The organism is Paracoccus sanguinis (assembly GCF_900106665.1).
Classification (GTDB): domain Bacteria; phylum Pseudomonadota; class Alphaproteobacteria; order Rhodobacterales; family Rhodobacteraceae; genus Paracoccus; species Paracoccus panacisoli.
In genome coordinates, this window is sequence record NZ_FNNA01000003.1 from 285,486 (window position 1) to 340,840 (window position 55,355).

General features: G+C 68.8%; 53 protein-coding genes, 1 tRNA gene, 1 other RNA gene and 2 pseudogenes (2 of these 57 cut by a window edge). 23 read left to right on the plus strand and 34 right to left on the minus strand.

Features of this window, described 5'->3' with window-relative positions; genetic code table 11:
• Positions 1-92, plus strand: the 3' portion of a protein-coding gene (acnA, locus tag BLW17_RS12515; protein WP_036732946.1) for an aconitate hydratase AcnA. The gene continues 2,695 nt to the left of window position 1, outside the view; 92 of the gene's 2,787 nt are visible here — the last part of the coding sequence; the start codon falls outside the window, past its left edge; its stop codon occupies positions 90-92.
• A 144-nt stretch (positions 93-236) separates the two neighbouring features.
• Entirely contained in the window at positions 237-1,028 is a 792-nt protein-coding gene (locus tag BLW17_RS12520) for a calcium-binding protein (protein ID WP_036732949.1), read from the plus strand.
• 50 nt (positions 1,029-1,078) lie between these two features.
• Here BLW17_RS12520 and BLW17_RS18160 read toward each other — a convergent pair whose 3' ends face one another.
• The 13 genes from BLW17_RS18160 to BLW17_RS12580 all read right to left on the minus strand — a co-directional run bounded on the left by BLW17_RS18160 (position 1,079) and on the right by BLW17_RS12580 (position 11,291).
• The gene (locus BLW17_RS18160) at positions 1,079-1,243 is read right to left on the minus strand and encodes a hypothetical protein (RefSeq protein WP_168781975.1); all 165 of its coding nucleotides are present in this window, start codon (positions 1,241-1,243) and stop codon (positions 1,079-1,081) included.
• Positions 1,240-2,388 (minus strand): YeeE/YedE thiosulfate transporter family protein, encoded by a 1,149-nt coding sequence (locus BLW17_RS12525; protein WP_231572766.1) that lies wholly within the window; start codon positions 2,386-2,388, stop codon positions 1,240-1,242. The genes BLW17_RS18160 and BLW17_RS12525 overlap by 4 nt, the downstream gene beginning before the upstream one ends.
• Positions 2,389-2,392: 4 nt before the next feature.
• Positions 2,393-3,385 (minus strand): sulfurtransferase, encoded by a 993-nt coding sequence (locus BLW17_RS12530; RefSeq protein WP_036732952.1) that lies wholly within the window; start codon positions 3,383-3,385, stop codon positions 2,393-2,395.
• A 198-nt stretch (positions 3,386-3,583) separates the two neighbouring features.
• Positions 3,584-4,129 (minus strand): DsbE family thiol:disulfide interchange protein, encoded by a 546-nt coding sequence (locus BLW17_RS12535; protein ID WP_036700695.1) that lies wholly within the window; start codon positions 4,127-4,129, stop codon positions 3,584-3,586.
• Positions 4,122-4,295 carry a heme exporter protein CcmD gene (gene ccmD / locus BLW17_RS12540; protein WP_331429044.1) on the minus strand — a complete coding sequence of 58 codons (174 nt, stop codon included), beginning with the start codon at positions 4,293-4,295 and terminating at the stop codon, positions 4,122-4,124. The genes BLW17_RS12535 and ccmD overlap by 8 nt, the downstream gene beginning before the upstream one ends.
• Positions 4,292-5,017 carry a heme ABC transporter permease gene (locus tag BLW17_RS12545; RefSeq protein WP_036707259.1) on the minus strand — a complete coding sequence of 242 codons (726 nt, stop codon included), beginning with the start codon at positions 5,015-5,017 and terminating at the stop codon, positions 4,292-4,294. Before BLW17_RS12545 ends, ccmD begins: the two co-directional genes overlap by 4 nt.
• Positions 5,018-5,061: 44 nt before the next feature.
• Positions 5,062-5,718, minus strand: coding sequence for a heme exporter protein CcmB (ccmB, locus tag BLW17_RS12550; RefSeq protein WP_036707261.1), 657 nt, complete (start codon positions 5,716-5,718; stop codon positions 5,062-5,064).
• Positions 5,719-5,809: 91 nt separating this feature from the next.
• Positions 5,810-6,451: a heme ABC exporter ATP-binding protein CcmA gene (gene ccmA / locus BLW17_RS12555; RefSeq protein WP_231565630.1), complete on the minus strand. Its 642-nt coding sequence runs from the start codon at positions 6,449-6,451 to the stop codon at positions 5,810-5,812.
• Positions 6,448-6,801, minus strand: a complete 354-nt coding sequence (locus tag BLW17_RS12560) for an Mth938-like domain-containing protein (protein ID WP_036732956.1) — start codon at positions 6,799-6,801, stop codon at positions 6,448-6,450. Before BLW17_RS12560 ends, ccmA begins: the two co-directional genes overlap by 4 nt.
• Positions 6,801-7,796 carry a protein translocase subunit SecF gene (gene secF / locus BLW17_RS12565; RefSeq protein ID WP_036732958.1) on the minus strand — a complete coding sequence of 332 codons (996 nt, stop codon included), beginning with the start codon at positions 7,794-7,796 and terminating at the stop codon, positions 6,801-6,803. The genes BLW17_RS12560 and secF overlap by 1 nt, the downstream gene beginning before the upstream one ends.
• Positions 7,797-7,808: 12 nt before the next feature.
• Positions 7,809-9,473: a protein translocase subunit SecD gene (gene secD / locus BLW17_RS12570; RefSeq protein WP_036700705.1), complete on the minus strand. Its 1,665-nt coding sequence runs from the start codon at positions 9,471-9,473 to the stop codon at positions 7,809-7,811.
• A 12-nt stretch (positions 9,474-9,485) separates the two neighbouring features.
• On the minus strand, positions 9,486-9,818 hold the full coding sequence (gene yajC, locus BLW17_RS12575; protein ID WP_036700706.1) for a preprotein translocase subunit YajC: 333 nt from the start codon (positions 9,816-9,818) through the stop codon (positions 9,486-9,488).
• A 303-nt stretch (positions 9,819-10,121) separates the two neighbouring features.
• Positions 10,122-11,291, minus strand: coding sequence for a M20 aminoacylase family protein (locus BLW17_RS12580; RefSeq protein ID WP_036732962.1), 1,170 nt, complete (start codon positions 11,289-11,291; stop codon positions 10,122-10,124).
• A gap of 65 nt (positions 11,292-11,356) precedes the next feature.
• Here BLW17_RS12580 and mazG point away from each other — a divergent pair, with 65 nt between their 5' ends.
• A complete protein-coding gene (mazG, locus tag BLW17_RS12585; RefSeq protein ID WP_074826724.1) occupies positions 11,357-12,190 on the plus strand; it encodes a nucleoside triphosphate pyrophosphohydrolase in 834 nt (277 codons plus the stop codon).
• Here the strand turns inward: mazG and BLW17_RS12590 are convergent.
• Both BLW17_RS12590 and dusA read right to left on the minus strand, forming a co-directional pair.
• Entirely contained in the window at positions 12,187-12,993 is an 807-nt protein-coding gene (locus BLW17_RS12590; protein ID WP_036732965.1) for a sulfite exporter TauE/SafE family protein, read from the minus strand. The two genes, mazG and BLW17_RS12590, sit on opposite strands and share 4 nt — an antisense overlap.
• 123 nt (positions 12,994-13,116) lie before the next feature.
• Positions 13,117-14,142: a tRNA dihydrouridine(20/20a) synthase DusA gene (gene dusA / locus BLW17_RS12595; RefSeq protein WP_074826727.1), complete on the minus strand. Its 1,026-nt coding sequence runs from the start codon at positions 14,140-14,142 to the stop codon at positions 13,117-13,119.
• A gap of 127 nt (positions 14,143-14,269) precedes the next feature.
• On the opposite strand from dusA, the gene BLW17_RS12600 reads away from it, so the two are divergent.
• Together BLW17_RS12600 and tpiA are read left to right on the plus strand one after the other, a co-directional pair.
• Complete coding sequence (locus BLW17_RS12600; protein WP_036700722.1) at positions 14,270-14,644, plus strand: HesB/IscA family protein; 375 nt, start codon at positions 14,270-14,272, stop codon at positions 14,642-14,644.
• 88 nt (positions 14,645-14,732) lie between these two features.
• Positions 14,733-15,470, plus strand: coding sequence for a triose-phosphate isomerase (tpiA, locus tag BLW17_RS12605; RefSeq protein ID WP_036732969.1), 738 nt, complete (start codon positions 14,733-14,735; stop codon positions 15,468-15,470).
• Positions 15,471-15,490: 20 nt separating this feature from the next.
• Here the strand turns inward: tpiA and BLW17_RS12610 are convergent, their stop codons facing one another.
• Positions 15,491-16,657: an ABC transporter substrate-binding protein gene (locus BLW17_RS12610; RefSeq protein WP_036732972.1), complete on the minus strand. Its 1,167-nt coding sequence runs from the start codon at positions 16,655-16,657 to the stop codon at positions 15,491-15,493.
• Positions 16,658-16,900: 243 nt separating this feature from the next.
• Between BLW17_RS12610 and BLW17_RS12615 the strand changes: the two genes are divergently transcribed.
• The 3 genes from BLW17_RS12615 (at position 16,901) to BLW17_RS12625 (ending at position 20,511) form a co-directional block, all read left to right on the plus strand.
• The gene (locus tag BLW17_RS12615; protein ID WP_036732975.1) at positions 16,901-17,854 is read left to right on the plus strand and encodes a TAXI family TRAP transporter solute-binding subunit; all 954 of its coding nucleotides are present in this window, start codon (positions 16,901-16,903) and stop codon (positions 17,852-17,854) included.
• Between the two features lie 201 nt (positions 17,855-18,055).
• Positions 18,056-20,143, plus strand: a complete 2,088-nt coding sequence (locus tag BLW17_RS12620) for a TRAP transporter permease (protein WP_074826729.1) — start codon at positions 18,056-18,058, stop codon at positions 20,141-20,143.
• Positions 20,140-20,511: a DUF1850 domain-containing protein gene (locus tag BLW17_RS12625; protein ID WP_036732978.1), complete on the plus strand. Its 372-nt coding sequence runs from the start codon at positions 20,140-20,142 to the stop codon at positions 20,509-20,511. The genes BLW17_RS12620 and BLW17_RS12625 overlap by 4 nt, the downstream gene beginning before the upstream one ends.
• Positions 20,512-20,665: 154 nt before the next feature.
• Here BLW17_RS12625 and BLW17_RS12630 read toward each other — a convergent pair whose 3' ends face one another.
• The 3 genes from BLW17_RS12630 to BLW17_RS12640 form a co-directional block, all read right to left on the minus strand.
• A complete protein-coding gene (locus BLW17_RS12630; RefSeq protein ID WP_036710115.1) occupies positions 20,666-21,757 on the minus strand; it encodes an ABC transporter ATP-binding protein in 1,092 nt (363 codons plus the stop codon).
• Between the two features lie 86 nt (positions 21,758-21,843).
• Complete coding sequence (locus BLW17_RS12635) at positions 21,844-22,677, minus strand: ABC transporter permease (protein ID WP_036732981.1); 834 nt, start codon at positions 22,675-22,677, stop codon at positions 21,844-21,846.
• Positions 22,674-23,543, minus strand: coding sequence for an ABC transporter permease (locus BLW17_RS12640; protein ID WP_036700761.1), 870 nt, complete (start codon positions 23,541-23,543; stop codon positions 22,674-22,676). Before BLW17_RS12640 ends, BLW17_RS12635 begins: the two co-directional genes overlap by 4 nt.
• Positions 23,544-23,867: 324 nt before the next feature.
• Between BLW17_RS12640 and BLW17_RS12645 the strand changes: the two genes are divergently transcribed.
• Complete coding sequence (locus BLW17_RS12645) at positions 23,868-25,091, plus strand: TRAP transporter substrate-binding protein (protein WP_074826731.1); 1,224 nt, start codon at positions 23,868-23,870, stop codon at positions 25,089-25,091.
• 182 nt (positions 25,092-25,273) lie between these two features.
• Here BLW17_RS12645 and BLW17_RS12650 read toward each other — a convergent pair whose 3' ends face one another.
• The gene (locus BLW17_RS12650; RefSeq protein ID WP_036735940.1) at positions 25,274-27,235 is read right to left on the minus strand and encodes a TRAP transporter large permease; all 1,962 of its coding nucleotides are present in this window, start codon (positions 27,233-27,235) and stop codon (positions 25,274-25,276) included.
• Positions 27,232-27,903 carry a TRAP transporter small permease subunit gene (locus tag BLW17_RS12655; RefSeq protein WP_081969234.1) on the minus strand — a complete coding sequence of 224 codons (672 nt, stop codon included), beginning with the start codon at positions 27,901-27,903 and terminating at the stop codon, positions 27,232-27,234. Before BLW17_RS12655 ends, BLW17_RS12650 begins: the two co-directional genes overlap by 4 nt.
• 280 nt (positions 27,904-28,183) lie before the next feature.
• On the opposite strand from BLW17_RS12655, the gene BLW17_RS12660 reads away from it, so the two are divergent.
• Positions 28,184-30,043: an ABC transporter ATP-binding protein gene (locus BLW17_RS12660; protein WP_036735937.1), complete on the plus strand. Its 1,860-nt coding sequence runs from the start codon at positions 28,184-28,186 to the stop codon at positions 30,041-30,043.
• Positions 30,044-30,050: 7 nt separating this feature from the next.
• Here the strand turns inward: BLW17_RS12660 and BLW17_RS12665 are convergent, their stop codons facing one another.
• The 6 genes from BLW17_RS12665 to BLW17_RS12690 form a co-directional block, all read right to left on the minus strand.
• On the minus strand, positions 30,051-31,271 hold the full coding sequence (locus tag BLW17_RS12665) for a glycosyltransferase (protein ID WP_036735934.1): 1,221 nt from the start codon (positions 31,269-31,271) through the stop codon (positions 30,051-30,053).
• Between the two features lie 21 nt (positions 31,272-31,292).
• Positions 31,293-33,050: an ABC transporter ATP-binding protein gene (locus tag BLW17_RS12670; RefSeq protein WP_083388373.1), complete on the minus strand. Its 1,758-nt coding sequence runs from the start codon at positions 33,048-33,050 to the stop codon at positions 31,293-31,295.
• Complete coding sequence (locus BLW17_RS12675; RefSeq protein WP_036704216.1) at positions 33,047-34,147, minus strand: ABC transporter permease; 1,101 nt, start codon at positions 34,145-34,147, stop codon at positions 33,047-33,049. Before BLW17_RS12675 ends, BLW17_RS12670 begins: the two co-directional genes overlap by 4 nt.
• Entirely contained in the window at positions 34,144-35,223 is a 1,080-nt protein-coding gene (locus BLW17_RS12680) for a microcin C ABC transporter permease YejB (RefSeq protein ID WP_036712163.1), read from the minus strand. The genes BLW17_RS12675 and BLW17_RS12680 overlap by 4 nt, the downstream gene beginning before the upstream one ends.
• Before the next feature lie 46 nt (positions 35,224-35,269).
• The gene (locus BLW17_RS12685) at positions 35,270-37,147 is read right to left on the minus strand and encodes an extracellular solute-binding protein (protein WP_139306008.1); all 1,878 of its coding nucleotides are present in this window, start codon (positions 37,145-37,147) and stop codon (positions 35,270-35,272) included.
• A gap of 265 nt (positions 37,148-37,412) precedes the next feature.
• Positions 37,413-37,949 (minus strand): c-type cytochrome, encoded by a 537-nt coding sequence (locus BLW17_RS12690; RefSeq protein ID WP_036736512.1) that lies wholly within the window; start codon positions 37,947-37,949, stop codon positions 37,413-37,415.
• Positions 37,950-38,200: 251 nt separating this feature from the next.
• On the opposite strand from BLW17_RS12690, the gene BLW17_RS12695 reads away from it, so the two are divergent.
• A complete protein-coding gene (locus BLW17_RS12695; protein ID WP_083388374.1) occupies positions 38,201-39,148 on the plus strand; it encodes a prephenate dehydratase in 948 nt (315 codons plus the stop codon).
• Between the two features lie 34 nt (positions 39,149-39,182).
• On the opposite strand, the gene BLW17_RS12700 is transcribed toward BLW17_RS12695, so the two are convergent.
• Together BLW17_RS12700 and ffs are read right to left on the minus strand one after the other, a co-directional pair.
• Positions 39,183-39,641, minus strand: a complete 459-nt coding sequence (locus tag BLW17_RS12700) for an SRPBCC family protein (RefSeq protein ID WP_036704219.1) — start codon at positions 39,639-39,641, stop codon at positions 39,183-39,185.
• 156 nt (positions 39,642-39,797) lie between these two features.
• An RNA gene (gene ffs, locus BLW17_RS12705) (signal recognition particle sRNA small type) lies at positions 39,798-39,894 on the minus strand.
• Positions 39,895-40,078: 184 nt separating this feature from the next.
• Between ffs and thrS the strand changes: the two genes are divergently transcribed.
• The 3 genes from thrS (at position 40,079) to BLW17_RS12720 (ending at position 43,215) form a co-directional block, all read left to right on the plus strand.
• Positions 40,079-42,028, plus strand: coding sequence for a threonine--tRNA ligase (thrS, locus tag BLW17_RS12710; RefSeq protein WP_036732800.1), 1,950 nt, complete (start codon positions 40,079-40,081; stop codon positions 42,026-42,028).
• Positions 42,029-42,473: 445 nt separating this feature from the next.
• On the plus strand, positions 42,474-42,680 hold the full coding sequence (locus BLW17_RS12715) for a cold-shock protein (RefSeq protein WP_036704221.1): 207 nt from the start codon (positions 42,474-42,476) through the stop codon (positions 42,678-42,680).
• 445 nt (positions 42,681-43,125) lie between these two features.
• A tRNA-Ser gene (locus tag BLW17_RS12720) sits at positions 43,126-43,215 on the plus strand.
• Positions 43,216-43,586: 371 nt separating this feature from the next.
• Here the strand turns inward: BLW17_RS12720 and BLW17_RS17840 are convergent.
• Positions 43,587-44,873 (minus strand): hypothetical protein, encoded by a 1,287-nt coding sequence (locus BLW17_RS17840; RefSeq protein WP_211656939.1) that lies wholly within the window; start codon positions 44,871-44,873, stop codon positions 43,587-43,589.
• A 210-nt stretch (positions 44,874-45,083) separates the two neighbouring features.
• On the opposite strand from BLW17_RS17840, the gene BLW17_RS17845 reads away from it, so the two are divergent.
• Both BLW17_RS17845 and BLW17_RS12730 read left to right on the plus strand, forming a co-directional pair.
• The gene (locus BLW17_RS17845) at positions 45,084-45,878 is read left to right on the plus strand and encodes a hypothetical protein (protein WP_211656940.1); all 795 of its coding nucleotides are present in this window, start codon (positions 45,084-45,086) and stop codon (positions 45,876-45,878) included.
• Positions 45,879-46,730: 852 nt separating this feature from the next.
• Positions 46,731-47,972: a DUF5930 domain-containing protein gene (locus BLW17_RS12730; protein WP_170835609.1), complete on the plus strand. Its 1,242-nt coding sequence runs from the start codon at positions 46,731-46,733 to the stop codon at positions 47,970-47,972.
• Positions 47,973-48,200: 228 nt separating this feature from the next.
• Here the strand turns inward: BLW17_RS12730 and BLW17_RS18660 are convergent.
• The 3 genes and pseudogenes from BLW17_RS18660 to BLW17_RS12740 form a co-directional block, all read right to left on the minus strand.
• Positions 48,201-48,420: pseudogene (locus BLW17_RS18660) on the minus strand (cation diffusion facilitator family transporter); the annotation flags it as partial.
• A gap of 11 nt (positions 48,421-48,431) precedes the next feature.
• The gene (locus BLW17_RS12735; protein ID WP_052042060.1) at positions 48,432-49,052 is read right to left on the minus strand and encodes a cation efflux transmembrane domain-containing protein; all 621 of its coding nucleotides are present in this window, start codon (positions 49,050-49,052) and stop codon (positions 48,432-48,434) included.
• Positions 49,053-49,513: 461 nt separating this feature from the next.
• Positions 49,514-49,951 (minus strand): MerR family transcriptional regulator, encoded by a 438-nt coding sequence (locus tag BLW17_RS12740; RefSeq protein WP_036700253.1) that lies wholly within the window; start codon positions 49,949-49,951, stop codon positions 49,514-49,516.
• A gap of 88 nt (positions 49,952-50,039) precedes the next feature.
• Between BLW17_RS12740 and BLW17_RS12745 the strand changes: the two genes are divergently transcribed.
• From BLW17_RS12745 to BLW17_RS12765, 5 genes are read left to right on the plus strand one after another with little or no spacing between them, the layout of a single operon-like run.
• Entirely contained in the window at positions 50,040-52,268 is a 2,229-nt protein-coding gene (locus BLW17_RS12745; RefSeq protein WP_052042061.1) for a heavy metal translocating P-type ATPase, read from the plus strand.
• A 3-nt stretch (positions 52,269-52,271) separates the two neighbouring features.
• Positions 52,272-52,895 carry a methyltransferase family protein gene (locus tag BLW17_RS12750; RefSeq protein WP_036708051.1) on the plus strand — a complete coding sequence of 208 codons (624 nt, stop codon included), beginning with the start codon at positions 52,272-52,274 and terminating at the stop codon, positions 52,893-52,895.
• Positions 52,892-53,377, plus strand: a complete 486-nt coding sequence (gene lspA / locus BLW17_RS12755; protein WP_036700251.1) for a signal peptidase II — start codon at positions 52,892-52,894, stop codon at positions 53,375-53,377. The genes BLW17_RS12750 and lspA overlap by 4 nt, the downstream gene beginning before the upstream one ends.
• On the plus strand, positions 53,364-53,801 hold the full coding sequence (locus tag BLW17_RS12760) for a disulfide bond formation protein B (RefSeq protein ID WP_081962575.1): 438 nt from the start codon (positions 53,364-53,366) through the stop codon (positions 53,799-53,801). The genes lspA and BLW17_RS12760 overlap by 14 nt, the downstream gene beginning before the upstream one ends.
• Complete coding sequence (locus BLW17_RS12765) at positions 53,798-54,457, plus strand: DsbA family protein (RefSeq protein ID WP_036732805.1); 660 nt, start codon at positions 53,798-53,800, stop codon at positions 54,455-54,457. Before BLW17_RS12760 ends, BLW17_RS12765 begins: the two co-directional genes overlap by 4 nt.
• Positions 54,458-54,466: 9 nt before the next feature.
• Here the strand turns inward: BLW17_RS12765 and BLW17_RS17855 are convergent.
• Positions 54,467-54,610, minus strand: a pseudogene (locus BLW17_RS17855) (iron dependent repressor, metal binding and dimerization domain protein); the annotation flags it as partial.
• 14 nt (positions 54,611-54,624) lie between these two features.
• On the opposite strand from BLW17_RS17855, the gene BLW17_RS17860 reads away from it, so the two are divergent.
• Together BLW17_RS17860 and BLW17_RS12780 are read left to right on the plus strand one after the other, a co-directional pair.
• Positions 54,625-55,137, plus strand: a complete 513-nt coding sequence (locus tag BLW17_RS17860) for a ZIP family metal transporter (RefSeq protein WP_231572758.1) — start codon at positions 54,625-54,627, stop codon at positions 55,135-55,137.
• Between the two features lie 216 nt (positions 55,138-55,353).
• Positions 55,354-55,355, plus strand: partial view of an SCO family protein gene (locus BLW17_RS12780; RefSeq protein ID WP_231555239.1) — a 2-nt sliver only. It continues 604 nt past the right edge of the window; just 2 of its 606 coding nucleotides fall inside the window; only part of the start codon is in view: it crosses the right edge, with 2 bases visible at positions 55,354-55,355; its stop codon lies off the right edge, out of view.

Below are 55,355 nucleotides of genomic sequence, written 5' to 3' on the forward strand. Positions count from 1 at the left end.
TCAAGGCCCGCGTCGATACCGAGGTCGAGATCGAGTATCTCAAGAACGGCGGCGTGCTGCACTACGTGCTGCGGAACCTCGCCAAGAGCTGAGCCCGCGCCGGGCTGAGGATCGAAGGGGCCCCCAGGCGGGGCCCCTTTTCACATTCGGTTGGGCAAATGTTGAATTGCGCGGCCCGCGCGCCCCGTGCCAGCGTGACGGTTCTTCCAGTGTTCATGCAGCAAGGGATCTGACCGATGGCGACCATCAACGGCACCAATGAGAACAACACCCTCTATGGCACCGCCTGGGCGGACCTGATCCGCGGGTTCGACGGGGACGACCGGATCTACGGCCGGGCCGGCAACGACACGATTTATGGCGGCGACGACCACGACAGCATCTGGGGCGAGAACGGCGACGACATCATCGTGGCCGGCAAGGGCGAGGATCGGGTGTGGGGCGGGGCCGGCAATGACCGGATCACCGACGAAAGCGGCAACGACATGCTGGACGGCGGCGACGGCAACAACCTCATCAACGCCGGGGAGGGCAACGACACGATCCGCTCGGGAACCGGGTCCGACACCATCAACGCCGGCGAAGGCAACGACATCGTCAGCTCGGGCGCGGGCGGGGACCGGATCTTCGGGCTCGAGGGCGACGACCGCATCGGCGCGGGCGCCGGCCACGACATCCTGATCGGCGGCGAGGGCAACGACACGCTGATCGGCGGGCTCGGCAACGACGACCTGGCCGCAGGCGAGGGCAGCGACTACCTGAACGGTGGGGCGGGCAACGACATGCTGCGCGGCGGCGAGGGTGATGACCGCTTCGTCTTCACCGCCGGTCTCGACACGGTGCGCAACTTCGACAGCGACGACGACGTGATCGACCTGCGCAGCTTCGCGGGCCTCGACAGCTATGCGGACGTGCGTGCGCATCTCGTGCAGGCCGGCAACCATGTCGAGTTCCGGCACGGCGCCGACGTGCTGCGGATCGAGTGGACCCGGCTCGGCGAACTCGGGTCCGACGATTTCAACTGGTAACTCGGCTCATCCAAGGGGGCGCGCATCTGCGGGCAGGTGCGCGCCGTCCGTCAGCGCGGCAGCGCGCCGCAGAACCCGCCGCTCGCCACCGCGCCCGAGCCGAGCGCCAGCATCGCCGGCGCGCGGTAGGGGTTGGGCGGCGCAGCCGCGAGGTCCGCGCCGATCAGCGCGGCAAGCCCGGCAAGGCACAGGGCCGCCATCACGCGACGGGTCATTTGCGCCCCTCCATCCCAAGGATCGGCCGAAGCCGGACACCGACCGCCGACCCGGCGAACCCCATCACCAGCCACGCCCAGCCGTGCAGGCTGCCGGTCGAGATACCCGAGAACAGCGCCCCCACGTTGCAGCCGAAGGCGAGCCGCGAGGAATAGCCGAGCAGCAGCCCCGAGATCACGGTGGCGACCCACGCCCGCGCCGGCAGGTCCGGCAGACGCTGCGCCAGCCCGCCGCGCCAGAAGGCCACGAGCATCGCCCCGAGGATGGTGCCGAAGGCAGTGAGCGAGGTGATGTCGGTCAGGACGCTCTGCGTCACCCGCGCGGCGTTCCCCGGCGCCGACCAGAAGGCCGAGGCGCTGAGGTCGACGCCGAGGCTCGCGGCCGCCTTGGCGCCCCAGAGGCCCAAGCCGTAGACCACGCCCCACGGCTGGCCCGAGACGATGAGGTTCGCGAGTGCCAGCGCGGCCAGCAGCCCCGCCGCGGCGATCCAGCGGCCGGGGATGCGCCGATGCCCGGGCGCGGCCACGGCCAGCACCACCGCCGCGACCACCGCCAGCAGCGCCAGCGTGATCCCGAGACCGCTCGCCCCGCCCAGCACCACCACCGGCAGCGACCCGAGGTTCGTCCACCAGACGAGCGAGAACGACCCGAGGAAGCTGCCGAGGGCGAAGAACGGCAGCGCCACGACCGCGACGGGGTTGCCGCTGCCGGCGTTGACGAGGGTGCCCGAGCCGCAGCCCAGCACCACCTGCATCGCCGCGCCGAAGACGAAGGCGCCGCCGAGCATCGCCCAGCCGATCGGCGCGGCGGCGCCGGAGAGCTCGCCCGGGTTCGCGGCGATCAGCGGCATGGCGACCAGCGCTGTCAGCGCGATGGCGAGGATCTGCGCGAGCACGCCCCCCGCCTCGCGGCGCAGGATCAGCGCCCGCCACGGGCCGGCAAAGCCGAAGCGCAGCCCCTCGAGCGTGATGCCGAACCCGAGGCCGATGGCCAGCAGCAACGCGAAGCGCGCGCCCACGAACAGCGCCACGGCGGCCAGCGCCGCGAGCGCCAGCGCCACCGCCGCGCTGCGGCTGGCGAGGCCGGGGACGAGGGGGGTGGCGGGCGCCTCGCGCGCGCCCATCTGGCTGGTGACGGCGACCATGCGCTTACCCCCTGATCTGCCGCAGCAGGTTCTCGACCAGCCCCGGCCGGTTGGCGATCTCGTGGTCGCCACGGGTATAGCCGACCATCGATTCGGGATACATCTTCACGTCCGGCAGCCCGGCGAGCTCCGACAGCGCGAACCACTCGGTCGCGGCCCAGTGGCCGGTGTTGCAGAAGGTGACGATCTCGCGGTCAGGGCTCAGCCCCAGCGCGCGGGCGACGTCCGCGGCGGTGGCGGCCGGGGCAATGGCGGGCGTGCTGCCCGCGAACCACTCGGTATGCGGCACGTTCTGGGCCCCCGGCACGGTGCCCGGCACCGAGGCCGCGGCATGGGCCTGGCGCCCCTCGTAGAAGCCCGGCGGGCGGGCGTCGAGCAGCACCGCATCGCCCTTGCCCGCGGCGATGGCCGCGACCTCGGCCTCGGTCGCGGTCCAGCGGTCGTCCCAGGTGATCTCGATCAGCGAGGGCGCGGGCGTGACCGGCGTGGTCTCGGTCGGCTGGCCGGCGGCGGCCCAGCCGTTCATCCCGCCGTTCAGGATGGCGATGTCCTGCACCCCGGCGGATTTCAGCGTCCAGTAGACCCGCGCGGCCGCGCCGAAGTCGTCCTGGTCGCTGCCCTGATGGACGACCACCACCGGGCGGCCGAGCTCGACCCCCAGCTGCGAGAGCGTGGCCTGCAGCTGCTCGGGGGCGACGGGGCGGCCGGGGTTGTCGGTCGGCCCGCGGAACAGCTTGTAGGGCGCATCGACCGCGCCGGGGATGTGCCCCTTGGCGTAGTCCGCGCCGCGGATGTCGAGGATCAGGGGCGCACGGTCGGTGGCGGCCAGTTCGGCGGGGGTGACGAGCGGGCCGAGGTGCTGGGCGCGCGGTGCCTCAGTGGCAGGGATGGCGGACGCGGGCGCGGCGGGCGCGGTGGGGGCCGGCGCGGTCTGGGCCAGCGCCGGGACCGCCAGCGCCACGGCAGCGGCAGTCAGGAACGGGGCGATGATGCGCATGGGACACTCACTGGGTCAGCGGGGTTGAGCGTCGAGATACGCAGCCCGGCCCGCCCCGCCAACCCGCGCCGGGTCGGACAAGGGACCCGCAGGCCGACAGATCGTCGCCTCCGGACGGTTTTCCCGGATATGCTTCGCCGATGAGCGGGATGGGGCGAAAAACGTCTCGCCAATCAGGCACCGCCGCGAACGCTGTCCTTATTTCTGCGCCGCGAGCGCCTTGTCCAGCTCGGGCCGGAAGCGGTTGGTATAGTCCTCGCGGATCAGCGGCCCGGCGTGGCGGTAGAGCACCCTGCCCTCGGCGTCGAGGATGAAGGTCTCGGGCGGCGCGGTCACGCCCCAGTCGATCGCCGCGCGGCCCTGCGGATCGGTGGCGAGCCGGGCGAAGGGATTGCCGTGCTCGGCGAGGAACCGCTGCGCGGCGGGCTCGGGGTCCTTGAGGTCGATGCCCATCACCGGGATGCCCTCGGCGGCGAGCGCGGTCAGCGTCGGATGCTCGGCCCGGCAGGGCGGGCACCAGCTGGCCCAGAAATTGACCAGCGTCACCTTGCCGCTGCGCAGGTCGGCATCGGTCAGCGGCGTGGCGCCCGGCAGGGTCGTCGCAGGCACCGCCGGCGCCTCTTGCCCGATCAGGGTCGAGGGAATCGCGGTCGGGTCGTCCCGGCCCATCCCCCAATAGAACATCGCGGCGAGGCCGGCGAACAGCACCGGCGGCAGGGCGACGAGGGGCGAGATCCTAGCCACGGCGCGACTCCTGCTGGCGATTGCGGGGCGGCTCGACCCGCTCGAGATCGCGCCGCGCGCGGGCGCTGGCGGCCAGCGTCTGAACCACGAGCGCCACGATCAGCGCCAGCGAGATCGCCCAGGCCGACAGCACCGGGACGGCGTATTTGCCGAGTTCGACCATCATCCCCGCACCTCGCGCGCCAGCAGCGCCGCGGTCCGGCGGCGGCGGATCTCGGTCCTTGTGCGGACCAGCAGCAGGGCCAGGAACAACAGGAAGAACCCGGCCATGCAGGTATAAAGCGGGTAGCTGTAGACCGAGCTGATCCGGTCCCCCGGCGCGACGCTGATCGTCGCCCCCTGGTGCAGCCCCTGGTTCCAGAAATTGACCGCATAGCGCGAGAGCAGCGCGAAGACCGAGCCGACGAGGCACAGCACGCCCGTCAGGTCTGCCGCGCTGTCGGGGTTCTCGATCGCGGCCCAGAGCGCCATGTAGCCGAGGTAGAAGAGAAACAGGATCAGGAACGAGGTCAGGCGCGGGTCCCACTCCCACCAGGTCCCCCACATCGGCTGGCCCCAGACGGCCCCGGTGACGAGCGCGATCACCGTCATCACCGCGCCCACCGGGGCGGCGGCGCGGGCGGCGAGCGCGCTGACGTGGTGGCGCCGGATCAGCCAGATCAGCGAGGTGACGAGCATCATCACCCAGATGTTGATCGCCATCATCGCCGCAGGCACGTGCAGGAACATGATCTTGACGGTCGCGCCTTGCTTGTAGTCCTCGGGCACCGAAAAGCCCCAGATCAGGCCGCCGACCAGCGTCACGGCGGCGGCGGCAGAGACCCACGGCAGCACCGCGCCCGAAAGGCGCATGAACTTGACCGGGTTGGCGTATTCCCAAAGCGACATGCGGGTTGTCTAGCCGTCCGCGCGGGGGGGTGAAAGCCCCCTCCTCACCGCAGGTTGACCCTGAGGGCGGCGGCAGCGGCAAAGGGGATGGCCGCCAGCACCGCCAGGCTGATGCCGGCAAGCAGCACCAGCGGGGTCATCCCGTCCGCCCCCGCGGCACCACGTCGCACCGCCTCGGCCCCAAAGATCAGCGTGGGGACGTAAAGCGGCAGCACCAGCAGCGACATGAGCAGCCCGCCCCGCCGCAGCCCCACCGTGAGCGCCGCGCCGAACGCGCCCAGCATCGAGAGCGCGGGCGTACCCAACAGCAGCGCCGCCACCAGCCACGGCAGCGCCGCCCCTGACAGGTGCAGCAGGATGCCGAAGAGCGGCGCGGCCGCGACCAGCGGCAGCCCGGTAGTGATCCAGTGGGCGAGCGCCTTGATCCCCACCGCCCCCTCGAGCGGCAACGGCGAGGTGGCGAGCAGGTCGAGGCTCCCATCCTCCCAATCCAGCGCGAACAGGCGGTCGAGCGACAGCAGGCAGGCGAGCAGCGCGCCGACCCAGAGGATGCCGGGGGCGATGCGGGCGAGCGTCCCGCCCTCGGGGCCGACGCCGAAGGGGACGAGGGTGCAGAGGATGAGGAAGAACGCGAGGCCGAGCCCGAAGCCGCCGCCCGCGCGGGTGGCCAGCGCGAGGTCGCGCAGAAGCAGCGCCTTCATGGCCGCGCCTCGCTCAGGTGCCGGATGGGGTACTCGGACCAGACAGAAAGGTCAGGCCGGCCCGCGGGTCGTGCACGGGTGCGGGCGGCGGTCATGCGAAGGCCTCGTCAAAGCTCGCCGGGGCGCGGTCCGCCGGGCGGTCCGGGTCGGCGCGAAAGCGGGCGAGGTCGAGGATGCGCGCCTCGGGCAGGCCGAGGTCGATGTGGGTCGCCATCAGCGCCGCCCCGCCGGCGGCGAGGTGGCCGCGCACCACCCGGGCGAAGAGCGCCACCGAGTCGGCGTCGAGCGAGACGGTCGGCTCGTCCAGCACCCAGACCGCCCGGCCGGTGACCATCAGCCGCGCCAGCCCGGTCCGCCGCTTCTGCCCGGCCGAGAGCATCGCCGCCGGACGCTCGGCCAGCGCGGCGAGGTTCATGGCTTCGAGCGCCGCGCCGATGGGCGGGCCGCCGAAGACCGCGCGCCAGAAGTCGAGGTTCTCGGCCACCGTCAGCGCGCCCTTCAGCCCGTCGGCATGGGCGGCATAGGCGATGGCGTCGGGGTCGGCCTCGATCCGGCCCGCGGCGGGGGGCTGAAGCCCGGCCACGGTGCGCAGCAGCGTGGTCTTGCCGATCCCGTTCGGGCCGCGGAGGATCAGCGCCTCGCCCGGCGCGAGGGTGAAGGCGACGCGTTCGACCGCCCGCCGCCCGCCGCGCGACACGGCAAGGTCATGGGCGGTGACCAGCGGCGCCGTCACACCGGCAGAAGCGCGCAGGCGACGCGCCGCCCCTCGGACAGGGTGACGTTGTAGCTGCGCGCGGCGGTGGGGGTGGCGGTCGGCTCGACCGCGAGGCCAGCGGCGGCGAGCGCCTGCGACAGCGCCGCCGAAGGCCGCTCGGGGTCGGCGCCCATGCCGAGGAACAGCACGTCCACCGTGCCCCCCAGCGCCTCGAGCGCGGCAATGTCGTCCAGCCCGCCCCAGGGCCGCGGTCCGGCGGCGGTCACGATCACCGGCCCGTGGTGCAGCCGCCCGCCGACGCGAAAGAAACCGGGGCCGTAGCCGTCCACGGGGACCGCGCCGGCGAAGTCGGTTTCCTTCATCGCCATCAGGGGCGGTCCTGGAAAGGCGTGCCGGCCAGGTCGCTGACCTCGCCCGCCGGGGTCTTTTCGGGCTTCGACCAGTCCCGCTTGACCCCCAGCCACAGCACGATGTTCTTGGCGACGTAGATCGTCGAGTAGCAGCCGACGAATACGCCCCAGAGCATCGCGAAGACGAAGCCGCGGATCACGTCGCCCCCCAGCGCGAGCAGCGCGGCGAGCGCCAGCGCCGTCGCCACAGCCGTCATGATGGTGCGCGACAGCGTCTCGTTCACCGTCAGGTTCATCACGTCGATCAGCGGCATGGTCTTGAACTTGATCAGGTTCTCGCGCAGCCGGTCGAACACCACGACGGTGTCGTTGATCGAATAGCCGAGGATGGTCAGCAGCGCCGCGATGGTCGAGAGGTCGAACTTGATCTGGAACAGCGAGAAGATGCCGGCCGTCAGCAGGATGTCGTGGACCAGCGCGAACACGCCGCCTACCGCAAACTGCCACTCGAACCGCAGCCAGACGTAGAAGAGGATGCCCAGCGTCGCCGCGCCCACGGCATAGAGCGCGGTCTTGATCAGCTCGCCCGAGACCTTGGGGCCGACCGACTCGACCGCGGCGAAGCGGACCTGCGGATCGACGGTCTTCAGCGCCGCCTCGACCTGGTTCAGCTCTTCGGGGGTGACCGAGCCGGTCTCGCCCGAGGTGCCGATGCGGATCATGGCGACGTGCCGGTCGGCGCCGAAGGAGGGGTCGAAGACCTCAGTGATCGACACGTCCCCGAGGTTCAGCCCGCCGAGCGCCTGCCGGTAGTCCGAGACCTCGAAGGCCGTCGGGCTTTCGGCGCGGATGGTCGTGCCGCCCTTGAAGTCGATGCCGAAGTTGAAGCCGTTCAGGAAGATGATGATCACCGAGGCGATCATCGCCACCGCCGAGATGCCGAAGGTCAGCTTCTGCCAGCGGAAGAAGTCGTAGTGGGTGACGTCGGGAACGAGTTTCAGACGAAAGGCCATCTCACGCCCCCCTTACAGAACGAGTGTCTTGGGCTTGCGCCAGTCGAGCCACAGCACGATCATCAACCGGGTGAGGAAGATCGCGGTGAAGACCGAGGTCACGAGGCCGATGGTCAGCGTCACGGCGAAGCCCTTGACCGGGCCCGAGCCCAGGAAGAACATCACCAGCGCCGCGATGAAGGTCGTCACGTTGGCGTCGATGATCGCGCTCATCGCCTCGTTGAAGCCGTTGTTGATGGCGGTGGCGACGCGCTTGCCGGCGCGCAGCTCCTCGCGGATGCGCTCGTAGATGATGACGTTGGCATCGACCGCGGTGCCCACGGTCAGCACGATGCCGGCGATGCCGGGCAGCGTCAGCGTGGCCCCCATCGCCGACATGATGGCGAGGATCATCACCACGTTCACGATCACCGCGATCGAGGCGAAGACGCCGAAGAGCCCGTAGCTGGCGACGATGTAGGCCACGACGAGGATGGTGCCGACCACCGCCGCGATCTTGCCCGCGTCGATCGAATCCTGCCCCAGTTCCGGGCCGATGGTCCGTTCCTCAAGGAAGGTCATCTCGGCCGGCAGCGCCCCCGCGCGCAGCAGCACGGCAAGGCGGTTCGACTCATCCACCCCCATCGACCCCGAGATCTGTCCCGAGCCGGTGGTGATCGCGTCGCGGATCACCGGCGCCGAGATCACCTGGTTGTCGAGCACGATGGCGAAGGGCTGGCCGACGTTGGCCGAGGTATAGGCGCCGAAGCGGCGCGCGCCCTGCGGGTTGAAGCGGAAGTCGACCGAGGGCTGGCCGTTCTGGTCGAACGAGGGCCGCGCGTCGGTCAGTTCCTCGCCGGTGACCACGGGGGCCTCGGCGATGGTGTAGTAGACGCCCTGCTCGTCGAGCGAGGGGACCACGATGTTGCCGACGCCAGCCGGCGCGTTCGGGTCCGTGCCGCGGCCCACGACCGGGTTGAAGGTCAGCTTGGCAGTGGTGCCGATCAGCTTCTTCAGCTCTTCGGCCGAGCCGATGCCCGGCACCTGGATCAGGATGCGGTCCTTGCCCTGGCGCTGGATGGTCGGCTCACGCGTGCCGACCTCGTCGACCCGGCGGCGCACGATCTCGAGCGACTGCTGGATGGTGCGGTCGTCGGTGGCGGCCTTCTCGGCGTCCGACAGCTTGATCATCATCGTCGGCCCGTTGGCCGTGATATCGAGGCTCGACGACCCGGCGCCGGTCAGCGACACCACGGGCGCGGCGAGCGTCCGGGCGATCTCGACCGCGCGGGCCATCTGGTCGGGGTTGCCGATCTCGACGCGCAGCTCGTCCTCGGGGCCCGGCACGCGGCGCACGGCGCCGAGCGTGTCGCGCTCGGCCGCGAGCGCGTCGCGGAGTTCCGGCCAGAGGGCGGTCATGCGGGACTTGTAGACGTCGGCCGTGTGGACCTCGCCCAGAAGATGCGCCCCGCCGCGCAGGTCGAGCCCGAGATTGACGAGGCTCGACGGCAGCCACGACGGCCAGAGACCGCGCGCGGCGGCCTGCTCGGGCGTCTCGAACCCGGCGCGCTCGGCCGCGACGAGGGCGTCGTTATGGGCCTCGACGCGGGAATAGAACAGGTTGGGCATCGCATAGACGAAGGCCAGCGCCACGACGGCGAGGATCGCAATGCGTTTCCACAGCGGGATCTGCAGCATGATGGGGGCGGCTCAGCTGTTGGCGGCGACGGGCGCGGTGCGGTTCACGACCTGCGCGATGCTCGACCGGACGACGCGGACGCGCACGCCCTGCGCCAGCTCGACGTCCAGCTCATCGTCGCGCACACCCACGACCTTGCCGATCAGCCCGCCCTGGGTGATCACCTGGTCGCCCTTCTTCAGCGCCGCAACCATCGCCCGGTGCTGGGACATCTTCTTCTGCTGCGGGCGCAGGATCAGGAAATACATGATCACGAAGACCAGCAGCAGCGGGACGAACTGCGCGAAGGCGGCGGCGCCGCCGGGCGCGCCGGCAGCCTGGGCATAGGCAGGAGAGACGAACATGGGCGATCCTCAGCTGGGGCCGGTCATGAGGCCGGTCAGGGCATGATCCGCGGGCACGCGGCGGCAGGGCCGCGGCCGGGGCGCAAAGCGCGAATTGGCGCGGGTTCTAGTCGGGCGGGCGGCGCTTGTCCAGAAACGCCGTGGCCCCGCCGCGTCACCGCTTCGTGGGCGCGGCGCAGCCGTAGGGGGCGCCACGTCGGGACTTATTTGTGGCGCGATTACCCCGGGGGACGCACCGGAACGGCGCGAGGGGCAGCGCCACCGGCACCGACGGCTGCAGGTCGCCCGGCGACCCGCGCCGGCTCAGCCCACCGCCGCGGGCTGGGCCCGCTCGACGAGGCGGGCGAAGAAACTCGCCCCGATCGGCGCGATCTCGTCGTTGAAGTCATAGGCGGGGTGGTGCAGCCCTGCCCCCGGCCCCTGGCCGATGAAGACATAGGCCCCAGGACGCGCCTCGAGCATGTAGCTGAAATCCTCGGCCCCCATCTCGCGCGGGCATTCGCCGTCGACCATGTCGAGCCCCGCGACCTCGGCCGCGACCCCGGCGGCGAAGCTCGCGCAGGCCGGGTCGTTGACCGTCGCCGGGTCGCCGGTCTGGTAGTCGAGCACCGCCTCGACCCCGTAGCTCGCGGCCTGTCCGGCGACGATCTCCTCCATCCGGCGCATCACCATCGCCTGCACGGCGGGGTCGAAGGTCCGCACCGTGCCGTTGATCCAGGCGTCGTCGGGGATGACGTTGTGGGCCGAGCCGGTGTGGATCTGGGTGACCGAGACCACGAGGTCGTCGGTGGCCTTGTGGTTGCGGCTGACGATGGATTGCAACGCCTGCACGATGCCCACCGCGGCGATCACCGGGTCGGCGGTCTCGTGCGGCATGGCCCCGTGCCCGCCGCGGCCCTTGATGCGGATGTCGAAAGCGTCGACCGCCGCCATCAGCGCCCCGCCGTTGGTCTGGAACGACCCCAGCGCCACGTTGGGCGAGTTGTGCAGCGCGAACACCTGGCCGATGTCGAAGCGCTCCATGATGCCTTCGTCCACCATGACCTTGGCGCCGCGCCCGCCCTCTTCCGCGGGCTGGAAGATCAGCGCCACGCGGCCCGAGAAGTTGCGCGTCTCGGCCAGATACTTCGCCGCGCCGAGCAGCATCGTGGTGTGGCCGTCGTGCCCGCAGGCGTGCATCTTGCCCGGCACGGTCGAGGCATACGCCGCCCCCGTCGCCTCGACGATCGGCAGCGCGTCCATGTCGGCCCTGAGCCCGATGGTCGGCCCCTCGCCGCGCCCGTTGATGATCGCCACCATGCCGGTCTGCGCGATCCCCTCGTGCAGCTCGTCCACCCCGAACTCGCGCAGGCGGGCGGCGACGAAGGCGGCGGTCTCGCCGAGGTCGAACTGCAGCTCGGGGTGCTGGTGCAGATGCCGCCGCCAGGCGGTCATCTCGTCGGCGTATCCGGCGATGCGGTTCAGGACGGGCATGGTGGACTCTTTCCGGGTGCTTGTGTCTCTTGGCCGCACTCGAACCGAACGGGGCGCGAAAGTCCATGACCGACCGATCCGCAGACACCGCCGACGCCACGGCCGCCACCCTGTCAGCCACCGACGAAACCGCGCGGCTGATCGGGATCATGGCCGCGCTGCGCGACCCGCAGACGGGCTGCCCCTGGGACATCGAGCAGGATTTCGCCTCGATCGCCCCCTATACCATCGAGGAGGCCCACGAGGTCGCCGACGCCATCGCCCGGCAGGCCTGGGACGAGCTGCCGGGCGAGCTGGGCGACCTGCTGCTGCAGGTCGTGTTCCACGCCCAGATGGCCGACGAGGCGGGGATGTTCGGCTTCGCCGACGTGGCCCGCGCCATTTCGGACAAGCTGGTGGCGCGGCACCCGCACGTCTTCGGCACCGAATCGCGCGACAAGTCCGCCGCCCAGCAGGTGAAGGACTGGGAGGCAATCAAGGCCACCGAGCGCGCCGCCAAGGCCGAGAAGGGCGTGCTCGACGGCGTGGCGCTTGGCCTGCCGGCGCTGACGCGGGCGATCAAGCTGCAGAACCGGGCGGCGCGGGTGGGGTTCGACTGGCCCTCGGCCGACGAGGTGCTGGACAAGCTCGCCGAGGAGACCGCCGAGCTGCGCGCCGCCACCGACCCCGCCCACCGGGCCGAGGAGTTCGGCGACCTCATGTTCGTGATGGCCAATCTCGCCCGCCACCTCGACATCGACCCCGAGGCCGCGCTGCGCGACGCGAACGCCAAGTTCACCCGCCGCTTCGCCGCCATCGAAGCGGCGCTGGCCGCCGAGGGCCGCCGCCCCGAGGACTCGACGCTGGCCGAGATGGACGCGCTCTGGGATGCTGCCAAGGCGGCGGAGAGGGCGGGCTAGAGCAGCGCCTTCCGCAGCATGTTCAGGCCCACGGCGAGCAGGAACACGGCAAAGATCCGCCGCAGCCGCCGCGCGTCGGTACCATGCGCGAGGTTCGCGCCGATCGGCGCGGTCAGCAGCGTCATGGCGATGGTCAGCGCGAAGATCGGCAGGTTGACCGAGCCCACCGTGCCGGGCGGCGCCCCCGCAGCGGGCACGAACAGGAACGCCAGCACCGAGGGTAGCGCGATCACCGCCCCGAACCCGGCCGAGGTCGCCACCGCGCGGTGCATCGGCCGCCCGTGCAGCGTCAGCATCGGCACCCCGAGCGAGCCCCCGCCGATCCCCAGCAGCACGCCCACCAGCCCCACGGTGCCGCCGAGGGCGGCGCGACGGGCGCCTTCGGGCGGGGTGTCGGCCAGCCGCCAGTCGGCGCGGCTGATCAGCATGAAGCTCGCCACGCAGAGCACCAGCACCCCGAAGATCGCCTTGAGCTGCTGGGTCGAGAGCCGCGAGACGAGCCACACGCCAACGATCGCGCCCAGCATGATCCACGGCGCCCAGGCCCGCAGGATGTCCCAGTCCACCGCCCCCTTGCGGTTGTGGGCCAGCACCGAGCGGATCGAGGTCACGAAGATCGTCGACAGCGAGGTGGCGAGGCAGACCTGCATGAGGTCGCCCGCCCCATAGCCCGCCGCCGTCAGGATCGCCGCGAAGGCGGGGACGAGGACGATGCCGCCGCCGACGCCCAGAAGCCCGGCGAGGATGCCGGCAAAGGCGCCCGCCGCCAGGAGGGCTGCGACATAAGGCAGAAGTTCGGTCATGACGGTCGTCCGTTGTTGCGTCGCGCCCGCTTAGCGCCGCGGCGCGGGCGGCGCCAGCGGGCGCGGCGGGGCCTGCCGCAGGGTCCGGTGGTGGGATGGCGCGTCGCGCCCCGACGCCGGCGCTCAGGCCGCGTCCAAGCTGACCGCCGCGAGCGCCGCGTCATAGTCGGCGAGTGTGCCCTGCGACGCGCGCTCGGACAGGATGCGCTTCCACTGCCGCGCGCCGGGGCGGCCGTGGAAGAGCCCGAGCATGTGCCGGGTGATCTGGTGCATCCGCCCGCCGGCGGCGAGGTGGCGGGCCAGCACCTCGCGCATCGCCTCGGCCGCGGCGACGGGAGAGGCGAGCGGCGGCGCCTCGCCCCATAGCCGGTCCGCCGCGCCGAGGATGGCCCAGGGCTCGTGATACGCGGCGCGGCCGATCATCGCCCCGTCCATCACCGCCAGCTGCGCCTCGGCCTCGGCCAGCGAGGCGATGCCGCCGTTGATCGACAGGTGCAGGCCGGGAAAGGCCGCCTTCATCGCGTGGACCAGCGGATAGTCGAGCGGCGGGATCTCGCGGTTCTCGCGCGGGCTCAGCCCCTCGAGCCAGGCCTTGCGGGCGTGGACGATGACCCGGCGGACACCGGCCGCCTCGAGCGTGGCGAGGAAGGCGGGCAGGACCTCGGCGGGCTCCTGCTCGTCCACGCCGATGCGGCATTTCACCGTGACCTCGACCGGCGAGGCCGCCTGCATCGCCGCGACGCAGGCGGCGACGAGGTCGGGCGACTTCATCAGCACCGCGCCGAAGCAGCCCGACTGCACCCGGTCGCTGGGGCAGCCGACGTTGAGGTTGATCTCGTCGTAGCCGTAATCCGCGCCGATGCGCGCGGCTTCGGCCAGCTGCGCGGGGTCCGAACCGCCGATCTGCAGCGCCACCGGCCCGTCGCCGTCATGGCCGAGCAGCCGGTCGCGGTCGCCATGCAGGATCGCCGGGGCGGTGATCATCTCGGTATAGAGCAGCGCCCGGCGCGAAAGCAGCCGGTGGAAGCCGCGGCATTGACGGTCGGTCCAGTCGATCATCGGCGCCACGCTCAGGCGGGCGGCCTGCCGCGCGGGGCTGGCGTCGAAGCGCCCCGGCGCAGCGGGGTGAATAGCGAGGGGACGGGTCATGGCGCGGTCCAGACGGGATCAGGCGGCGGTCCCTAGCACGGCGGGGGCCCGCAAGGCCAGCGCGCGCCGCGGGTTGAGCCGGGCAGCCCTCGCCCCTATCTTCTGGGGCAAGCGCGAAAGGCATCCCATGTTCTCGATCCCCGGCAAGCCCCCCGTCACCATCACCCCCGCCGCTGAGGCGCGGATCGCCCGGCTGATGGCTGGCAAGGACGGGGCGGGCCTGCGCATCGGCCTGAAGAAGGGAGGCTGCGCGGGGATGGAATACACGATGGAACTGGCCGACGCCGCCAACCCCGGCGACGAGGTGGTCGAACAGGGCGCGGCGCGGGTCCTGATCGCGCCCACCGCGCAGATGTTCCTCTTCGGCACCCAGATCGACTATCAGGACGGGCTGCTCGACAGCGGGTTCCGCTTCATCAATCCCAATGTCACCGACAGCTGCGGCTGCGGCGAGTCGGTGCGGTTCGAGCCGCTGGAGGGGTCGGCCGCGCGACAGGGCTGACCGCGGGCGGACGCCCGCCCTCCGGCCTCTCTTGCACGGGCGCCCGCCGCCGGGCTAGGCGGGGGCGACCCTGATCGAGGAGGATGAGATGGCCCCCCGCAAGCTTGCCGCCGGCAACTGGAAGATGAACGGCACCCGCGCCGCGCTGGCCGAGATCGCCGCGCTCGCGCCCCAAGCCGGAGGCGTCGATGTCCTGATCTGCCCGCCCGCCACGCTGGTCGCGCCGATGGCCGAAGCCGCGCCCAAGGGGATCGCGGTCGGCGGGCAGGACTGCCATGCCGAGGCCTCGGGCGCCCACACGGGCGACATCGCCGCCGAGCAGCTGCGCGACGCCGGCGCGAGCCACGTCATCGTCGGCCACTCGGAGCGCCGCACCGACCATGCCGAAACCGACGCGCAGGTTGCCGCCAAGGCGACGGCCGCGCATCGCGCCGGCCTCGTCGCGGTCATCTGCGTGGGCGAGACCGAGGCGCAACGCGACGCGGGCGAGACGCTTGCCGTGATCGCCGCGCAGCTCGCTGGCTCGGTCCCCGAGGGGGCGACCGCCGCCAACACGGTCATCGCCTATGAGCCGGTCTGGGCCATCGGCACCGGCCGCACCCCCACCGTCGAGCAGATCGCCGAGGTCCACGCCGCCATGCGCCAGGCCCTCGCCAACCGGCTGGCGGACGGGGCCGAGATGACGCTGCTCTACGGCGGCAGCGTCAAGCCGGGCAACGCGGCCGAGATCTTCGCCATCGCCAACGTGGACGGCGCGCTGGTCGGCGGGGCGAGCCTCAAGGCCGCCGATTTCGGCCCCATCGTCGCGGCGCTCGCGGCGGCCTGAGCCGCCGCGCCGTCCCGGGCTTAGGCCTTGGCCGGGTCGCGCACCGCCGGATAGCTGTGGAACGGCACGTTCCACAGCTGCCCGTCCACCGCCTCGACCCGCATCATGTAGATCGTCTGGACGATGTCGCGGGTGGCGGCGTCGATCTCGATCGGGCCGCGCGGCGACTCGAGGCGCGCACCCTTCATCGCCTCGACCAGCGCCGCGCCGGTGGCGTCGCCGCCGGTGCGCCCCAGCGCCTCGGCCAGCAGCCGGGCGCCGTCGTAAGCCGACACGGCCATGAAGTTCGGGCGGGTGCGGTTCCGCTCCATGAAGGTGGCGACGAAGGCGCGGTTCGCCTCGGTCGGCAGGGCGGCGCTGTAGTGCAGCCCCGTCACCAACCCCAGCGCGGCATCCCCCATCTGCGGCAGCACGATGTCGTCGGTCACCGAGCCGTCCGCGACCAGCCGGATGCCCGACCGGTCGAGGCCGCGCTCGACCCACTGCTTGAGGAACGGCGCGCCGATCCCGGATGGCAGGAACACGAACAGCGCCTGCGGCTTCGCGTCCACCACGCGCTGCAGGAAGGCCGCGAAGTCCGGGTCGCGCAGCGGCACCCGCAGGCTGCCCGCGACGGTGCCGCCGGCCTCGGCGAAGACCTTGGCGAAGCTCGCCTCGGCGTCGTGGCCGGGGCCGTAGTCGGTCACCAGCGTCATCGCCTGCCCGATCCCGTCGCCGGCCATCCACCGGGCGATCACGCTCGTCACCTGCGGGGTGGTGTAGCTGGTGCGCACGATCATCGGCGAGGCCTCGGTCACGGCAGAGGTCGCCGCGACCATGACGATCTGCGCCACGCCCGCGCGGGCCGAGACAGGCGCCGCGGCGAGCGCGAGCGGGGTCAGGCCGAAGCCGCCCAGCACCTCGATCCCGCCCGAGGTCACCATCTCCTGCGCGATGCGGCGGGTGGTGTCGGCGATGCCGCCGTCATCGGCGATCACCGGCTCGATCCGCCGCCCCGCCGCGGCGGCGCCCTGGGTGTCGAGATATTGCTGGAACCCCGCCTGCATCTGCTGGCCGTAGGCCGCAAACGGGCCGGTGAGCGGCAGGATCAGCCCGACCTTGAGCGCGCGGTCCTGCGCCAGGGCGGGGGCGGCAAACCCGCCGGCGAGGGCCGCGGCGGCGCCGGTCAGAAGGGTGCGTCGGTGCATCGAAAAGCCTCGTTCAGCTGGCGGACGGCGGCGACTAGGCCATGACGGCGCGGCGCCGCGCAAGCGGTCTCTCGCGCCCCTTCGGCCCCAGGCGCGGGGGCCGCCACGCGCCCGGTCGGCCGCGGACCGCGCCATGCGGCCGTTCGGACGGGTTGATCCATCCCCCCCGCGTGCCGCATGGTGCGCGCGTCACGACGCGGCGTCACGACCGCGACCGTCCCAACACCCGGAGGAGACTACCCCATGCGCATCACCCGCCTTGCCGCCGCTGCGGCCACCGCGGCCGCCCTCGTCGGCGCCCCGCTCACCGCCTCGGCGGCCGAGTTCATCAACGTCCTGACCGGCGGTACCTCGGGGGTCTATTACCCGATGGGCGTCGCCATGTCCGAGATCTGGGCCAAGGGCATCCCCGACGCGCGGACCCAGGTGCAGGCCACCAAGGCCTCGGTCGAGAACCTCAACCTGCTGCAGCAGGGCAAGGGCGAGGCGGGCTTCGCGCTCGGCGACAGCGTCCAGATGGCGTGGGAGGGCGACGAGGAGGCCGGCTTCAAGGGCAAGCTCGACAAGCTGCGCGCGATCGGCGCGATCTATCCGAACTACATCCAGATCGTCGCCTCGAAGGATTCGGGCATCGCTTCGCTCGCCGATCTCAAGGGCAAGAGCCTGTCGGTCGGCGCGGCCAAGTCGGGGACCGAGCTGAACGCCCGCGCCATCCTCGAGGCCGCCGGGATGAGCTATGCCGATCTGGCCAAGGTCGAGTACCTGCCCTTCGCCGAATCGGTCGAGCTGATGAAGAACCGCCAGCTTGACGCCACGCTGCAGTCCGCGGGGCTGGGCGTCGCGTCGCTCAAGGACCTGGCGACCTCGACCCCGATCACCGTGATCCCGGTGCCCGCCGACCTGGTGGCCAAGCTCGGCGGCGCCTATCACGCCGCGACGATCCCGGCCGACACCTATGACGGGCAGGCGGCCGATGTGCCGACCGCGTCGGTGACGAACATCCTCGTGACCCATGACGGGGTGCCCGAGGAAACCGTCTACCAGATGACCAAGCAGCTGTTCGAGAACCTCGACACCGTCAAGGCGGCGCACGCGGCGGGCAAGGCCATCGACGTGGCGAAGGCGGCCGAGAACCTGCCGATCCCGCTGCACCCGGGCGCCGAGCGCTACTACCGCGAGGCCGGCGTCCTGAAGTAAGGCGCCTGCTCTGACCGGCTCGCGGTCCCGGTGCAGCGCTGCGCCGGGGCCGTTCTCGTCCCGCGACCACCCTGCCGCGCCACGTCGCGCGGAGGGTCGGCGCCCCCTCCCTTCCCCTGACAATCCAGGTGCATGATGCAGCCCCCCTCCCCCGCCCGCGCGCCGCACGCCCCCCCGGCCACGCCGGACCACCCGCACCGGATGCCGCCCGGCGCGCAGGAGCTGGCGATCCACGATCCCCTTGCCGACAGCTTCCCGCCGGGACTTCAGGGCCGGCTGCTCTGGGGCATCGCCGTCGCCTTCTCGGTGTTCCAGATCGCCACCGCGGCGCATTTCATCGACCTGCCGAGCCAGGTCGTGCGGGCGATGCACGTGGGCTTCCTGATGCTGCTGGTTTTCCCGCTGATCGCGCTGGCCCGCGGCAGGGGCCCGGCCGTGCAGGCCGCGGCCTGGGCGCTGGCCCTGACCGGCGGCGCGGTCGCGATCTACCAGTGGGTCGAGTACGAGCCGCTGCTGCTGCGCGCCGGCGACCCCAGCCAGATGGACCTCGTGATCGGGGTGCTGGCGCTGATCACCGTGTTCCTCGCCGCCTGGGCCGAGATGGGGATCGCGCTGCCGATCATCGCCGGGGTGTTCCTGCTCTACTGCTTCTTCGGGCAGTATGCGCCGGGGCTCTTGCAGACCCGCGGCTATGACGCGGCGCAGGTGATCGAGCACATGGCCTATGGGACGGAAGGGATCTACGGCATCCCGACCTATGTCAGCTCTTCCTACATCTTCCTCTTCATCCTGTTCGGGGCGTTCCTCGAAAAGGCCGGGATGATCAAGCTCTTCACCGACGTGTCGCTGGGTCTGGTCGGGCACCTGCTCGGCGGGCCGGCCAAGGTGGCGGTGTTTTCGTCGGCGCTGATGGGCACGATCTCGGGCTCGGGCGTGGCCAACGTCGTGACCACCGGGCAGTTCACCATCCCGCTGATGAAGCGCTTCGGCTATCGCCCGGCCTTCGCCGGCGGGGTCGAGGCGACCGCCTCGATGGGTGGGCAGATCATGCCGCCGGTGATGGGCGCCGTCGCCTTCATCATGGCCGAGACGCTGGGCGTGCACTACGTCGAGATCGTCAAGGCGGCGCTCATCCCCGCGATCCTCTATTTCGGCGCGGCGTTCTGGATGGTCCACCTCGAGGCCGGGCGGCGCGGGCTGGTGGGGATGCCCAAGTCGCAGCTTCCCTCGCCCATGGCGGCGCTGAAGGAGGGCTGGTATCTGATCCTGCCGCTCGCAGTGCTGGTTTGGCTGCTCTTTTCCGGCACCACCCCGCTGTACGCGGGCACCATCGGCCTGGCGCTGACGATCGTGCTGATCCTCGGCGGGTCGGTGGCGCTGGGGCTGCCCTCGGTGGTGCTGCGCGCCATCGTCTGGGTCGGGCTCGGGCTCATCTGCGCGTGGATCTTTTCGCAGGACCTGCGGCTGTCGATGCCGCTGGTCGGCGCGCTCGTCTCGGCGCTGATCCTGCTCAACGCGCTGACCCGCGGCGGGCGGGCGACGGTCGCGATGGTCGTGGACAGCCTTGCCGACGGGGCCAAGACGGCGCTGCCGGTCGGCGTGGCCTGTGCGCTGGTCGGCATCGTGATCGGCACGATGACCCTGACCGGGGCGGCCACCACCTTCGGCGGCTTCATCGTCTCGGTGGGCGAGAGCAACCTGTTCCTGTCGCTGGTCCTGACGATGGTGACCTGCCTCATCCTCGGGATGGGGATTCCGACGATCCCCAACTACATCATCACCTCGACCATCGCCGGGGGCGCGCTCTTGCAGCTGGGCGTGCCGCTGATCGTCAGCCACATGTTCGTGTTCTACTTCGGCATCCTGGCCGACCTGACCCCGCCGGTGGCGCTGGCCTGCTTTGCCGCCGCCCCCATCGCGCGCGAGTCGGGCCTCAAGATCAGCATGGAGGCGATCAAGATCGCCGCCGCGGGCTTCGTGATCCCGTTCATGGCGGTCTACACCCCCGCCCTGATGCTGCAGGACGGCGGGCCGCTTGCCACCGCCATCGGCTACGCGCCGGCGGTGGTCTATATCGTGGTCAAGACGGTGCTGGCGATCGGCCTGTGGGGGATCGCGGTGATCGGGTGGATGGGCCGCAAGCTGAACCTGGCCGAGCGCGCCTTTGCGATGATCTCGGCCTTCATGCTCGTCTATGCCGCGACGTGGAGCGATGCGGTGGGCTTTGCCCTGTCGCTCGCCTGCATCGGCTGGATCTGGATGAGCCAGCGCCGCGCGGTCGCCGCATGAGCGCCTGCCTCATGGCCGGGGCCGTGGCCCTGGCTGTGAGTAGCGGCTTCTCCCTCGGCTGGACCCACTCGGTCGAGCGGGTCCGCTGGGAGGAGCGCTGGCGCGTCGAGGGCAACCGGCTGGTGCTGGCCGAGGCGCGGGTGCGCGGCTCGGGCGCGGGGATGGAGCCCGGCGAGGGTGCGGTCGAGCGCGACGGCTGGTGGGTCTGGCAGCCGGAGCGGTCCGTCCCCGAGGTGACGCTCGCCGCGTCGGGGGCGACGGGCGGCGGCTGGACGCTCTGCACCGACGGCGGCTGCCGCGAACTGGGCGCGGTCGCGGGCGCGCCGGTGACGCTGCGGCCCTGCCCCGAGGGCACCGTGGGCGGCTGATGCCGGACCGGGGGGCTGTCTGCCCCCCGGACCCCCCGAGGATATTTTTGTCCAGCCCGAGGGGGGCCTCGGGTTGCGAGGGGAGCGAGGCTATTCACGGGCCGGTGGCTCGTCTTCCGCCGAGCCTGCGGAGCGCGGGCAGACCCGCGGGGTGTCAGCGGAACAGGATCAGCGAGCCGGGCGACCAGCCGACGCGGACGCGGGTGCCGAGGTCCGGCAACTCGCGCCCGAAGACGTTGCGCATCGAGATCCGCACCTCGTGCTCGCCGTCGAACCCCTCGCCCGCGAGCATCACGTCGTAATAGCTCATGTCGCCGTAATAGACGACCTCGTCGATGATCCCCTCGGTCACGCGGTCGCTGGCCGGAGCGTTCGCGGCGAGCAGCGTCACCGCCTCGGGGCGGAAGCCGATCGAGGGGCTGGCGTCGCCCGCGTCCGCGTGGCTGACGTTGGCGGCGGGAATGTCCACCCGGCCGAAGCCCGGCGCCTCGACCGTCACCGCGTCGCGGCTTTCGCCCAGGATGCGGGCCGGCAGGAAGTTCATCACCCCGATGAAATCCGCGACCCGGCGGCTCGCCGGGCGGGTGTAGAGCGCCTCGGCCGAGTCGAGCTGGGCGATCTGGCCCTCGAACATGACGGCGATCCGGTCGGACATGACCAGCGCCTCCTCCTGGTCGTGGGTCACGAGGACGAAGGTGATGCCGACCTGCCGTTGCAGCTTGATCAGCTCGAGCTGCATCTGCTCGCGCATCTTGCGGTCGAGCGCCGAGAGCGGCTCATCCAGGAGCAGCACCTTGGGCTTGAGGATCAGCGCCCGCGCCAGCGCCACCCGCTGCCGCTGCCCGCCCGAGAGCGCGTGCGCCGCCCGCGCCCCGTAGCCGCGCAAGCCCACCATCGCCAGCGCCTCATCCACCGCCGCCGCCTTGTCGGCGCGCGAGCGCGGGTCGCGGCGCAGACCGAAGGCCACGTTCTCGGCCACCGTCAGGTGTGGGAAGATGGCGTAGGACTGGAACACCATGTTCGTGGGCCGGACGTTGGCCGGCACGTCCGCCATGTCCTTGCCGTCGATCAGCACCACCCCGGAGGAGATGTCCTCGAACCCGGCGATGGTTCTGAGCAGCGTGGTCTTGCCGCAGCCCGACGGCCCGAGCAGCGAGAAGAACTCGGCCTCGCGGATGGTCAGGTCGATGCCCCTGAGCGCGTGGTAATCGCCGTAGTACTTGTGCACCTCGCGGCACTCGATCATCGGCTTGCGCTCGGCGATGGGCGTCGGGCGGCCGGCGGCATCGCGGGCCGGGGCGTAGCTCGGGGCGGGTTGCGCGTGTGGGGCGGTCACAGGAAGCCTCCGCTGTCCTTCTGGCCGGTGCGGGCAACACCGCGGCGGCGGAAATATTCGGCGATCGTCAGCAGCAGGATCGACAGGCCCACCAGAACCGTCCCGAGCGCCATGATCATCGGGATCGACTTGGGAAACCTGAGCTGGCTGAAGATGTAGGTGGGCAGCGTCGGCTCGTTGCCGGCGAGGAAGAAGGCGATGATGAACTCGTCAAGGCTGATGGTGAAGCTCATCAGCAGCGCCGAGATGATGCCCGGCATCACCAGCGGCAGGATCACCAGCCGGAACGCGCTCCACTTCGTTTCGCCGAGGTCCTGCGCGGCCTCCTCGAGCGAGCGGTCGAGCGACGAGAAGGCGGTCGAGAGGATCGCCACCGTGTAGGGCATGCAGATCAGCGTGTGCCCGAGGATCACCGTCAGCACCGAGAGCTGCACCCCGAGCCCCAGCAGCACCACCAGCAGCGACACGCTGATGATGATCTCGGGCAGCACCAGCGGCAGCATGATCAGCCCCATGATCGGGGCCTTGAAGGGGAACGAGAACCGGGTCGAGGCGCGGGCGGCGAAGAGCCCGAGGCAGGTGGCGAGGATCGACGAACTGACCGCGATGGTCAGCGAGTTCATCAGCGCCCGGCGCAGCGTCGCGTTGCCCCACATCTGGGCGAACCACTCGGTCGTGAAGCCCTTGAGCGGAAAGGCGATGATCGTGCCGTTGTTGAAGGCGAAGACCGGCAGCAGCAGGATCGGAGCGTAGAGGAACAGCAGATAGGCGATGGCGTAGGCCTTGAGGCCCCCGCCGGGCCCCCGGCCGCTGGCGCGCACCCCGCTCATGCCCGCACCTTGAGGAAGCGGCGGTTGAGGAACAGGAACACCAGCGCGAGCAGCGTCACGATCAGCATCGCGGTGATGGCGATGGCCGAGCCGAGCGGCTTGTTGTCGATGTCGAGCATCTGCGCCTGAATGAGGTTCGCCACCATCGGGATCTTGCCGCCGCCGATGATCGTGGGCGTCACGTAGTCCCCGATGGTCGGGATGAAGACGATCAGCACCGCCGCCAGCACCCCCGGCATGGCCAGCGGCAGCGTCACCCGCCAGAAGGTCATGGCACGGCTTTCGCCGAGGTCGCGCCCGGCCTCGAGCAGCGAGCGGTCGATCTTTTCCAGCGCGACGTAGATCGGCAGGATCGCGAAGGGCGCATAGGCGTGCGCCAGCGTCACCACGATCGAGCCGGTGTTGTAGAGCAGGAACGACAGCGGCTGCTCGATGATCCCGAGGCTCTTCAACCCCGAGTTGATGACCCCGTTGTAGCCGAGGATCACCTTCCACAAGAATACCCGGATCAGGTAGCTGGTCCAGAACGGGATGGTGATCAGGAACAGCCACAGCGACTTGCGCTCGGGGCGGACCACGAAGGACAGGAAATAGGCGACCGGAAACGCCAGCAGCACCGTGACCACCGTCACCAGCCCGGCCACGAAGAGCGAGCGCAGCATGAGCGTGCGGAAGATCGGGTCGGCCCAGACCGCGCGATAGTTCTCGAGCGTGAACTCGCGGATGATGGTCTGGTAGCCGTCCTTGAAGAAGGAATAGGCGAGGATGGTCAGCAGCGGCACCGCCAGCATCGCCAGCGCGTAAAGCAATGGCGGGGTGATGATCCGCAGCCCCTGGGCCGATTCCGATCCGCTGGCCGATGCCATGTCGCTCTGCGCTCCCCCCATAGATCCCGGCGGCGTCCGTCTGCCTCGCATCAGAACCATATGGGTTGGCGAAGGAAAAGCGGATTCGCGCCGGCTGCGGCGTGGCCGCGGCGGCGCCCCGCGCTCTGCCTGCGGCGCGGGCAGCGGGGGGCGGTGTCGGGGGTGGTCTCGGGGGTGGTGCCGGGGGGCGGTGGCAGGCGGCGCGAAAACCGCCCGGTTGCCGATATGGATGTCTCGACAGGTGACGGCGGGCGGTGCAATCTGCCGGCGCATCAAGGGCGGCGCGCGGGTCTGACACCGCGTCCGCGACAGTGGAGGAAGACTATGACTGAGAAGACCCATTTCGACCGCCGGGCGTTCCTGACCCGCGCCGGGATCGGCGGCGCCGCCGCCGCCGCGGGGGCCACGCTGGCCGCCCCCGCCATCGCGCAGGAGGCGCCGACGATCAACTGGCGCGTCGCCTCGTCGTTCCCCAAGTCGCTCGACACGATCTACGGCAGCGCCGAGGACGTGGCGACCCGCCTGAAAGAGGCGACCGACGGCAAGTTCAACCTGCAGGTCTTCGCCGCCGGCGAGATCGTCCCGGGCCTGCAGGCGATCGACGCCACCTCGGACGGCACGGTCGAAGTGTCGAACTCGGTCGGCTACTACAACTGGGGCAAGGACCCGGCCTTCGCGCCCGGCGCCGACCTGCCCTTCACCTTCAACGCCCGCTCGAAGGCCGCCTATAACTACCAGGGCGGCGGCATCGACAAGTACAACGAGTTTCTAGCCACCCAGAACCTGATCTGCTTCCCGGTCGGCAACACCGGCGCGCAGATGGGCGGCTGGTACCGGAAAGAGATCAAGTCGCTCGAGGACATGAAGGGCCTCAAGATGCGGATCTCGGGCCTCGCCGGGAAGGTGATGGAGAAGCTGGGCGTGGTGCCCCAGCAGATCGCCGGCGGCGACATCTACCCGTCGCTCGAAAAGGGCACCATCGACGCCGCCGAGTGGGTCGGCCCCTATGACGACGAGAAGCTGGGCTTCCAGAAGGTCGCGCCCTACTACTACTACCCGGGCTTCTGGGAAGGCGGGCCGACGGTGGGGATGTTCATCAACCTCGCCAAGTGGAACGAGCTGCCCGACAGCTACAAGTCGCTGCTGCGCACGGCCTGCCAGGCGGTCGACCAGAACACCCTGTCGAAATACGACTACAAGAACCCCACCGCGCTGAAGAACCTGGTCGCCGCGGGCGCCCAGCTGAGGCCGTTCCCCGAGGACGTGATGGTCGCCGCGTTCGACGCCTCGCGCGCGCTCTATGAGGAGCTGGCGGGCCAGAACCCGGCGTTCAAGGCCCAGTGGGACGCGCAGAAGGCCTATCTGAACGACTGGTACCTGTACCAGCAGACGACGGATTACACCTTCGACACGATGATGATGATCCAGCAGCGCAACAACAAGCTGGCCTCCGCAGATGCGGCACCTGCCGCGGCCCCGGCCGATGCGGCGCCGGCTGCCCCGGCCGATGCGGCGCCCGCCGCGCCGGCCGCGCCCGCGAGCAACTGATCCGCGACGCCGCGCGCCGCGCGCGCGGCACGAGCCCGGACCGCCGCCCCCGACCGGGGCGGCGGTTTTCGTTTGTGCGGGGCGGCGGGTGGACTGGAGCGCCTCGGAGGGGTCGCTCGACCCCCGTTCGGAAATGAAGAAGGGCGGCCCGAGGGCCGCCCATTTATCGTCGGGGCTGCGCGTCAGTTCGACGGCGGGGCGAGGCCCGGCGGAGGACCGGAGAGCCCACCCGCCGCCGGTGCCGGCGCAGCGGGTGCCGGAGCCGCAGGCGCCGCAGGGGCAGCCGGGGCCGGGGCCGGGCTGCCGAAGTTCGGCGCGCCCAGTCCCCCCAGCCCACCCGAGGCCGGCGCTGCGGGCGCCGGGGCCGGCGCCGGGGTGCCGAAGTTCGGCGTCCCGAGACCGCCCAGCCCACCCGCGGCCGGCGCCGCGGGGGCACCCGGCGCCGCAGGAGCAGCCGGGGCGCCGAACGGGCTGCCCAGACCGCCGAGCCCGCCGCCCAGGCCGCCACCAAGGCCGCCCAGCCCGCCGCTGCCGCCGCCCATCGGCACCTCGATGCGGACCTGCGACATGTCCACGGGCTTGCCCTTGTAGTGCATGACCATCTGCGGGAAGGCCATCACAAGCCCCACCATCACCAGCTGGATCACCACGAAGGGCACCGCCCCCCAATAGATTTGGCTGGTCTTCACCGGCTCCATCATCCGGCCCGTGACCTTGTCCTTGTAGGGGATCTTGGGCGCCACGGATCGCAGGAAGAACAGCGCGAAGCCGAAGGGCGGGTGCATGAACGAGGTCTGCATGTTGACCCCGAGCAGCACCCCGAACCAGATCAGGTCGATCCCCAGCTTCTCGGCCGCCGGCGCCAGCAGCGGCACGATGATGAACGCCAGCTCGAAGAAGTCGAGGAAGAAAGCCAGCAGGAAGACGAGGATCGAGACGACGATCAGGAAGCCGTATTCGCCGCCCGGCAGGCTGGTCAGCAGCTCTTCGACCCACAGGTGCCCGTTCACGCCGTAGAAGGTGAGCGAGAACACCCGCGCGCCGACGAGGATGAACATCACGAAGGACGACAGCCGCGTGGTCGAGGCGAGCGCCTGCGGGATTACCCCGCCGCCCAGCCGGCCCTTGAGACCGGCGAGGATCAGCGCCCCGACCGCGCCCATCGCGCCGCCCTCGGTCGGCGTGGCGATGCCGAGGAAGATCGTGCCCAGCACCAGGAAGATCAGCGCCAGCGGCGGGATCAGCACGATGATGACCTGCTGCGCGAGCCGGCTCATCACGTTGGCGCCCATCGACTTGTCGAGCAGCGCCGCGACATAGATCACCGCGATGGCCGCCGCCGCCGCGAGGATGTCGGCGTTGGCGCCCTGGGTCGGGTGCAGCCAGTGCCAGAAGCCGTAGAAGACCCCCGCGCCGATCAGCAGCGCCACGATCAGCGAGGTGACGCCCGAGCCGAGCGTCCGCGCCTCTTTCGGCAGCGCCGGCATCGACTCGGGCCGCATGATCGACATCACGAAGACATAGGCCATGTAGAGCGCGGTCAGCACGAGGCCCGGGATCATCGCGCCCTTGTACATGTCGCCGACCGACCGGCCGAGCTGGTCGGCCAGCACGATCAGCACGAGGCTGGGCGGGATGATCTGCGCCAGCGTCCCCGACGCCGCGATGACGCCCGAGGCGATGCGCCGGTCATAGCCATAGCGCAACATGATCGGCAGCGAGATGAGGCCCATGGCGATCACGCTCGCCGCCACCACGCCGGTGGTCGCCGCCAGCAGCGCGCCGACGATGATGACCGCGTAGGCAAGGCCCCCGCGCACCGGGCCGAAGAGCTGGCCGATGGTGTCGAGCAGATCCTCGGCCATGCCCGATTTCTCGAGCACGATCCCCATGAAGGTGAAGAAGGGGATGGCCAGCAATGTCTCGTTGCTCAAGAGGCCCCAGAGCCGCTCGGGCATGGCGTAGAGCAGGTTCCAGCTCAGGTTGATCTCGCCGCCCGAGAGGGGGGCCAGCTCGACGCCGATGATGAAGAACAGCAGCCCGTTCGCGGCCAGCGCAAAGGCGACCGGATAGCCCAGCAGCAGGAATGCCACGAGGCTCGCGAACATGATGGGCGCCATGTTGTGGGCGATGATCTCCATCATTTGCGGACGTCCCGGTCGGTGTAGTTGCGGTTATGATCGCGCGGGTGGTCGATCATCTGGTCGGTCACCGGGTGGTCGGGGCTGGCAAACCCCGCCTCGGCCAGCATCCGGTCGTCGATCTCGACCGCCGGGGTGTGGGACGACACATGCGCCTGGGTGTCGGGCAGATCGCCGCGCATCACCGCGATCTTCTTGATGATCTCGGAAATCCCCTGGAAGAACAGCAGGATGAAGCCTGCGAGCAGCAGCGCCTTGGCCGGCCACAGGATCAGGCCGCCGGCGTTCATCGACCGCTCGCCCGACGCGATCGAGCGCTGCAGCCACGGCACCATCAGCCAGATCATCAGGATGACGAAGGGCATCAGGAACAGCAGGTGGCCGATCAGGTCGATCCAGTGCTGCGTGCGCCGGCTGCGCCCGCCATAGATGATGTCGATGCGGATATGTTCATTCTCGAGCAGCGTGTAGGCCGCGGCGAGCAGGAAGGCCGCGCCGTAGAGATACCACTGCAGTTCGAGCCAGGCGTTCGACGAGATCGACCAGACCTTGCGGCTGATCGCGTTCCCCGCGCTCACCAGAATGGCCACGAGGATCAGCCAGCTCACCCCGCGGCCGATCACCGTGTTGACGCGGTCGATGCCGCGAGACATGGCCAGAAGGCCGCCCATCGTCTGTTCCCCCCTTGCGCGCCGCGATCTTTGCGCGGCGGCGTCACGCGTGACGTTGCGCCATTTGCGGCTTTTGCAGGCCTGCGGTATGGCCGAGCCAGACCCGCCCGGTCAAGCGTTTCCGCGTCGCGCCGGGCCGGCCCGGCGCGACCGCCTCGCGGCCCGCGCGCGCGGCGCTTCGGCCCGCTGCCGCAGCACCCGGAGGCCGCCCCAGACCCACGCCGTCGCGGACGCCCGGCCGCGCCGGCCCCACCCGATCCAGCCGCACGAGGCCGCGCCCATGCCCCCCTTCGAGGCCCGCCAGGCCCCCCGCAGCTTCCGCGACCGCTGGGCGGCGATGCGCAACGTGCCCCCGTTCCTGCGGCTCGTCTGGCGCGCGGGCCCCGGCCTTGCGCTGGCCACCATCGTGCTGCGGCTGACGCGCGCGCTGATCCCGGTCGCCACGCTTTATGTCGGCAAGCTGATCGTGGACGAGGTGGTGCGGCTGGCCGCCCTGCCCGACGCGCCCGACACGATCGGGGCGTGGTGGGACGCAGGCCTTGCCGCAGGCCTCGGCTGGATGCTCGCGGCCGAGCTGGGGCTCGCCATCCTGCAGGACGTGCTCACGCGGCTCATCGGGCTGGTGGACAGCCTGCTCTCCGAGCGGCTGACCAACGATCTCTCGACCCGGCTCATGGACCATGCGGCGACGCTCGACCTCGAGGATTTCGAGGACGCGGTATTCCAGGACAAGCTCGACCGCGCGCGGCGGCAGACGGCCTTCCGGATGTCGCTGATGGGCCAGCTCTTCGGGCAGATCGAGAGCCTGATCACGGTGCTGAGCTTCGCGGGCGGGCTTCTCGCCTATAACCCGTGGCTGGTGGCCCTGCTGCTGCTCACGCTGATCCCGGCGTTCCTGGGCGAGGCGCATTTCAACGCCCGCAGCTATTCGCTCGACTACGGCCGCACGCCCGAGCGGCGCGAGATGGACTATGTCCGCCAGATCGCCGCCAGCGCCGACACGGCCAAGGAGATCAAGATCTTCGGCCTCGACCGATTCCTGCGCGACCGTTACCTCACGCTGGCGCGGCGTTTCTACGCCCAGAACCGCGCCGTGGCGCAGGCCCGCGCCGCCTGGGGGGCGTTGTTCGCGGGGCTGGGCACGCTCGGCTATTACGCGGCCTATGTCTGGATCGTGGCGCAGACGGTCACCGGGCACCTGAGCCTCGGCGACCTGACCTTCCTCGCCGGGTCGTTCCAGCGCCTCAGGACGCTGATGGAGAACCTGCTCACCGGCTTCGGCCAGGTCGCAGCGCAGGCGCTCTATCTCGACGACCTGTTCGAGTTCTTCCGGGTGGCACCCGAGATCGCCTCGCCCCCGAACCCCCTGCCCGTCCCGAACCCGATCCGCGAGGGGTTCCGCTTCGAGAACGTGGGTTTTCACTATCCCGGCAGCACCCGCTGGGCGGTGCGCGGGCTCGACTTCACGCTGCACGCCGGCGAGACGCTGGCGCTGGTGGGCGAGAACGGGGCCGGCAAGACCACGCTCGTCAAGCTGCTCGCCCGGCTCTACGACCCCGACGAGGGGCGCATCCTCTTGGACGGGCGCGACCTGCGGGACTACGACCTCGACGCGCTCAGGGGCGCGATGGGGGTGATCTTCCAAGATTTCGTGCGCTTCAACCTGAGTGCGGGGGACAACATCGCGGTCGGCCGGATTGCGGCGCGCGAGGACGCCGCGCGGGTGAAGGCGGCGGCCGAACGGGCGCTCGCCGACCGGGTGATCGCGCGGCTGCCGGCGGGCTACGACCAGATGATCGGCAAGCGCTTTGCCAACGGCGTCGAGCTGTCGGGCGGCGAGTGGCAGAAGATCGCCATCGCGCGGGCCTACATGCGCGACGCGCAGGTGCTGATCCTGGACGAGCCGACCGCGGCGCTGGACGCGCGGTCCGAATACGAGGTCTTCCAGCGCTTCAAGGAGCTGTCCTCGGGCAAGACCGCGGTGCTGATCTCGCACCGCTTCTCGTCAGTGCGGATGGCCGACCGGATTCTGGTGCTCGAGGGCGGCCGGGTCGAGGCGCAGGGCACCCACGAAGAGCTGCTGGCGCAGGACGGGCGGTATCGCGAGCTCTTCGAGTTGCAGGCCGAGGGGTATCGGTGAGGCGAGCCTAGCCGGGCCCGGCCCGCTCCACCCACTCCACGAGCTTCGGCAGGCTGACCCGCGTCAGGTCGTAGTCCGCGACGATCCGCGCGCGCGCGGCGGCGGTCAGGCGCGCGGCGTCGGGGTCGCCGTCGAGGCCCCGGACCAACGCCGCGACCAGCGCGGGCTGATCGAAAAAATCGACCAGCCGCCCGTGCTCGCCTTCGGTGACGAGTTCCCGCACCGGCTCGGTGTCCGAGGCGACGATCAGCGGCCCCGCCGCCATCGCCTCGGTCAGCGACCACGACAGCACGAAGGGATAGGTCAGGTAGCAGTGCACCCGTGCGACCTGCAGCAACGACAGGTAGGTGGGATAGGGCACGCGGCCGAGGAAATGGATGCGGTCGAGCGGCAGCTTGCCGTCCAGTTCGGCCAGCATCTTCGACTTCCAGCTTTCGCCGTCCTTCGGCTTGCTGCCGTAGCTGACCCCGTCGCCGCCGACGATGACCACCTGCGCCGCGGGGCGCGCCGCCAGTACCTCGGGCAGCGCCCGCATGAAGCGGTGAAAGCCGCGGTAGGGCTCGAGCGAGCGGCTGACGTAGCTCAAGACCTCGTCGCCGGGCTTGAGCACCTGCCCGGTGGGCAGGGTCAGCCGCGCCGCGGGGTCGGGGCGGACCCGGTCGGTGTCGATCCCGTCGTGGATCACCGTCAGCTTTTGGCGCAGCTCGGGCGGGAAGCTCTCGGCCTGGTAGCGGGTGGGCGAGAGCCCCGCGTCCGCCATCACCAGCCCCTGGATGAGATGCGCGCCCCGGGCGATGGTCGAGACCCGCGCCTCGTCGGTGCCGGGCGAGATCTCGGGGTCGAAGCCCACGTCCTGCCCCTGGGTGCGATACATAAGCTCGGCATAGACCAAGAGCCGCGCCTCGGGCCAGATCTCGCGCAGAAACAGCGTCTCGCCCCAGCCCGAGTGGCCCACGATCACGTCCGGCCGATAGCCGTGCCGGTCCCTGAGCGCCCGCGCCCCGCGGGCGGCGAGCCAGCCGCGCTCGGCCATCTGGGCGTAGGTGCGGCCCAGCGGGTGGCTGGTCGTGACCTCGGGGGGGGCGGCGTATTTCACCACCCGCACCGGGGAGGGGCGGTGGTTCTTCTCGTCGGTCAGGGCCAGCACCTCGTGCCCGCGGGCGGCGAGGGCGGGGGCGAGATGGGGGAACTGGCCAGGGAAATTCTGGTGGACGAACAGGATCTTCATCAAACGCCCGTGGTCTCGGCTTCAGTCTCGGTGATCGCGAAAGGCCGCTGCCATCAGGGCCCGGGTATAGTGGCTGGCAGGCGCGGCGAAGAGCCGGTCGGCCGGCCCCTGCTCGACCACCTCGCCCGCGCGCATGACGAGGATCTGGTGCGACATGGCGCGCACCACCCGCAGATCGTGGCTGATGAACAGGAAGGCGAGCCCGTATTTGCGCTGCAACCCCCGCAGCAGGTCCACGATCTGCACCTGCACCGTCATGTCGAGCGCGCTAGTCGGCTCGTCCAGCACCACCACCTTGGGGCGCAGGATCATCGCCCGCGCGATGGCGATGCGCTGCCGCTGGCCGCCCGAGAACTCGTGCGGGTAGCGATCCATCGCGCCCGCGTCGAGCCCGACCTCGGCCATGATCTCGGCCACCATCTGGCGCGGGTCGCGGCCCTTCTCGACGCCGTGGACGCCGAGGCCCTCGGCGATGATCTGGCCCACGGTCATCCGCGGCGAGAGGCTGCCGTAGGGGTCCTGGAAGACGATCTGCATGTCCCGGCGCAGCCGGCGCAGCGCGCGGCCCGAGAGGCGCGAGATGTCGCGGCCGAGAAAGACGATCGGTCCCTCGCTCTCGATCAGCCGCATGATGGCAAGCGCGAGCGTGGTCTTGCCCGAGCCGGATTCGCCGACGATCCCCAGCGTCTCGCCCGCGCGGACGCTGAGCGTCGCGCCGTTCACCGCCTTGATGTGGCCCACGGTGCGGCGCAGGAAGCCGCGCTTGATCGGGAACCACACCTTGAGGTCGCGGGTGGCCACCACCTCGGGTGCCGCGGGGTCGATGGGGTCGGCCGCGCCTGCCGGTTCGGCGGCGAGGAGTTTCCGGGTGTAGGGGTGCTGCGGGTTGGCGAAGATCGCCTCGACCGGGCCCTGCTCGACGATCTCGCCGTCCTTCATCACGCAGACCCGGTCGGCGATGCGCCGCACGATCCCGAGGTCGTGGCTGATGAACAGCATCGACAGCCCCTCGTCGCGCTTCAGGTCGGCCAGCAGGTCGAGGATCTGCGCCTGGATGGTGACGTCGAGGGCGGTGGTCGGCTCATCCGCGATCAGCAGTTCGGGGCCGTTGGCAAGCGCCATCGCGATCATCACCCGCTGCCGCTGCCCGCCGGAAAGCTGGTGGGGGTAGTCGGCGAGCCGCGAGGCCGCGTCGCGGATGCCGACCTTTTCCAGCAGCTCGACGATCCGCGCCCGCGCCGCCGCACCCGTGAGGTTTTGGTGCAGGGCGAGGCTTTCCGCCAGCTGCCGCTCGATCGTGTGGAGCGGGTTGAGCGAGGTCATCGGCTCCTGGAAGACGAAGCTGATGTCGTTGCCGCGGATGGCGCGCAGACGCGGCTCGGGCGCGCCGATCATCTCGGCGCCCTCATAGCGGACGCTGCCCGACAGCTCGGCCGCGTCGCCCAGAAGCTGAACGGTGCTGAGCGCGGTGACGGACTTGCCCGAGCCGGATTCGCCCACCAGCGCCACCGTCTCGCCGCGGCCGACGGTGAAGCTGACCCCGCGGACGGCGAGGCTGCGGCGGCCCTCGGTGCGGAAGGCCACGGTGAGGTCGCGGACCTCGAGGACCGGTGCGGGGTGGGGTGAGTCGGACCGGGGCGCTGCCCCGGACCCCGGGATATTTGGGTCCAGCCCGAGGGGGGCGGGGGCCGAGGGCGGGGCCGGGACGGCCGCGGCGGCGCCTGGGCTGGGTTGCACGGGCGGGACGGCCGCCGCCGGGGGGTGCAGCGGATCGCTCATTTGAAGGTCTTGCGCGGGTCGAAGGCGTCGCGGATGCCCTCGAAGATGAACACCAGGAGCGACAGCATGATCGCGAAGGTGAAGAAGGCGGTGAAGCCGAGCCACGGCGCCTGCAGGTTCTGCTTGGCCTGAAGTGCCAGCTCGCCCAGCGAGGGCGCCGAGGCGGGCAGCCCGTAGCCGAGGTAGTCGAGCGCCGCGAGCGAGGCGATGGTGCCGGTCACGACGAAGGGCAGCATCGTCAGCGTGGCCACCATGGCGTTCGGCAGGATGTGGCGGAACATGATGGTGCGGTCGCCCACCCCGAGCGCACGGGCGGCGCGGACATATTCGAAGTTACGCGCGCGCAAGAACTCGGCCCGCACCACGCCGACGAGCGCCGGCCAACCGAACAGGATCGAGACGAACACCAGCAGCCAGAAGCTGCGCCCCAGAATCGCGAACAGGATGATGATGACGTAAAGCGAGGGGGTGGAGCCCCAGATCTCGAGCAGGCGCTGGAAGATCAGGTCGGTGCGGCCGCCGAAATAGCCCTGCACCGCGCCCGCCGCGATGCCGATGACCGACGAGACGGCGGTGACGATCAGGGTGAAGAGGATCGAGACCCGGAACCCGTAGATGACCCGCGCGGCGACGTCGCGGGCGGTGTCGTCGGTGCCGAGCCAATGCGCCCGGTCGGGCGCCGAAGGTGCGGTGCCCACGTCGTTGATGGTGCGGAAGTGATAGGGGATCGGCGGCCAGATCGCCCAGCCCCTCTCGACCCCCTCGGTCAGCGTGCCCGCGGCGATGGCCGCCTGCGTCGCCTCGGGGTCGTCGAGGCAATCCTCGACCCCGCCCGAGGCGATGAGACAGGCCACGACCGGGTCCTTGTAGTTCGCCTCGGTCCCGAAATCGCCGCCGAACGCCGTCTCGGGGTAGAAGCGGTAGGCGGGGACGAAATACTCGCCGCGGTACTGGACGAGGATCGGCTTGTCGTTGGCGATCAGCTCGGCAAAGAGCGAGGCCACGAACAGCAGCGTGAAGATCACGAGCGACCAGAACGCTCGGCCATTGCGGCGGAAGTTGCGCCAGCGGCGCTGGTTGAGCGGCGAGAGCGTCATCCGGCGCGCTTCTCGAAGTCGATGCGCGGGTCGACCAGCACATACATCAGGTCAGACAGGATGCCGACCAGAAGGCCCATGAGGCCGAAGACGTAGAGCGTGCCGAAGATCACCGGATAGTCACGCTGGACGGCTGCCTCGAACCCCAGCCGGCCGAGGCCGTCGAGCGAGAAGATCGTCTCGATCAGGATCGACGAGCCGAAGAACACGCCGAGGAACAGCGCCGGAAAGCCCGCGATCACGATCAGCATCGCGTTGCGGAACACATGGCCGTAGAGCACGCGCCCCTCGGTCAGGCCCTTGGCGCGGGCGGTCATCACGTACTGCTTGTTGATCTCGTCCAGAAAGCTGTTCTTGGTCAGCAGGGTGAGCGTCGCGAAGCTCGAAATCGTCGCGGCCGTCACCGGCAGGGTGATGTGCCAGAGGTAGTCCTTGATCTTCCCGATCAGGCTGAGGTCGGCGAAGTTGTCCGAAGTGAGGCCACGCAGCGGGAAGATCTTCCAGTAGCTCCCGCCGGCGAACAGCACCATCAGCAGCACCGCGAAGAGGAAGCCGGGGATGGCGTAGCCCACGATGATCGCGCTCGAGGTCCAGGTGTCGAAGGGGGTGCCGTCTCGCACCGCCTTGCGGATGCCGAGCGGGATCGAGATCAGATAGGCGAGCAGCGTCGACCACAGCCCGAGCGTGATCGAGACGGGCATCTTTTCCAGCACCAGATCGACAACCGAGATCGAGCGGAACCACGACTGGCCGAAGTCGAAGCGCAGGTAGTTGCCGAGCATGGTCAGGAACCGCACCGGCGCGGGCTTGTCGAAGCCGAACTCCTTTTCCAGCTCGGCGATGAACTCGGGCGGCAGGCCCTGGGCGCCGGCATAGCGCTCGGTCGTGGCGCCGCCCTGCCCCGCGTCGCCGCCGCCGGCGATGTTGCGGAACACGTCGCCCTCGCCCTGCACGCGGGCCACGATCTGCTCGATCGGCCCGCCGGGGACGAACTGCGTCAGGGTGAAATTGACCAGCATGATCCCGATGAGCGTCGGGACGATGAGCAGCAGCCGCCGCAGAAGATATGCGCCCATTCCTCGTCCCTGCCCCGGCGCGATCGCGCTCTTGGGGCCGGTGGCGTCAGCGGATCGCCCCGGCCTCTTTCAGCTTTGCCGCCTTATCGGCGTCGTACCACCAGAAATCAAGTTCGCCGAGCGAGTAGGGCGGCAGCGTCTCGGGGTGAGCATACATGTCCCAGTAGGCCACGGTGTGCTTGCCCTTGAACCACTGCGGCACCCAGAAATGCAGCGCCCTGAGCACCCGGTCGAGGGCGTGGACGCGGGTCGTCAGCTCTTCTTGCGTGGTGGCGGCCTCGACCTGGGTGATGAGCGCGTCGACCGCCGGGTTGGCCAGCCCCATGGCGTTGAACACGTCGCCGGTGGCCTTCGAGCCGAAATACTGCTGCAGCCCGGCGCCGGGGATCAGGTCCTGGCCCAGATGCACGTTGATGAGGTCGAAGTCGTGGTTGCGCTTGCGGTCCTCGAGCTGGGCGTCGTCCACCCGCTCGTGCACGGCGTCGATGCCGGCGGCGCGCAGGTTCTGGACATAGGGGTTGATCACCCGGTCGAAGGTCTGGCTTTCGTTCAGGATCTGCACCCGAAGCGTCTGACCGTCCTTGCGCCGCAACCCGTCGCGGGCGCCCTCGGGGATCACCCACCCCGCCGCGTCCAGCAACTGCGCGGCCCGGCGCAGGTTGCCGCGGTCGAGCTGGCGCTCGCCGCTCACAGGGGGGACGAAGGCGTCGGCGGTGAACACCGCCTCGGGCAGATCGGCGCGCAGCGGCTCGAGCAGGGCGAGTTCGCCCGGCGAGGGCAGGCCCGACGCGGACAGCGGTGAGTTGTCCCAGAAGCCCTTCACCCGCTCGTAGAGCCCGTAGAACAGCGTCTGGTTGGCCCATTCGAAGTTGAAGAGCAGCCCCAGCGCCTCGCGCACCCGCACGTCCTGGAACTGCGGCCGGCGCAGGTTGATGGCCCAGGCCTGCCCGTTCGCCACGTTGCCGTCGGCCAGCTCCTCCTTCTTCACCCAGCCCTGGGTGAAGGCGGGGAAGTCGTAGCGGGTCGCCCAGTTGATCGAGGAGGCCTCGTTGCGAAAGCGGTATTCGCCGGCCTTGAACGCCTCGAAGGCGCTTTCGTAGTCGCCGAAGTACTCGATGCGGATGCGGTCGAAGTTATTGCGGCCGATGTTGATCGGCAGGTTGGCGCCCCAGTAATCCGGGTTGCGCTTCCAGCTCACCGAGCGGCCGATGTCGGCGCGGTCGAAGAGATAAGGGCCCGAGCCGACATAGGGCAGGTTCGAGCTTTCCCCCAGATCCCGATGATTCGCCTCGAAATCCGCCTTCGAGAAGATGGGCAGCCCGCCCGCCGCCTGGATCACGTCGCGGCGCGGGTAGTCGGGGGTGAAGGTGAAGCGCACCCTCCGGTCGTCCAGCACCTCGGCCTTGGCGACCATCTGCGCGATCACCGCGCGGAAGGACGACAGGCCCTTGTCGCGCAGTTGTTCGTACGAGAACAGCACGTCGGCCGAGGTCATCGGCGTGCCATCCGAGAACCGGATCCCCTCGCGCAGGGTGAAGATCGCCCAATCGCGGCTCGGCGGGTACTCCACCGTCTCGCAGAGGAGGCAGTAGGCGGCGCCGATCTCGTCGGCGGGCGCGGTCAGCAGGCTTTCCAGCATCACCGTCGAGAGGGCCGCCGCCCGGCCCTTGATCGTGTAGGGGTTGTAGCTGTCGAACCCGCCCGGCGCCCACTGGCTCATCTCGCCGCCCTTGGGCGCGTCGGGGTTCACATAGCGCAAATGCGGGAAGTCGGCCGGCAGGGCGAGGTCGCCGAAGGTCGAGACGCCATGCGCGACGATGGTGCCCGCGGCGGCATCCGGTGCCGCCGGGGCAGCGGGGGTCTGGGCCCAAGCCGCGGTGCCGGTCAGGGCCAGGCCCGCGGCCAGAACAAGATGTCGCACCATGCCGTCCCCCGTTTGCGCGCCGCCCGGGCGCGCCATTCCATCCGTCATCTCGCGGCCCGCGCGGCCTCGGTCTTCCGCGCCACGGCGACCCGTCGGGCGCCGCTGGCCAGCTGACGCTAAGGCAGCGGTCGGGCTGGCGGCAAGCGCCATGTCGGGAATGTGACACGAGGCCGGATGCCGCGGCCGGGACACCGCCGCGGAAAGACGAACGGCGCGAGCGGCAGAGCCGTCGCGCGGTCGGGTCGTTGGTCCGGCGAAGCGCCGATTACTGCGTGGTGGTCGCCAGATAGGCGATCAGGTCGGCGCGCTCGGCGGCGCTCTTGATCCCGGCGAAGGTCATCTTGGTGCCCGGCATGTACTCACGCGGGCTGGTCACGAACCCGTTGAGGTTCTCGGGCGTCCAGACGCCGGGCATGTCCATCGCCGCCTGCGAGTATTTGAAGCCGGCGACCGATGCCTTGTCGCGCTCCACGACGCCGTTCAGGTGCGGGCCGACGCCGTCGGTCCCGTCGATCTTGTGGCAGGACTTGCACTTGCCGAAGGCGCGCTCACCCTTGGCGGGGTCGGCGGCGGCCAGCAGCGTGGCGAAGTCCGGGCCTTCCTCGGCGGCGGCGCCGCCCTCGGCCGGGGCGGCATCCTCGACCGCGATGCGGTAGGCCTGCGGCGCTTCCTCGCCCTCGGCGGCGTGGCCCGCGGGGCCGACGTGATAGAGCGATGAGGCGAACCACGAGGCCAGCATCAGGAACAGCAGTGACCCGATCAGCGCACCGGCCGCCTTCGTCACCGTCATCGTGTTGAACATCGCGCGTATTCCCCTGCGGCCTCAGCTCTGTCTGGGCGCTATCTATCCGCTTTCACTTTGCCGGTTCAAGGTATAGTTCGGCCCGGCGCCCGCAATCGGGGGGCGGCGTTTCGCCGCCGCATCGCCCCGCCCGCCGCGGCGCCCCGCGCCCCGCGACGGGGGCCACCTGCGGGCCTCAACGCCGGCCCGGCCGCGGGCCCCGAACCTGCGCGCGGGCCTGCCCGGTCCGCGCCGTCCGCCCAAGGTCACAGATGTCCGATCCCGCCCCCCCTGCCAGCGCCCCCGCCAACCTGTCGGCCAACCGGTCGGAAGCCCCGGCCGAGGCGCCTGCGTGGCCGACCGCGCCGCGCATCGCCTTTCAGGGCGAACCCGGGGCCTATTCGCACCAGGCCTGCCGCCAGTGGTCGCCCGAGAGCGAGGCCCTGCCCTGCCCCACCTTCGAGGATACCGTCGAGGCCTGCCGCTCGGGCGCGGCCGACCTGGCGATGCTGCCGGTCGAGAACTCGACCTACGGCCGGGTCGCCGACATCCACCACCTGCTGCCCGAATCCGGCCTGAACATCATCGGCGAGACCTTCGTGCGGGTGCACATCAGCCTGCTGGGCGTGCCCGGCGCCCGGCTCGAGGACGTGACCGAGGCAATGAGCCACACCGTCCTGCTGGGCCAGTGCCGCGGCTTCCTGCGGCGCCACAACATCCGCACCCTGACCGGCCCCGACACCGCGGGCAGCGCGATGATGGTCGCGCAGGGCGGCGATCCGCGCCGCGCCGCGCTGGCCAGTCCGCTCGCGGGCGAGATCTACGGGCTCGACCGGCTGGCCGACGAGATCGAGGACCGGCAGAACAACACCACGCGGTTCCTCATCATGTCGCGCACCCCCGACCTTACCCGGCGGGTGAACGCGGCCGGACGGCCCGACATGCTGACGAGCTTCGTCTTCCGGGTCAGGAACATTCCCGCCGCGCTTTACAAGGCGATGGGCGGGTTCGCGACCAACGGCGTCAACATGACCAAGCTGGAAAGCTACATGGTGGACGGGGTGTTCACCGCGACCCAGTTCTACGCCGACATCGAGGGCCATCCCGACGACCCGGCAGTGGCGCGGGCGCTGGACGAGCTGCGCTATTTCACCTCGATGCTGACGATCCTCGGGGTCTATCCCGCCGATCCGCTGCGCGCCCGTCAGCAGCAGGGCTAGCGCGCGCCTTCGGGCGCCGCGACCCGGCTGAGGCTCAGCCCCGGCGGGCCGAGAGGTCGGACAGGAACGCGCCGATCCGTTCGGCGAACTTGCGGTCGAGCTGCGCCTTGCCGAGCTTGGCCGTCTGCAGCATCAGCCGCGCCCGAATCGTCTGCGGCCGCGCCTCGAGCTCGAAGATCACCCGCGATTTCGCGGGGGTGAGGGCAATGACGGTCATCTCGACCGTCAGCGAAAGCGACTCGGCGTCGCCGAGGATCACCACCTTTTCGGGGCGATCGAACTGGGCCACGCTGAGGCGCATCTCGCGCCGCTTGCCGCGCAGGTCGAAGGCCACGTCCCAGGCCATGCCGGCGCCCGGCTCGACGGCGGGGTCCAGCCGGGTGATCTCGACCCCGCGACGGGCCAGCATCCGCTCGATCCGGGGAAAGTCACTGACCGCGTCGAACAGCTGGTCGGCGGGCAGATCGGTATCCTGACGGCTCGAGAACTTCATGCACAACCACTCACACGCTTTCCGGCCAACTCCTACCCGCGAGGGGGTAAGCGTGCAAGCTGACCGCCCGAGCGCAGCGTCCGCCCGTGCGCTGACGCTGCCGGGGCGGGCGAAAACCGCGCGGCGGCAAGGCGTTGGTCATGCGATGGGGGGAATGGTGAGAGGCTGGACAACGACCCAAGCGGGGCTCGTTACGGCTGCTTCCTTCCGGACCTGACCGGGTTGGCGAGGCGCCTGCCCGCGCCAACCTCTCGCCCCCGACTTATGACGGGGCGCCGGGGGTTGCAAGATCCGATCCGACGTCCGGGCGTTCGCGCTCCACCCGCCTCACGCCCCCGCCCTCTCCATTGACACCGTCCCGCGCCCGGTCCACAGCACCGCCCACATAACCCGCAACCGGGCGTTCCGTGGGCGCCGAACCGACGAGGAGAGCTGTGATGGCTGACCCGATTTCCCTCATCTTCCCCGATGGCTCCGTCCGCGACTACCCCGCCGGCACCACCGCCGCCGAGGTCGCGCAGTCGATCGCCCCGTCGCTCGCCAAGGCCGCGATCAGCGCCACGCTCGACGGCGCGCACATCGACCTCGCCTGGCCGATCACGCGGGGCGGGCATCTGTCGATCAACACGATGAAGGACCAGGCCGCGGCGCTCGAGCTGATCCGCCACGACTTCGCCCATGTCATGGCCCGCGCCGTGCAGGAGATCTGGCCCGACGTGAAGGTGACGATCGGCCCGGTGCGCGACGCCGGCTGGTTCTACGACTTCGACCGCGCCGAGCCCTTCACGCCCGAGGATCTCGGCCAGATCGAGACGCGGATGAAGCAGATCATCGCCGCCCGCGACCCGGTCCGCACCGAGGTCTGGGACCGCGCCCGCGCCGTGGCCCATTACGAGGCCGCCGGCGAGCCATTCAAGATCGAGTTGATCGACCGCATCCCCGAGGGCGAGGATCTGCGGATGTACTGGCACGGCGACTGGCAGGACCTCTGCCGCGGCCCGCACCTGCAATCGACGGGCCAGCTGCCCGCCGACGCGTTCCGCCTCACGCACGTCGCCGGTGCCTACTGGCTGGGCGATTCCTCGCGCCCGATGCTGCAGCGCATCTACGGCGTGGCGTTCCGCAACCGCGACGAGCTCAAGGCCCACATGACGATGCTCGAGGAGGCCGCCAAGCGCGACCACCGCAAGCTCGGCCGCGAGATGGACCTGTTCCACCTGCAGGAGGAAGCGCCGGGGCAGATCTTCTGGCACCCGAACGGCTGGACGATCTACACGACGCTGCAGGACTACATGCGCCGCCAGCAGCGCCGCGGCGGCTATGTCGAGGTCAACACGCCCCAGGTCGTGAACCGCAAGCTGTGGGAGGCCTCGGGCCACTGGGAGAACTACCAGGAGAACATGTTCATCGTCGAAGTGGACGAGGAGCACGCCCGGGAAAAGACCGTCAACGCGCTCAAGCCGATGAACTGCCCCTGCCATGTGCAGGTCTATAACCACGGGCTGAAGTCCTACCGCGACCTGCCGCTCAGGATGGCCGAGTTCGGCTCGTGCAACCGCTACGAGCCCTCGGGCGCGCTGCACGGGATCATGCGGGTCCGCGGCTTCACCCAGGACGACGCGCATATCTTCTGCACCGAGGCGCAGATCGAGAGCGAGTCGCGCAAGTTCATCAGCTTCCTGTCGGGGATCTACGCAGACCTTGGCTTCACCGACTGGCGCATCAAGCTGTCCACCCGCCCCGACAAGCGGATCGGCACCGAAGAGAGCTGGGACCACGCCGAGGCGGCGCTCGCCAACGCGGTGACGGCGGCCGGGCACGAGTACGAGGTGTTCCCCGGCGAGGGCGCCTTCTACGGCCCGAAGCTCGAGTTCGTGCTGACCGACGCCATCGGCCGCGACTGGCAGTGCGGGACGCTGCAGGTCGATCCGAACCTGCCCGAGCGGCTCGACGCCTATTACATCGGCGAGGACGGCGCCAAGCACCGCCCGATCATGCTGCACCGCGCCGTGCTCGGCAGCTTCGAGCGCTTCATCGGGATGCTGATCGAGAACTTCGCCGGCAAGCTGCCGCTGTGGCTCGCGCCGCGGCAGGTGGTGGTGGCCTCGATCGTGTCGGACGCGGATGATTATGTGCGCGAGGTCGTGGCGGCCCTGACCGCCGCGGGCGTGCGCGCCGAGGCCGACCTGCGCAACGAGAAGATCAACTACAAGGTCCGCGAGCACAGCCTCGCCAAGGTGCCGGTGATCCTCGCCGTGGGCATGAAGGAGGTCGAGAGCCGCAGCGTCTCTGCCCGCCGCCTCGACAAGCAGGGCAGCGAGAGCCTGACGCTCGAGGAGGCGGTGCAGACGCTCGCCGGGGAGGCGACGCCGCCTGACCTGCGCTGAGCGTGAGGTGGGGCTGCGGCGGCGGTCTCGTGAAGGTGTGTTAGCGTTGATCATGAAGCGCCCCCTGCCCGCCTGTGGTAGTCGTGGCGGCACCGCGGGCGCGCGCTGGAGCGCGTGTTGACGCGCCGATGCTTCGCCTGCTGACCGCAGGCCGGCGGGCGCAGAGGCACCGGTGAGGACAGCATCGGTCAGATAGCTGTATTCGAGCCCGCCACTGATGCTTCGCCGGCTCACCGGCAAAAACCCGCCGGTCCTGCGTCGTCTTTGACGTAGCGTCAAGCAGGGTTGATTTTTCGCACTTGGCGGCGCCTTGCGAATCAGGCATCCTGACGTCTGCGTGAGCGTTACTTTCTACCGCCTCCCTTCACGGGGCAGCCGGACGTCGAAAGGGCTGCACGGCCCGCCAGGCAATCTCGCCTCGCGGGGACTTGAAGGAGAGAAGGTCATGGCGACCGGTACCGTCAAATGGTTCAATGCCACCAAGGGTTATGGCTTCATCGCCCCCGATGATGGCGGCAAGGACGTGTTCGTCCACATCTCGGCTGTCGAGCGCGCCGGCCTGACCGGACTGAACGACAACCAGAAGATCGAGTATGAGCTGCAGTCGGGCCGCGACGGCCGCGCCTCGGCCTCGGACCTGCGCCTGCTCTGATCTTCAGTGACCCGCAGCCCTCTGGCCGCCGAGCGACGTCGGCCTGCCCATTCGGGCGGGCCGTTTTTGTATTTCGCGGGACCTTGAGGCAAATTTGCCGACCATCTCTGCGACGGTGCGTTCGAGCCGACCCGTTTTGATGGGCGGGGGTGGCTGGGTCGGACTTTACCAATTCATAGCCGTTCAGCCACCTGCAGCCCCGAGCACGCTCGGACGGAGTATGGGGCACGAGCAGGACCTCAGAGCATCGTGATAGTTGCTGCCTTAGGCGGGACGAGGTCGGTCAGCCTCTCAGGATGGGGCCTTGTCTACGCTCTTGGCGGCGTCTGCAGCCTCAAGCACGCTGACGAAAGCGCGGTATGAGCGCCGTGAGGATTTTCTTTCCAGCCCCCTTGCGCTCCCCTCCACACCCCTCTAAATCCCGCCCTCACCACCCAGAAAGCGCGGAGAGGTGCCGGAGTGGTCGAACGGGGCGGTCTCGAAAACCGTTGAGCCTGCAAGGGTTCCGTGGGTTCGAATCCCACCCTCTCCGCCATTTCTCATCTTACCCGTTGGCAGTAGATGCCAGACAGCGACATTAGGCGCTGAGATTCCATGCCTATCCCACCTTGCTGCTGCCTCTCGGCTTCGTCGATTACTGTCGGTTCTACTCAATTTGCGGTATGACGAGGTGTAGGGTTATGCCGATCCGCAGCGGCAAATTTCCCTAGCGCATTGCCCACTTACCTTGTACGGATACTGGTCCCCGGGCGGCGTGGCGGCGGTGACGGCCTGTACCTTAGAGTCGATCTGGGCTGAGCGCGGAGCTCAATCGTGCGCGTGACTGTCCAGCGACAGCGCAATCGCGACGACAAACCGCTGAGGAACGACTTCGCCCTTGGCAGTCCCGGACATCGTACGCCGAATTTAGCTCCAGAGAGCGCTCGAATACGAGCGGCGAGCGCCCGACCTGCGGCTGCGATTGATCGAATGCCAGACAGGCGGAACGCAATTGTAGAACGGCGCCCCATCGCGTTTTCGATACTTGATCCGCGCAGTCTTCCCGCATCGCGGGCAAATCTTCTCTATCGGTACTTCTTCGGTCAAATAGAAGAGGGCCACAAAGAGGATATTCTTCACACCTGCCTTAAGGAGCATGTCGACATGCGACATCGCCGTTGCCCCCGTGGTGTATTGGTCGTCGACGACAATGACGTTCTTCCCCTCGAGGTCCAGATCGCTTTCTAGGCGCACGAAGCGTTTGATGAAGCCCATTCGACCCGCACGCTTTTTTTCCTGTGGAATACTGCCTGTCACGTCCGGCGACCAAACGAAAAGCTCTTCCTTCGGCAGGGCTACCTCGAGCGCATGAAGAAGTTTCGCCATCTTTCGCGGGGGCTTTGTCGTTGCCTTGTCAGCAACACAGGTGATCATGTCCCAGCGGATGAAGTCATGTGCCATAACTTCATCATGCAGGTACCGGCTCACATCGCGCGCGACCCCCGCAAGGAAGGCCTCGGTACGATCCTCGCTTCCGAACTTGTAGTACCTGCCGATTGCCCCATAGGCATCGCACGGCCCTTGTTGCTGTCGGCCGAGGCCGCGAATGAGCGTGTGGCCGTCGTTGAGATTTCTGCCGTTGAACATGCGAGCGGCAGCTGTACCCATCCGGTCTTCAAGAACCAGGCGATGCTTGGCAGGCATCTCGATGACGCCGAGAAGCTCATCGAAGGATCGGCAATTGTACGTCGCACCTTCCATGCAACGGCGTGCCCAACTTGCCTCCTCGTTGTAGTAGGGGTCATGAGGAACGTCATCCGTGCTCCGAAAAAGCAAAGCAGACGGGATCGCCAGTCCACGCGCCAACTGAATATCGAGGCGGGTATCTCCGACGAGCAAGAACTCTTCTGCGACCGAGCGAGATGGAAAGCCAAATTTGCTTTCGAGATAAGCTCTTAATTTCGCGGTGTTAGGTTTATCGGCGAGTGCCAGCCACGGCGTGCCGAAAATTTTCTCCGAGACTGCGCCGACATAAGCGCCATGGGAATCCGATACGATCGTCACCGAGTGCCCGCGACTCTTCACGGCCTCAATAAATTCCCGAGCCCCTGCAACGACTGGAATATCGTTCAGGGAAAAGCTTCGATCACGGCCATACTTGATGCCGTCGTACCTGCTTGCATTCGTGTCGACGAGCGTCCCGTCCAGATCCAAAAGTATGTTCAAAGGTCAGTCCAACGCCCCACCAGTCGTTGATGAACCCCACGGTACGCCCTGGTTCACCTTAGGGCTTGAAGCTGGACCTTCGTTCTGCATCTTGTTGATACTGTGAAAATTCTTTGGCGGCCGGGAGCGCAAGACTTGTACAAAAGATTGGCTGCGGGCCACGCTACGAAGTTCATCCAGGAACGTCCAGACCTGAGCGTGATAACAGACTGGTTGAACTCGCCGCGGCGCAAGGCCGCACTGTGCGCCTTTCATGAATCCGTTCCTTCCAAGAAGCCCGGCCGCGTGATCGAGCGCGTATCCAAGAATGTGCGCCCTGCGTTTGGCGGCGTCCATTTGGCCCAATGGGACAAGGTCATGAAGGCTGTGTTCGCCGTGCGGATGGCGTCTGCCTGTGAAACAGATGTCCTTGCGATGACCGGCGACGAACAGAAGGCCTTTTCTGAGCGATCGGTCATTCTTGCCGATCTTTTGTGCATCGCGCGCACCGGACAGAGTAATTCGCACATCAATATCGCCGCCAATATCTCGCACCATGCCATTTCCAGATTAATGGAGCGCGGCGCTTCGACCCCCGAGACACTGAATGCCGATGTTCTCCAGATCCTTCAGAAGGCGCGCTCCCTTCGAAACATGTTGACTTCAGGCTTCGAGCACAACCTGACCAAGCTGCAGGACGGCACGACGTACGACATGCTCATTCCTCACGGTGACGGGGCACTGGTCTTGCGAACGCTGCGCGTGAATGCTGCGGCCAAGTCATTCTTTCCAGATCCCATGCCAGTCTTTTCGATCCGGACATACTTGGAAAGATCAATGCTGGGATCGCGCGATCTTGAACGCATGGCAGGGTTCCGCATCTCCCGCGATGCAACGGTTTCGGTAGAGGACTCGCGGCACATCCTTGCATGGCTTCAGGGGAATGCCGAGGAGACAGATCCGCGGCGAAGGCTCGTGATCTCTCAGGAACCTGGTGAGCGCTCGCCGCAATAGTCACCCCTGATCTCTCGAGAGGCCCTTCCACACCGGTTGCCAGCTGCTCTTCTCAATCTCTACTTTTCCCCGCAGGCTTCGCGCAAAACTCCCAATACATGCCAACGACCACGCCCGGTTCGTTGCTCCGTCTCCGTCGAAACAAGCCGGAACCAGCGAAACGCGGGCGCGACGCGCCCCCGCCAGTTCATTGAAATGTATGGTGATTTTTTACCCGTCTCGAGCGCGAGGGGCGGGTGGAGAGACGGTGGGCGTTCGGAGACTATCTCGCGCAGCTGGCGCGTCTCCGAAGGGCGGATGGCTCCTGCAACCCCCTCTGGCACATACAAAAAAAGGCCCCGCGAGGGACCTATTTTCGGCGTTTAAATCATGCAAGTGGCGGAGGGGATGGGCCTGCCGTCGAACCTTCTCTGCCCTTTAACACGTTGATTCATTAGTGCGAATTCCAGGCGATCTCCTTCAGATTGTGCTTTGACGTCGATGGGCCCCGCTTCCACAACGAATGACGCGCAAGCGCGAGAGTTCCCCGGCTTCGACCTCCTTCCCCTCGCGGGACGGTGGCGTTACGGCTCTCGGGCGAGGTCTTGAAGTAGCGGAAGGGCGATCGCTGAGTCATGGCGACCGGCTACGGGGCTAGTTGCACCCGTGGCAACCGGGTTCCCTTTTACAGGTCCGCAGGCAGCCTTCCGCCGATTTGTGCGTCTTCGGCTCTTGTCGGCTGACCGGAAGGACGTGGGTGGTTGCGAGGCGAGCGCCTCCCAACTAAGCGGACACGCGGACGGCGGGCAAGGCCGCGTCAACGTGGGACGACGACATTTGACCCTTCGACCAATCCGAGGACTACGCACGCTTGTGGGTTGCGTCCTTCCGGAGCGAAGATTGTTCATCCGGTCCGGCGACCATGTCCGGTTCGTTCGCCTGAGCCCCGGAAGGCAGGCCCTCGCCTGGGCTGGTGGAGCGTTTCTGGTGGCGTGGTGCCTGACGGTCACGTCAGTCCTGATCATGAACTCCATCGACTTCCTAACCATGCGCGAGCAGGCCAAGCGAGAGCAGGCGCTCTTTGAGGACCGCGCTCTCGCACTCGGCGGGGAGCGCGACCAGCAGGCGATGGAAGCACTCGCGGCCCAAGAGCGGTTTGCAGCCGCCACGGTGCAGATGTCGTCGATGCAGAGCGACCTGCTTGCGCTCGAGACCCGCCGCCGCGAGATGGAGAGCGAGTTGCAGGCGGCCCAGGCCACTCTGCGCCGTACGATGGACGCGCGCGCTGCCGCAGTGTCTGCGTCGCAGGACCCGAGATCTGAGGAACTCGCCGCCACACTCGACCTACTGACCCTCGCCCTGACCGAAACGGTGGTCGAGCGTGATCAGGCCGCCACCAAGGCCAAGGAGGCCGTTCTTCTTGCCGGCGAGCTGGAGTTCGATCTGCGGCTGAGAAAATCCGAGAGTAATCGAATCCTGCTGCAGATCGAGGAGGCTCTGATCGCCTCGGTGGAGCCGCTCGACGAGGTGCTCCGTGAGGCCGGACTGGACTCTGAGGCGGTACTCGCATCCGCTGGCGATGGTCACTCAGCCCCGAAGGAAGCCTTGGTTCCCCTTGCGGTCTCCACGAGGGGAATAGCCTCGCTGGATGACGAGACCGTGCGCGCGAACCGCATTCTCGAGCGGCTCGACGAGCTCAGCCACTATCGCTTGGCCCTTGAATCGCTGCCGCTCGCCATGCCGGTCCAGGACGCCTTCCGGTACACCTCGCCCTTTGGCCGGCGCTGGGGGCAAATGCACAAAGGGGTCGACATGGCAGGGCCTGTCGGCACCCCCGTCTACGCCACGGCCGACGGGGTCGTCACCTTCGCCGGCTGGCAGAACGGCTACGGGCGGATCATCATCGTTCGCCACCCCTTCGGTCTGGAGACCCGCTACCCGCACCTCAACGCCATCCGCGTCGAGGTGGGCCAGGAAGTTGCGCGCGGCGAGCGGGTCGGCGACATGGGTAACTCGGGCCGCTCCACGGGATCCCACCTCCACTACGAGGTGCGCGTGAACGGTGAAGCGGTCGATCCGATGGGCTACATTCGCGCCGGCCGGGACCTCCTCTGAGCGCGCCCGCGCGCGCCGGTAGCCGGGCTCTTGCTACGTCAGTGAGGCGAAGGGGCGTCGAACTGCACGTAGAGGTGCTCGACGATCTCGAACTGAAGGTCATGGAACTTGCTTGGGCCCGGTTCGCGGCATGACGCGGGAACTGCACTGCCTGCAGTACGGCGAGCCCGAAATCCAGTACGAGATTGTCCGCCGCCCGAGGAAGACACTGGAGATCGCTGGTGAGCCTGCTGCGACAACGTCGATCCGATCATGACCGAAGGTCATGCGCTCGTCCGCCGGCCGCCGTGCGATCTTGCGCGCGCGAAGGCGCTGAGGGCGAGGCTGCCCGAGAGGATTCGGCAGACAATCTGGGCGCCGGTCAAGCGCGTTGGCCCAGATAAGCAATGGTGACCCGCCGGTCGCGGGACGCGGGGCTGATATGGGCGTGGCCGTGATCGTGAGGCATCGTCTTCTCTCTCAGGTCTCGGCGTCACCTTGATGGACCGCCTTGTGGTGCTCGCCATGCGCGTCGCGCAGGATTCCGATGCCGCCCCAAGCGGCGACGCCGGCGACGGCGATACCGACCACCAGATCGGGCCAATTGCTGCCCAGCCACCAGACGAGACCGCCTGCGACGAGAATTCCGCCGTTTGAAATGAAGTCGTTGATACTGAAGGTGTTGGCCGCTCTGACATTCACGTCCGGATCCTCGAGTCGACCAAGAAGCCGGATGCAGACGCCATTCACGACCGCGGCAATGAGCGCCATGGAAATCATGAGCGGGCCGAGCGGCTCGGAACCGGTGTAGTAGCGACGAACAGCATCGATCAGGATGCCAACCGCCAGAATCAGCAGCAGGCCCCCCGACAAGTTCGCGGCCCAACGCTTCCATTTGTCCGAACGAGACAGCGCGAAAAGGCTGATGGCGTAGACGAAGCTGTCGGAGGTGTTGTCCAGACCGTTGGCGATCAGCGCACTGGAGTCGCCCAGTGCGCCGGTCGCGAAGAAGCCGAACGCAATGGCAACATTCAGCAGCAGAACCGTCCAGAGCGTACGGCGCTGACGTTCATCCGGATCCTTTGACAGTTTTCTGGACATCAGGTTCGCCTCCGTTCGTACTGGCCGGCGGATCAAGGCGGCTCCATCCACCCTGCAGGCGCAAACCACTCGATCCTCGCCGGAAAAGGGTAGCCCTTTGCCCAAGAATCGGTCGAGAGACAGTTTTGGTTCCTCTGGTCCCCAGAAGTTCGAGGGCGGCGCGTGGATTTATGCCCAGCGCTGCGCGGGCCGGGCGGGTTCACGGCAGCGCCCGCAAGGCAGACGCGGCCGCCTGTCACGTCCGGGCGATCGGGTCGCTCGGCCAGCCACGTCCAGAGGATCGACGCCACGATGCAGACGCTTCGGAGTCGATCTGCGCCAGGAACCGGCCGAAGGCGATCAGGCTCGCCACGCCCGGCCCGAGCGAAGCCGCGGAGGCGCCGAGGCGCCACAATGGCGAAACAGCCCGCGATCTCGCGCCAAAGCCGCGGCGGCATAGATCGTCAAGGTCGGCAGCGCCGTCATTCAGCCGCCGCCGTCGGCACGTCGTGGTCATGTGCGCAGTGGGAATGGTCGCTCAGCGACTCGATTACGCGGCAGTCGGCGATGGTCCCTTGTGCGCATTGCCGGATCATCCGCTCCAGCTCGGCTTCCAGCGCCGTCAGCTGCGCGATCCGGGCCTTCACCGCAGCGAGTTGCTCCTTCGCGATGATGTCGGCGGCTGCGCAGGATTGGTCGGGCTGGTCGGAGAGGCTCAGAAGGTCGCGGATGGCGTCCAGCGGAAACCCGAGTTCGCGCGCGTGGCGAATGAAAGCCAGCCGATCCTGTGCGGACTTTCCGTATAGACGCTGGTTGCCGGCGCTGCGCTCCGGCTCGGGCAGGAGGCCGATCTGCTCGTAGTAGCGGATGGTCGGCACCTTCACCCCGGCCGCCTCACCCAGTTTTCCGATGGTGAGCATCAGATTCCCTCTTGAAGCTACAGTAGCTAGAGACATTAAGTTCCCGATTCGATGAAGGCAACTGCCCGATCGGGGCGAAGGAAAGACGATGACGGGAACCGACGTGGAAACAGCGACGGCCTGCGACTGGACCGTTTCGGGCATGGATTGCGGCTCCTGCGCGACCAAGATCAAGGATGCGGTCGGGCGCCTCCCCGGCGTCAGCGGCGTGGAGGTCGGCATCATGTCCGAGCGTCTGCGCCTGACCCTGGACGAGGCGCAGACCGGCCGCGACAAGGTTGAAAAGACGGTCCGGGCCCTTGGATACGGCATCGCACCACGCGCCGCGGCGGCCAAGAACGAGTTTGTGATGCCCGGCGGCCCGAAGGCCGGCACGGCCGCGACACGAGACGAAAGCGGCCACGGCAGCCCCAGCCATGTCCATGACGACCCGGCAGACCGCGGCAAGCGCTGGTATCAGACGGGCAAGGGCAAGCTCGTCATCTTTACCGCTCTCCTACTGGCGGTGGCCTGGGGCATAGAGTTGCTGGCGCCTCAGTTCGGCAAGTGGGCCTTTGTCGCCGCCTGCCTGATCGGCGTGGCACCGGTGGCGCAACGCGCCTTTGCCGCCCTGCGGCTGGGCCAACCGTTCACCATCGAAAGCCTGATGACCGTGGCTGCCATCGGCGCCCTTTTCATCGACGCGGCCGAGGAGGCGGCACTGGTCGTGTTCCTGTTCGCGGTCGGCGAGGTTCTGGAAGGTGTCGCGGCGGGCAAGGCCCGGGACGGCATTCGGGCTCTGGCCAATCTGGTGCCGAAGACCGCATTTCTTGAACTGAATGGCGTCACGAAAGAGGTTCCGGCCGCCAGCCTGCGGGTCGGGCAGTTCGTGCTCGTCCGCCCCGGCGACCGCGTCCCGGCGGATGGCGAGATCGCCAAGGGCACATCCGGCATCGACGAAAGCCCGGTCACCGGCGAGAGCATGCCGAAAACGCGGGGGCCGGGCGATCCGGTCTTTGCCGGGTCGATCAACACCGAGGCCGTGCTGCGCGTAATGGTCACGAAGGCGGCCGAGGACAACACCATCGCCCGCATCATCCGTCTGGTCGAAGAAGCCGAGGAGGCCCGCGCGCCGACCGAACGCTTCATCGACCGCTTCAGCCGCTGGTACATGCCCGCCATCGTCACCGTGGCGGCGCTGGTCGTGCTGGTGCCGCCGCTGGCCTTCGCTCAGCCTTGGGATACCTGGATTTATCGTGGCCTTGCGCTTCTGCTGATCGGCTGCCCCTGCGCGCTGGTCATCTCGGTTCCGGCCTCAATCGCCTCGGCGCTATCCACCGGCGCGCGGCGCGGCTTGCTGATGAAGGGTGGCGCGGTGATCGAGGCGGCCTCGAAGGTCAGCCGCATCGCCTTCGACAAGACCGGCACCCTGACCCACGGGCGGCCGATGGTTACCGATATCGTGACCTTCGGCGCCACCACCGAGGCCGAGCTTCTGGCCGTGGCGGCGGGCGTCGAGACCGGATCCAGCCATCCGCTGGCCATCGCCATCCTGAACAAGGCCACGGAAGCGGGCGTTGCAGCCCTGCCGTCGCGCGATGCCAGGGCGCTGATGGGCAAGGGCGTGATCGCGACAGTCGGGGACGCAGCGGCCTGGGTGACCTCCCCCCGCCATGCGATGGAGAACGGCGGCCTCGACGATCCTGGCCTGCGCCAGGCCACCGTCTTCGAAGAAGAGGGCAAGACCGCCGTTGCGGTGTTCCGTGAAAAGACCCCGCTCGGCCTGATCGCCATGCGCGACGAACCCCGCAAGGACGCGGCCGAGGCGGTCCGGCAGCTCAAGGACATGGGTGTCGCCCCGGTCATCCTGACCGGAGACAATCCGCGCACGGCCGCTGCCATTGCCGGGGGCCTCGGCATGGAGTTCCAGGCCGACATGATGCCCGAGGACAAGCTCACGGCGATCCGCGACATGAGCGAGCACGGTGGCGTGATGATGATCGGCGACGGGATCAACGACGCCCCCGCGCTGAAACAGGCGGATGTCGGCGTGGCTATGGGGTCAGGAACCGACGTGGCCTTGGAAACCGCCGATGCGGCGATCCTTCGCGACCGGGTGATCGATATCCCGGCGATGATCCGGCTCGCCCGTGCGGCAATGGCCAACGTCCGGCAGAACGTGGCGATCGCGCTCGGCCTCAAGGCGGTGTTTCTGGTGACGACCATCCTCGGGATCACCGGGCTCTGGATTGCCATCCTCGCCGATACCGGCGCAACGGTGCTGGTCACGCTCAATGCGCTGCGGCTTCTCGCTTTCAAGCCCGAACGCGAGGCATGACGCATGATCTCCGGCTTTGGCTGGGCCGTCCTGGTCCTGATCTTCGGCTATCTGGCGCTGTTCCTCTGGGGCATCGCCATCGCGGCAGATGCATCTGGCCGCTCTGTCTGGCTTTTCGGGCGGGCGTCCGGACGCGACCGCTGGGCGGCCTTCGGCTTTCGTGCGGCCTTCGTCGTCGCCTTGTTCGGGCCACTCTTCTGGCTGGCCTGGCCGATCCTGCACAAGGCCGACCCGCTCTGGACCGAGGGAGAGGTGGCTGCGCTTGGTGCGGTTGGCGTGTTCCTCGCCGGGGTCGGCGCGATGGTGGCTTTTGCCGCGCAGATGTCGATGGGCACATCGTGGCGCGTCGGGGTCGCAAGCGATGCCACGGGCGATCTCGTCTCGGGCGGGCTTTACCGGTTCAGCCGCAATCCGACCTTCCTCGGGCAGTTCGCGCTGCTTGCGGGCGTCGGCTTCGCAATCCCTTCACTCCCGACGATCCTTGCGCCGCTGCTCTTCCTCGGATCGGCCTCCTTGCAGATCCGGTCCGAGGAAGCTGTCCTGCGCCAGTCCCTTGGCGCGGAGTATGAGCGCTACGCGGCTTCAGTCCCGCGCTGGATCGGCTTGCGCCGCAGGAGCGTCAAATGAGCACCCGGCTGATCGTTGCCCTGATCGGTATCACCACGCTGGCCGATCAACTGACGAAGGCGGCGGCGCTGGCGCTGCTCTCTCGCGACGAGACGGTTCCCGTTCTTCCCGGCTTCAGCCTGACGCTCGGCTTCAACGAGGGATCGAGCTTCGGCATGCTGTCGGACGTAATGGCGGGCAAGCCACTGCTGATGGCGGCCCTGACAGGATTTCTGACCCTGATCTTCGCCGTCATGGCAGTCCGGGCGCCGCGCCCGTTCGAGCGGGCCGGTCTTGCGCTGGTCGTTGGCGGTGCGCTTGGCAACATCATCGACCGGCTGCGGCAGGGCGCCGTGACCGACTTCCTCGACCTCTATTGGCGCGACTGGCATTGGCCCACGTTCAACGTCGCGGATATTGCCATCACGCTTGGCGCGGTGTGCATCCTCGCAGCCTCTCTTCCCGCACGCCGTCGCAAGGAGCCTGTTCTTGACCAACACTGACGTACAGAGCCTGTCCCACGACGACTTGCACCTTACGGCCGCATTCCTGATCGCGCTGGCGGCAACACTTGGCGCGCTCTTCATCGGCGAGGTGCTGGGACAGACGCCCTGCACGCTCTGCTGGTATCAGCGCATCGCCATGTTCCCGCTGGTGCCGATCCTTGGCCTGTCGCTGTGGCGAAGCGACGGCATGGCCCGCCCATACGCCCTGCCGCTGGCGCTGGCGGGTCTGGCGTTGGCCGCCTGGCATTCCGGGCTTTACATGGGGCTAATCCCGCAGGACATCGCACCCTGCACCAAGGATGGCCCGTCCTGCTCTGGTCCGGCGCAGATCATTCTGGGCCTGCCTATTCCCTACCTGTCGCTGGCAGCCTTTGCCGCGATCCTTGCCTGTCTCATCTTGCCCAAAGGAAACCGCATATGAACCGCCGCACTCTCTTGATCGGGGCTCCGGCTCTTGGGCTTGTCGCATTCGGCGGCGGTGCGTCCATCCTGAACCGCCAGCGTCAGGCCGAGGCCGAAGCGCTCGCTGCCGCCACCCCCGCGGTGGATCAATCCCTTCTGATCCGCGCCCATTCCCCCAGCTTCGGCCCCGAGGATGCTCCGGTTACCTTGGTCGAGTTCTTCGACCCCTCCTGCGAAGCCTGCCGAGCCTATCATCCGGTGGTGCAGGAAATCCGGCGGCAGTTCCCGAAGCAGGTCCGGGTCGTGCTGCGCTACACGGTGTTCCACGAAGGCTCGGACGAAGCGGTGCGCATCCTCGAAACCGCGCGGATGCAGGACAAGCTCGAACCGGTGCTTGATGCGCTGCTGGAGCGGCAACCCCAGTGGGCAGTGCATGGCATGCCGAGACTGGACGTGGCCTGGCAGGTCGCGGGAGCTGCTGGCCTCGACCTCGAGCGGGCCGAAAGCGACAGGCTGTTTCCGGGGATCACCGGCATCCTCAATCAGGACATGGCCGATATTGAAGCCCTCGGCGTCGGCCAGACGCCGACGTTCTTTCTGAACGGCACGCGACTGGAAAACTTCAGCGCGGAAAGCCTTGTCGCCGCTGTGCGATCTGCCGTGGAGAATGCCTGAACGGAAGGCTCAGGAACGGTCGGCAAAGGCCGCGAACAAGGCGAGCGTTCGCTCGCTCACGTGATGCTCGATCCCTTCGGCATCGCGCTCGGCTGTCTCGGGATCAAGACCAAGACTGAGCAGGAACCGCAACACGATCTCGTGCCGCTGTTGTCTGGCTGACGGCCTTGGCGTGCTTTCTGCTGCTGATGGCGATCGGACGCTGGCGCGGCCAACCGGAGGGTCTGGCGCTCGCCTTCTACATCGCCCTCGGGATCGGGTTGCACAACTTTGGCGAGGGGCTGGCGATCGGGGGCGCCTTTGCCGCCGGATCGGCGGGGCTTGGCACGTTCCTCGTCCTCGGCTTTGCGCTGCACAATGTGACCGAGGGGATCGGCATTGCAGCGCCGATGCTGCGGATTCGACCGCCGCTCTGGACCTTCGCAGCCCTGACGCTTCTGGCTGGCGGCCCGGCCGTGCTGGGAATGTGGACGGGCAGTCTGGCCTATGCGCCGCAATGGTCGGCCTTGGCGCTGGCGGTCGGGGCCGGTGCGATCCTGCAGGTCATGGTCGAGGTCAGCGCCTACCTGATGCGTCAGAACAGCGACCGGCAAGCGGCACTGTTTTCCCCCGCCGTTCTTGGCGGATTTCTTGGCGGGCTCGCCTTCATGTACGCGACGGCGGCGCTGATCAAGGTGTGACCCGGACCATTCCCCGGCGTCGGATCATGGCGAGATCCGGCACACCGGCTTTTGCCGGGCGCAATCCGCGCGCTTGTCGCTGACACAATCGTCGCCGTGAACATGAGCTTTCTGCGCAGCGTTCTGCTCCGCCGACGGCTCACCGTTGTGTGACGACAGGAGTTCGCTCTTGAACCTCAAGTCACTGGAGGCTTTAGGGAGGACGCAAGAAGAGGAGT

Bases quoted from the DNA above. Each gene is read 5' to 3' on its own strand.
- BLW17_RS12520 (WP_036732949.1), top strand. From the start codon at position 237: ATGGCGACCATCAACGGCACCAATGAGAACAACACCCTCTATGGCACC.
- BLW17_RS18160 (WP_168781975.1), bottom strand. From the start codon at position 1,243: ATGACCCGTCGCGTGATGGCGGCCCTGTGCCTTGCCGGGCTTGCCGCG.
- BLW17_RS12525 (WP_231572766.1), bottom strand. From the start codon at position 2,388: ATGGTCGCCGTCACCAGCCAGATGGGCGCGCGCGAGGCGCCCGCCACC.
- BLW17_RS12530 (WP_036732952.1), bottom strand. From the start codon at position 3,385: ATGCGCATCATCGCCCCGTTCCTGACTGCCGCTGCCGTGGCGCTGGCG.
- ccmD (WP_331429044.1), bottom strand. From the start codon at position 4,295: ATGATGGTCGAACTCGGCAAATACGCCGTCCCGGTGCTGTCGGCCTGG.
- BLW17_RS12545 (WP_036707259.1), bottom strand. From the start codon at position 5,017: ATGTCGCTTTGGGAATACGCCAACCCGGTCAAGTTCATGCGCCTTTCG.
- ccmB (WP_036707261.1), bottom strand. From the start codon at position 5,718: ATGAAGGCGCTGCTTCTGCGCGACCTCGCGCTGGCCACCCGCGCGGGC.
- BLW17_RS12560 (WP_036732956.1), bottom strand. From the start codon at position 6,801: ATGGCGATGAAGGAAACCGACTTCGCCGGCGCGGTCCCCGTGGACGGC.
- secF (WP_036732958.1), bottom strand. From the start codon at position 7,796: ATGGCCTTTCGTCTGAAACTCGTTCCCGACGTCACCCACTACGACTTC.
- secD (WP_036700705.1), bottom strand. From the start codon at position 9,473: ATGCTGCAGATCCCGCTGTGGAAACGCATTGCGATCCTCGCCGTCGTG.
- yajC (WP_036700706.1), bottom strand. From the start codon at position 9,818: ATGTTCGTCTCTCCTGCCTATGCCCAGGCTGCCGGCGCGCCCGGCGGC.
- BLW17_RS12580 (WP_036732962.1), bottom strand. From the start codon at position 11,291: ATGCCCGTCCTGAACCGCATCGCCGGATACGCCGACGAGATGACCGCC.
- mazG (WP_074826724.1), top strand. From the start codon at position 11,357: ATGACCGACCGATCCGCAGACACCGCCGACGCCACGGCCGCCACCCTG.
- BLW17_RS12590 (WP_036732965.1), bottom strand. From the start codon at position 12,993: ATGACCGAACTTCTGCCTTATGTCGCAGCCCTCCTGGCGGCGGGCGCC.
- dusA (WP_074826727.1), bottom strand. From the start codon at position 14,142: ATGACCCGTCCCCTCGCTATTCACCCCGCTGCGCCGGGGCGCTTCGAC.
- BLW17_RS12600 (WP_036700722.1), top strand. From the start codon at position 14,270: ATGTTCTCGATCCCCGGCAAGCCCCCCGTCACCATCACCCCCGCCGCT.
- tpiA (WP_036732969.1), top strand. From the start codon at position 14,733: ATGGCCCCCCGCAAGCTTGCCGCCGGCAACTGGAAGATGAACGGCACC.
- BLW17_RS12610 (WP_036732972.1), bottom strand. From the start codon at position 16,657: ATGCACCGACGCACCCTTCTGACCGGCGCCGCCGCGGCCCTCGCCGGC.
- BLW17_RS12615 (WP_036732975.1), top strand. From the start codon at position 16,901: ATGCGCATCACCCGCCTTGCCGCCGCTGCGGCCACCGCGGCCGCCCTC.
- BLW17_RS12620 (WP_074826729.1), top strand. From the start codon at position 18,056: ATGCCGCCCGGCGCGCAGGAGCTGGCGATCCACGATCCCCTTGCCGAC.
- BLW17_RS12625 (WP_036732978.1), top strand. From the start codon at position 20,140: ATGAGCGCCTGCCTCATGGCCGGGGCCGTGGCCCTGGCTGTGAGTAGC.
- BLW17_RS12630 (WP_036710115.1), bottom strand. From the start codon at position 21,757: ATGATCGAGTGCCGCGAGGTGCACAAGTACTACGGCGATTACCACGCG.
- BLW17_RS12635 (WP_036732981.1), bottom strand. From the start codon at position 22,677: ATGAGCGGGGTGCGCGCCAGCGGCCGGGGGCCCGGCGGGGGCCTCAAG.
- BLW17_RS12640 (WP_036700761.1), bottom strand. From the start codon at position 23,543: ATGGCATCGGCCAGCGGATCGGAATCGGCCCAGGGGCTGCGGATCATC.
- BLW17_RS12645 (WP_074826731.1), top strand. From the start codon at position 23,868: ATGACTGAGAAGACCCATTTCGACCGCCGGGCGTTCCTGACCCGCGCC.
- BLW17_RS12650 (WP_036735940.1), bottom strand. From the start codon at position 27,235: ATGATGGAGATCATCGCCCACAACATGGCGCCCATCATGTTCGCGAGC.
- BLW17_RS12655 (WP_081969234.1), bottom strand. From the start codon at position 27,903: ATGGGCGGCCTTCTGGCCATGTCTCGCGGCATCGACCGCGTCAACACG.
- BLW17_RS12660 (WP_036735937.1), top strand. From the start codon at position 28,184: ATGCCCCCCTTCGAGGCCCGCCAGGCCCCCCGCAGCTTCCGCGACCGC.
- BLW17_RS12665 (WP_036735934.1), bottom strand. From the start codon at position 31,271: ATGAAGATCCTGTTCGTCCACCAGAATTTCCCTGGCCAGTTCCCCCAT.
- BLW17_RS12670 (WP_083388373.1), bottom strand. From the start codon at position 33,050: ATGAGCGATCCGCTGCACCCCCCGGCGGCGGCCGTCCCGCCCGTGCAA.
- BLW17_RS12675 (WP_036704216.1), bottom strand. From the start codon at position 34,147: ATGACGCTCTCGCCGCTCAACCAGCGCCGCTGGCGCAACTTCCGCCGC.
- BLW17_RS12680 (WP_036712163.1), bottom strand. From the start codon at position 35,223: ATGGGCGCATATCTTCTGCGGCGGCTGCTGCTCATCGTCCCGACGCTC.
- BLW17_RS12685 (WP_139306008.1), bottom strand. From the start codon at position 37,147: ATGGTGCGACATCTTGTTCTGGCCGCGGGCCTGGCCCTGACCGGCACC.
- BLW17_RS12690 (WP_036736512.1), bottom strand. From the start codon at position 37,949: ATGTTCAACACGATGACGGTGACGAAGGCGGCCGGTGCGCTGATCGGG.
- BLW17_RS12695 (WP_083388374.1), top strand. From the start codon at position 38,201: ATGTCCGATCCCGCCCCCCCTGCCAGCGCCCCCGCCAACCTGTCGGCC.
- BLW17_RS12700 (WP_036704219.1), bottom strand. From the start codon at position 39,641: ATGAAGTTCTCGAGCCGTCAGGATACCGATCTGCCCGCCGACCAGCTG.
- thrS (WP_036732800.1), top strand. From the start codon at position 40,079: ATGGCTGACCCGATTTCCCTCATCTTCCCCGATGGCTCCGTCCGCGAC.
- BLW17_RS12715 (WP_036704221.1), top strand. From the start codon at position 42,474: ATGGCGACCGGTACCGTCAAATGGTTCAATGCCACCAAGGGTTATGGC.
- BLW17_RS12735 (WP_052042060.1), bottom strand. From the start codon at position 49,052: ATGTCCAGAAAACTGTCAAAGGATCCGGATGAACGTCAGCGCCGTACG.
- BLW17_RS12740 (WP_036700253.1), bottom strand. From the start codon at position 49,951: ATGCTCACCATCGGAAAACTGGGTGAGGCGGCCGGGGTGAAGGTGCCG.
- BLW17_RS12745 (WP_052042061.1), top strand. From the start codon at position 50,040: ATGACGGGAACCGACGTGGAAACAGCGACGGCCTGCGACTGGACCGTT.
- BLW17_RS12750 (WP_036708051.1), top strand. From the start codon at position 52,272: ATGATCTCCGGCTTTGGCTGGGCCGTCCTGGTCCTGATCTTCGGCTAT.
- lspA (WP_036700251.1), top strand. From the start codon at position 52,892: ATGAGCACCCGGCTGATCGTTGCCCTGATCGGTATCACCACGCTGGCC.
- BLW17_RS12765 (WP_036732805.1), top strand. From the start codon at position 53,798: ATGAACCGCCGCACTCTCTTGATCGGGGCTCCGGCTCTTGGGCTTGTC.